48 protein-coding genes and 1 riboswitch are annotated in these 54,515 nt (G+C 62.4%); of the genes, 27 read left to right on the plus strand and 21 right to left on the minus strand.

Features of this window, described 5'->3' with window-relative positions:
* From MHX63_RS09720 to eccCa, 7 genes are all read right to left on the minus strand, one after another.
* Positions 1-2,059, minus strand: a 2,059-nt coding sequence (locus MHX63_RS09720) for a DUF6531 domain-containing protein (RefSeq protein WP_239388517.1), incomplete at its 3' end; no start/stop codon positions are given.
* Between the two features lie 94 nt (positions 2,060-2,153).
* Positions 2,154-2,447: a WXG100 family type VII secretion target gene (locus MHX63_RS09725; RefSeq protein ID WP_034966005.1), complete on the minus strand. Its 294-nt coding sequence runs from the start codon at positions 2,445-2,447 to the stop codon at positions 2,154-2,156.
* A gap of 48 nt (positions 2,448-2,495) precedes the next feature.
* The gene (locus MHX63_RS09730; protein ID WP_239202259.1) at positions 2,496-2,831 is read right to left on the minus strand and encodes a WXG100 family type VII secretion target; all 336 of its coding nucleotides are present in this window, start codon (positions 2,829-2,831) and stop codon (positions 2,496-2,498) included.
* 161 nt (positions 2,832-2,992) lie between these two features.
* Complete coding sequence (locus tag MHX63_RS09735; RefSeq protein WP_239202261.1) at positions 2,993-3,298, minus strand: WXG100 family type VII secretion target; 306 nt, start codon at positions 3,296-3,298, stop codon at positions 2,993-2,995.
* 3 nt (positions 3,299-3,301) lie between these two features.
* Positions 3,302-3,619 carry a hypothetical protein gene (locus MHX63_RS09740; protein ID WP_239202263.1) on the minus strand — a complete coding sequence of 106 codons (318 nt, stop codon included), beginning with the start codon at positions 3,617-3,619 and terminating at the stop codon, positions 3,302-3,304.
* A gap of 3 nt (positions 3,620-3,622) precedes the next feature.
* Positions 3,623-4,324, minus strand: a complete 702-nt coding sequence (locus tag MHX63_RS09745) for a hypothetical protein (protein ID WP_239388519.1) — start codon at positions 4,322-4,324, stop codon at positions 3,623-3,625.
* A gap of 277 nt (positions 4,325-4,601) precedes the next feature.
* Positions 4,602-8,657 (minus strand): type VII secretion protein EccCa, encoded by a 4,056-nt coding sequence (eccCa, locus tag MHX63_RS09750; protein WP_239388521.1) that lies wholly within the window; start codon positions 8,655-8,657, stop codon positions 4,602-4,604.
* 145 nt (positions 8,658-8,802) lie between these two features.
* Between eccCa and MHX63_RS09755 the strand changes: the two genes are divergently transcribed.
* Positions 8,803-10,281, plus strand: a complete 1,479-nt coding sequence (locus MHX63_RS09755; RefSeq protein WP_239388523.1) for an EsaB/YukD family protein — start codon at positions 8,803-8,805, stop codon at positions 10,279-10,281.
* A gap of 129 nt (positions 10,282-10,410) precedes the next feature.
* On the opposite strand, the gene MHX63_RS09760 is transcribed toward MHX63_RS09755, so the two are convergent.
* Complete coding sequence (locus tag MHX63_RS09760; RefSeq protein ID WP_239388525.1) at positions 10,411-11,340, minus strand: MaoC family dehydratase; 930 nt, start codon at positions 11,338-11,340, stop codon at positions 10,411-10,413.
* Between the two features lie 44 nt (positions 11,341-11,384).
* Positions 11,385-12,731: a 3-oxoacyl-ACP reductase gene (locus MHX63_RS09765; protein ID WP_239388527.1), complete on the minus strand. Its 1,347-nt coding sequence runs from the start codon at positions 12,729-12,731 to the stop codon at positions 11,385-11,387.
* 200 nt (positions 12,732-12,931) lie between these two features.
* On the opposite strand from MHX63_RS09765, the gene MHX63_RS09770 reads away from it, so the two are divergent.
* Positions 12,932-14,248, plus strand: coding sequence for an acetyl-CoA C-acetyltransferase (locus tag MHX63_RS09770; protein ID WP_239388529.1), 1,317 nt, complete (start codon positions 12,932-12,934; stop codon positions 14,246-14,248).
* A 59-nt stretch (positions 14,249-14,307) separates the two neighbouring features.
* Here the strand turns inward: MHX63_RS09770 and MHX63_RS09775 are convergent, their stop codons facing one another.
* On the minus strand, positions 14,308-15,561 hold the full coding sequence (locus MHX63_RS09775) for a DUF4185 domain-containing protein (protein WP_239388531.1): 1,254 nt from the start codon (positions 15,559-15,561) through the stop codon (positions 14,308-14,310).
* A gap of 61 nt (positions 15,562-15,622) precedes the next feature.
* Here MHX63_RS09775 and MHX63_RS09780 point away from each other — a divergent pair, with 61 nt between their 5' ends.
* On the plus strand, positions 15,623-15,979 hold the full coding sequence (locus MHX63_RS09780; protein WP_239388533.1) for a hypothetical protein: 357 nt from the start codon (positions 15,623-15,625) through the stop codon (positions 15,977-15,979).
* 16 nt (positions 15,980-15,995) lie between these two features.
* Positions 15,996-16,580 (plus strand): dephospho-CoA kinase, encoded by a 585-nt coding sequence (coaE, locus tag MHX63_RS09785; RefSeq protein ID WP_239388535.1) that lies wholly within the window; start codon positions 15,996-15,998, stop codon positions 16,578-16,580.
* A gap of 4 nt (positions 16,581-16,584) precedes the next feature.
* On the opposite strand, the gene MHX63_RS09790 is transcribed toward coaE, so the two are convergent.
* Positions 16,585-17,529 (minus strand): YdcF family protein, encoded by a 945-nt coding sequence (locus MHX63_RS09790; protein WP_239388537.1) that lies wholly within the window; start codon positions 17,527-17,529, stop codon positions 16,585-16,587.
* A gap of 85 nt (positions 17,530-17,614) precedes the next feature.
* Here MHX63_RS09790 and uvrB point away from each other — a divergent pair, with 85 nt between their 5' ends.
* The gene (uvrB, locus tag MHX63_RS09795) at positions 17,615-19,762 is read left to right on the plus strand and encodes an excinuclease ABC subunit UvrB (protein WP_239388539.1); all 2,148 of its coding nucleotides are present in this window, start codon (positions 17,615-17,617) and stop codon (positions 19,760-19,762) included.
* Between the two features lie 10 nt (positions 19,763-19,772).
* Complete coding sequence (locus MHX63_RS09800; protein ID WP_239388541.1) at positions 19,773-20,207, plus strand: universal stress protein; 435 nt, start codon at positions 19,773-19,775, stop codon at positions 20,205-20,207.
* Between the two features lie 26 nt (positions 20,208-20,233).
* Here MHX63_RS09800 and MHX63_RS09805 read toward each other — a convergent pair whose 3' ends face one another.
* The 3 genes from MHX63_RS09805 to MHX63_RS09815 all read right to left on the minus strand — a co-directional run bounded on the left by MHX63_RS09805 (position 20,234) and on the right by MHX63_RS09815 (position 24,321).
* Positions 20,234-22,540 (minus strand): ATP-binding domain-containing protein, encoded by a 2,307-nt coding sequence (locus tag MHX63_RS09805; RefSeq protein WP_239388543.1) that lies wholly within the window; start codon positions 22,538-22,540, stop codon positions 20,234-20,236.
* Between the two features lie 125 nt (positions 22,541-22,665).
* Positions 22,666-23,517 (minus strand): DoxX family protein, encoded by an 852-nt coding sequence (locus MHX63_RS09810; protein WP_239388545.1) that lies wholly within the window; start codon positions 23,515-23,517, stop codon positions 22,666-22,668.
* 117 nt (positions 23,518-23,634) lie between these two features.
* Entirely contained in the window at positions 23,635-24,321 is a 687-nt protein-coding gene (locus MHX63_RS09815; RefSeq protein ID WP_239388547.1) for an MBL fold metallo-hydrolase, read from the minus strand.
* Positions 24,322-24,395: 74 nt separating this feature from the next.
* On the opposite strand from MHX63_RS09815, the gene uvrA reads away from it, so the two are divergent.
* Positions 24,396-27,242: an excinuclease ABC subunit UvrA gene (gene uvrA / locus MHX63_RS09820; RefSeq protein WP_239388549.1), complete on the plus strand. Its 2,847-nt coding sequence runs from the start codon at positions 24,396-24,398 to the stop codon at positions 27,240-27,242.
* On the opposite strand, the gene MHX63_RS09825 is transcribed toward uvrA, so the two are convergent.
* Positions 27,221-28,888, minus strand: coding sequence for a hypothetical protein (locus MHX63_RS09825; RefSeq protein ID WP_239388551.1), 1,668 nt, complete (start codon positions 28,886-28,888; stop codon positions 27,221-27,223). The genes uvrA and MHX63_RS09825 overlap by 22 nt on opposite strands.
* Positions 28,889-28,974: 86 nt before the next feature.
* Here MHX63_RS09825 and MHX63_RS09830 point away from each other — a divergent pair, with 86 nt between their 5' ends.
* The 15 genes from MHX63_RS09830 to argH all read left to right on the plus strand — a co-directional run bounded on the left by MHX63_RS09830 (position 28,975) and on the right by argH (position 44,641).
* Positions 28,975-29,166: a hypothetical protein gene (locus tag MHX63_RS09830; RefSeq protein ID WP_239388553.1), complete on the plus strand. Its 192-nt coding sequence runs from the start codon at positions 28,975-28,977 to the stop codon at positions 29,164-29,166.
* A gap of 738 nt (positions 29,167-29,904) precedes the next feature.
* Entirely contained in the window at positions 29,905-30,426 is a 522-nt protein-coding gene (infC, locus tag MHX63_RS09835; protein WP_077536299.1) for a translation initiation factor IF-3, read from the plus strand.
* Between the two features lie 32 nt (positions 30,427-30,458).
* Positions 30,459-30,653: a 50S ribosomal protein L35 gene (gene rpmI, locus MHX63_RS09840; RefSeq protein ID WP_005295736.1), complete on the plus strand. Its 195-nt coding sequence runs from the start codon at positions 30,459-30,461 to the stop codon at positions 30,651-30,653.
* A gap of 113 nt (positions 30,654-30,766) precedes the next feature.
* Positions 30,767-31,150, plus strand: a complete 384-nt coding sequence (gene rplT / locus MHX63_RS09845; protein WP_011273437.1) for a 50S ribosomal protein L20 — start codon at positions 30,767-30,769, stop codon at positions 31,148-31,150.
* A 125-nt stretch (positions 31,151-31,275) separates the two neighbouring features.
* Entirely contained in the window at positions 31,276-32,133 is an 858-nt protein-coding gene (locus MHX63_RS09850) for an RNA methyltransferase (protein ID WP_239388555.1), read from the plus strand.
* 84 nt (positions 32,134-32,217) lie between these two features.
* On the plus strand, positions 32,218-33,273 hold the full coding sequence (gene pheS, locus MHX63_RS09855; protein ID WP_239388557.1) for a phenylalanine--tRNA ligase subunit alpha: 1,056 nt from the start codon (positions 32,218-32,220) through the stop codon (positions 33,271-33,273).
* A 78-nt stretch (positions 33,274-33,351) separates the two neighbouring features.
* Positions 33,352-35,910 (plus strand): phenylalanine--tRNA ligase subunit beta, encoded by a 2,559-nt coding sequence (pheT, locus tag MHX63_RS09860; RefSeq protein WP_239388559.1) that lies wholly within the window; start codon positions 33,352-33,354, stop codon positions 35,908-35,910.
* A gap of 63 nt (positions 35,911-35,973) precedes the next feature.
* The gene (gene argC, locus MHX63_RS09865; RefSeq protein WP_239388561.1) at positions 35,974-36,999 is read left to right on the plus strand and encodes an N-acetyl-gamma-glutamyl-phosphate reductase; all 1,026 of its coding nucleotides are present in this window, start codon (positions 35,974-35,976) and stop codon (positions 36,997-36,999) included.
* Positions 37,000-37,008: 9 nt separating this feature from the next.
* Positions 37,009-38,226, plus strand: a complete 1,218-nt coding sequence (gene argJ / locus MHX63_RS09870) for a bifunctional glutamate N-acetyltransferase/amino-acid acetyltransferase ArgJ (RefSeq protein ID WP_239388563.1) — start codon at positions 37,009-37,011, stop codon at positions 38,224-38,226.
* Between the two features lie 83 nt (positions 38,227-38,309).
* The gene (gene argB / locus MHX63_RS09875) at positions 38,310-39,263 is read left to right on the plus strand and encodes an acetylglutamate kinase (RefSeq protein WP_034986425.1); all 954 of its coding nucleotides are present in this window, start codon (positions 38,310-38,312) and stop codon (positions 39,261-39,263) included.
* Positions 39,260-40,474 carry an acetylornithine transaminase gene (locus MHX63_RS09880; protein WP_239388565.1) on the plus strand — a complete coding sequence of 405 codons (1,215 nt, stop codon included), beginning with the start codon at positions 39,260-39,262 and terminating at the stop codon, positions 40,472-40,474. Before argB ends, MHX63_RS09880 begins: the two co-directional genes overlap by 4 nt.
* A gap of 41 nt (positions 40,475-40,515) precedes the next feature.
* Positions 40,516-41,442, plus strand: a complete 927-nt coding sequence (argF, locus tag MHX63_RS09885) for an ornithine carbamoyltransferase (protein ID WP_370644096.1) — start codon at positions 40,516-40,518, stop codon at positions 41,440-41,442.
* Entirely contained in the window at positions 41,427-41,891 is a 465-nt protein-coding gene (argR, locus tag MHX63_RS09890; protein WP_011273446.1) for an arginine repressor, read from the plus strand. Before argF ends, argR begins: the two co-directional genes overlap by 16 nt.
* Positions 41,892-41,952: 61 nt before the next feature.
* Positions 41,953-43,149, plus strand: a complete 1,197-nt coding sequence (locus MHX63_RS09895) for an argininosuccinate synthase (RefSeq protein WP_239388569.1) — start codon at positions 41,953-41,955, stop codon at positions 43,147-43,149.
* A 52-nt stretch (positions 43,150-43,201) separates the two neighbouring features.
* The gene (gene argH, locus MHX63_RS09900; protein ID WP_239388571.1) at positions 43,202-44,641 is read left to right on the plus strand and encodes an argininosuccinate lyase; all 1,440 of its coding nucleotides are present in this window, start codon (positions 43,202-43,204) and stop codon (positions 44,639-44,641) included.
* A 12-nt stretch (positions 44,642-44,653) separates the two neighbouring features.
* Here the strand turns inward: argH and MHX63_RS09905 are convergent, their stop codons facing one another.
* From MHX63_RS09905 to thiC, 6 genes are all read right to left on the minus strand, one after another.
* The gene (locus tag MHX63_RS09905; RefSeq protein ID WP_239388573.1) at positions 44,654-45,868 is read right to left on the minus strand and encodes a ThiF family adenylyltransferase; all 1,215 of its coding nucleotides are present in this window, start codon (positions 45,866-45,868) and stop codon (positions 44,654-44,656) included.
* Positions 45,868-46,671 (minus strand): thiazole synthase, encoded by an 804-nt coding sequence (locus MHX63_RS09910; RefSeq protein ID WP_239388575.1) that lies wholly within the window; start codon positions 46,669-46,671, stop codon positions 45,868-45,870. The genes MHX63_RS09905 and MHX63_RS09910 overlap by 1 nt, the downstream gene beginning before the upstream one ends.
* 11 nt (positions 46,672-46,682) lie before the next feature.
* Positions 46,683-46,901: a sulfur carrier protein ThiS gene (gene thiS / locus MHX63_RS09915; protein ID WP_239388577.1), complete on the minus strand. Its 219-nt coding sequence runs from the start codon at positions 46,899-46,901 to the stop codon at positions 46,683-46,685.
* 39 nt (positions 46,902-46,940) lie between these two features.
* The gene (gene thiO, locus MHX63_RS09920; protein WP_239388579.1) at positions 46,941-48,113 is read right to left on the minus strand and encodes a glycine oxidase ThiO; all 1,173 of its coding nucleotides are present in this window, start codon (positions 48,111-48,113) and stop codon (positions 46,941-46,943) included.
* Between the two features lie 41 nt (positions 48,114-48,154).
* Positions 48,155-48,799: a thiamine phosphate synthase gene (locus tag MHX63_RS09925; RefSeq protein WP_239388581.1), complete on the minus strand. Its 645-nt coding sequence runs from the start codon at positions 48,797-48,799 to the stop codon at positions 48,155-48,157.
* On the minus strand, positions 48,789-50,705 hold the full coding sequence (gene thiC, locus MHX63_RS09930; RefSeq protein ID WP_239388583.1) for a phosphomethylpyrimidine synthase ThiC: 1,917 nt from the start codon (positions 50,703-50,705) through the stop codon (positions 48,789-48,791). Before thiC ends, MHX63_RS09925 begins: the two co-directional genes overlap by 11 nt.
* Positions 50,705-50,818: riboswitch (TPP riboswitch) on the minus strand. (Overlaps the previous gene by 1 nt.)
* Before the next feature lie 191 nt (positions 50,819-51,009).
* On the opposite strand from thiC, the gene MHX63_RS09935 reads away from it, so the two are divergent.
* The 5 genes from MHX63_RS09935 (at position 51,010) to tyrS (ending at position 54,171) form a co-directional block, all read left to right on the plus strand.
* Positions 51,010-51,345: a hypothetical protein gene (locus tag MHX63_RS09935; protein WP_239388585.1), complete on the plus strand. Its 336-nt coding sequence runs from the start codon at positions 51,010-51,012 to the stop codon at positions 51,343-51,345.
* Between the two features lie 83 nt (positions 51,346-51,428).
* Positions 51,429-51,629: a hypothetical protein gene (locus tag MHX63_RS09940; RefSeq protein WP_239388588.1), complete on the plus strand. Its 201-nt coding sequence runs from the start codon at positions 51,429-51,431 to the stop codon at positions 51,627-51,629.
* A gap of 57 nt (positions 51,630-51,686) precedes the next feature.
* Positions 51,687-52,223, plus strand: coding sequence for a VWA domain-containing protein (locus MHX63_RS09945; RefSeq protein WP_239388591.1), 537 nt, complete (start codon positions 51,687-51,689; stop codon positions 52,221-52,223).
* Positions 52,224-52,683: 460 nt separating this feature from the next.
* Positions 52,684-52,851 carry a Trm112 family protein gene (locus tag MHX63_RS09950; protein WP_005295682.1) on the plus strand — a complete coding sequence of 56 codons (168 nt, stop codon included), beginning with the start codon at positions 52,684-52,686 and terminating at the stop codon, positions 52,849-52,851.
* Between the two features lie 33 nt (positions 52,852-52,884).
* Positions 52,885-54,171, plus strand: a complete 1,287-nt coding sequence (tyrS, locus tag MHX63_RS09955; RefSeq protein WP_239388594.1) for a tyrosine--tRNA ligase — start codon at positions 52,885-52,887, stop codon at positions 54,169-54,171.
* Positions 54,172-54,515 lie beyond the last annotated feature (344 nt).

The following is a 54,515-nucleotide window of genomic DNA, read 5'->3' on the forward strand; positions in this document are numbered from 1 at the left end:
CGCCGGTGGGTGCGTCGTCGCCGGTGTCGTCGCCCCAGTAGAGGATGTTGGGGAACATACCACCGGTGCCGACTTGGGCGGTGACACGGCCGTGGTCATCGTAGCGGTAGTGATACGCAGCACCATTCCGGTCACGCCAACCAGCAGTACGGCCTTGCTCATCGTAGAAGTAGCTCAATACACCAGCATGGGAGTTCACCACGCGAATGAGCTGACCGGCAGCGTCGTATTCATAAGAGATCAACCGCTGAGGTGCTTCGTCAGGGTGAGTCTGTTGGTTATCAACCCAAATGGAAGCCACACGGTTCGTAGCGTGATCCCAGACCAAAGACAAGTGAGTTCCATCGCTGCGTGTGATGTCTCGCATCTGGCCAGTGGCCTGATCCCAGGAGTACGTGATGGCCGCGCCGGTGTGGTGAACCAACGCCGTCACACCAACGGTGAAGCCCAAACCAAGATCAGCGGCGAAAGAGCCTGTGCGCAATCCTGCGCCTGCCGAATTTCCATCGGCTGCGGGGGAACGGTCCTCCACGCCCGATGTAGTGACGTAGCTCCCGTCACCAGAAACAGAAAATACGTAGGTGATTCCCTCCGCGACATTGCGCACACGGTAGGCGCCGTCAGCGAAGGAAAGTAGCCACGCGCGGCCGTCCGCACGAACCTCGGATCCGTCCGTTGGGGCTGGCGGGAACGTCAACAGCGCACCATCGGGGGAGACCATGAGGACTTCGTCATCCAAGATCTCAATATGCACATCCATGCGCGAGACCCACTTGGAGCCCAAAGCTCGTCCCAACTCGTGCGCAGAATTAGCATTTCGGTCGATGATCAGCGGCAAGATGCCAGGGATGTTGATGTCTTGAGTGAAATCGACCATGTTGCCCGTCGCCATATCGACAGGCTCAGCAGCGAAGCAAATCTGGCCGCCGCGGGTGATCTTTGAATAGGCAGACTTGGCAAACTTTTCGCCAGCTTCGCCTGCGACACGGCTGGCTCCATTCGCCATCTTCAGTGCAGCCGAGTTGGCACCGGACTTCGCCGCCGCCTTAACAGCGGACGCAGCCTTGCCCATGCCGTGCGTTGCCTTGGCAACGGTATTGCCAAGCTTCCCGGCCTTCGCAAGTTTGGCTATACCGGCAAAAGGCAAGGAAGTCGCCACGTCGAAAAGCACCTCGCCCCACGACGCGTTGCCCGTTGCTGCAAGCAAAGCCTTCAGCCCAATGCCTGCAATCAACAGGCCAGCGCCGATTGCCTGAAGCCCAGGAACAAGAAGCAAAACGGAACCGACAATCTGCATGATGTCAGAAATAGCGGCGAGAACGTCAGCATGATCAGACACCCAATCCTTGGTTTTCTGCCATGCACGCTCCAGCATGTTCGGATTGTCATCAAAGTCTGCTTTAGCCTGAGCCGCGATCATACCTACGGCGGAATCAACCTCTTCGCCCAAGGTTGTCTTAATGGCATCAGAGGTCGAAATATGCCCCAGCCAAACAGTCTTAACTTCCTCAAAGTGGAGGCGTGCTGCTTCCATGGCAGTCTGAGCCGTCTGCGCATCAGCTTCTGCAGAAACTGCTGCGGAGGCAGTCGCGGCACCCACACCTGGAATCATCGATGTGCTTACGGCGGTGGCGGTCGCTGCCGTCGCTGTGACTCGCGCGCGAGCCGCGTTGACCTCAGCCGAGTTTAAGGCGGTAACAGCGGCCTGATAGTCAGCATGGGTAGCCCGAGCTGGCACTTCAAGAGCTCCCATTTCCGTTTGAGCAGTTTTCAGCGCAAGCTCGTAAAGGTGGACGGCGCGACCAACACCTGAGTGAGACTCGCCAGTGATATCTAGATGGCTAGGGAAGTCAGCGTTCAGGAGTTCCTTGTATCGGTCGCCCTCGGAGCCCTCGAACCCGCCGTCGTTGATAGACCGCATTGCGGACGCCGCGGTCGTTGCTTGATTGCCGAAAGTAGAATAGCGACGCGCCGTTTCCCCAACGGCTCCAACGTTTCCACCAATGTGGAAGTTCTTACCTTTGTAGACGAAGAACGGGGCAAGCAATAGTTCTGGCATGGCGGGCTAAGATCCTCTGGTCTTTGGTCAGATGAAGAAACGAAGGGGAAATCGAAGGGGAGGGGAAAGGAGAGGGCTAGAGAACCTAGCCCTCTTAGGAACCAGCGATAGCTTGGGAAGCGCGGCCACGAGTCTCAGCGACGGACTGGGTGTTTTCATCCAGCGCGCCACGAATCTGGCCCAGAATTTCCTTCAGGTTATGCGCAGCGGAAGACCACTTACCGTGAACCTGGGAGTATTCCTCCTGCTCGGAGCCTTCCCAGCTGGAAGCCAGCTTGCGGATATCAGAATCCATCTCCGACAGGGTGGACTCGATCTGGTTCATTACGCCATTGAGATCGCCAGAAGTGGACTCAGCATCGGAATTGTTGTACGCGTACACAGCCATGGTGGACGTTAACCTTTCTACGAATGAAAATGTGGTGACGGTGGTTGGTTAGAGAATGTTGCCCTGCTGGAAATTCATGCCGGCGAACTTTTGCTGCAGCGCGCTGGTCTGCTCTTCCTCACCCGACTGGTAGGACTTGCCAGCTTCATCAACGCGACCAGTCAGCTCCTCCAGAGCCTGCTTAACCTGATCCATGTTGTCCGACCATGCCTGAGTCATATTGTCCCAAGCTCCAACAGAGGAGCCCTTCCAGGATCCCTTCAACGGCTCCAAAGCATCCAGGAACTTGGAGGACTGGTCCATCAGGTTCTGGTGGTTGGTCTGCAGAGAAGATACGTGACCAGAAACGGCACTGTGTTCAACGGAAAGGTGTTCGCTACCCATGATTACTCCTTGTGCGAGTCCGACGACACGGGCTCGTCGATAGTGGTGAAAAACTTGTACAGGTTGGCGCGCAGTTAGATCGGTGCTGGAAAGAACAAACGCGAGAGAAGATTTCCGACCTTCACCCGCATGCACCCCGCGCGTGATATTAGCTAGCCAAGCTAACTGGTTTCATCGAGCACTTTGGCAATACCTTCGCGAAGCTGTGAATTGCCATCTTTCATGTTCTGTAAGGCCTCTTGGACATCCGCGAGGACGTCCTTCAGATTTGTGGCGCCTTCTTTCCACTTGGTGATGATCTCGTAGTACGCATCAGCCTCAGTGGCCTCCCAGCCCCCACGAAGATCTTCAATTGAGTTGTCAATATCCTCCAAAGTGTTCGCGATATCGCCCATTACTGTGTTGATATCGCCCTTTGTGGAATCTGCCGCCGAATCGCGGAACGCATAGTACGTAGCGCCAGACATGTGCTATTCCTTTCCCCTGAGCTTGGCGGCAAACTGGTTGAAACCTTTTGCGGATTCGTCATCGTATTGCTGAGTGACGTCAGCGATCTTGCCCGACACATCTCCCAGCTTCCCGACGTTTTCCAGAAGGCGGTTGCGTGGGCCATCCCACTCGCCGAAGTATTCGGCCACCGCCTGCTGGATCTTGTGGCCGTGGATGGAATCCACACCGGACAGAAAATCGGCGCCTGTCTTATCGCCTTCCAGATCGGCCTTCATGCCGGCGAGATTGTTTGCAATATCACGCAGAGATTGCAGAGGTACTTGAATGTAATCGGACATGCCTTACTCCTGTTTCTGCAAAGCTTCCTGGCTACCAGCGAAAAAGTTCGAATCGAGTAGATCCAAACCCTCAAACGTCTCACCCAACGTCTCTGGATGCGCCTGAACACTGTTGGCCACACGCTTCACGATGTTGCCCAGCAACTCACCAGTCTCCTCATCTGGAGCTGATCCAGAAATGACCAACGTCCAGGTGGTGGAGGGGATGGGGAGAAACGCCTGGTGGTGGAATGTCGTGCGACGCTGAGATATTGGACCGGACTGAGTGGTGTTGGATGAGTACAGATAGGCCGTTCCCTTGGGGGATGTGCACTGCTCAGTGGTCGCGTCCTTGGTAGAAAATGCCTGCTCCACGGTGCGCAGGCTAGCAAACTCAGGGGAGCTGTCGTACCAGCGCAACAACAGTGTGGCCGACGTTGCCTGTCCATCTTCCGAGAGGCCGGGGAGGATCAGGGTTAGAAGAATGTTTCCATCGCGGGCGGCTTTAACCAACTGCTCGAGCTGCTGAAGCACTAGCTTTTGTTCGGCCCGCTTCAAGCGGTGGCCAGGAATGTAATTCTCCGCGATCTGGGACAAACGGTGTGGTGAAGCTTCTGGGTGAGTGTCAATGCGAACCCAGTTGGTGGGTAGGGAGGCTTGCCATAGGAACCGTGGACGTGGGGCATCCGGGTGGAACCGCACAGGCGAAGTGACCGAATTGGCCATAAAGCCTTTCTCCTTATTAACTCACTCAATCGCACCGTCAATCTTGAATACCTCTTCGAGGATGCCATTTGAGCCTCGAGATCGCATTGCAATTTTCAATTAAAAGGAAAGACGGGGTCTTAACTTAGAGAATTCTGAGCGATGAGAAATCTGCAGGTGCGGCTGCATGGCTTGGGTATATATAGATAAGGTTCTAGGTCAACAAGGGGGCGGGCCCTTATGTAAAAATGAGGCGCGTGTAAGGTGCAGTTCGCCTTAGGTTTACCTATAGTGCCCTCTAATTGGGGGAGCGGAAACCAAGCTGAACCAACTCCACACGGCCCGGGCCACGCACCCACTGAGCACGGCCAGTCGGTAGCTGCTGCAGGTACACCTTCGGCCACACAGCGCCTTCTTGCTTCTCTCCGCTGAGCAGCAAACCATTTGCACCGTTGTCCCGGATGCCTTGCGCGAACGTGTCATACGTGGCTCTCGACACACCCGCCGCGCGGCGTGCAATCCACACGTGAAGACCAATATCTGCGCCATGGGAAAGGAAGGGAACCAGTGGCCGGAGCGGGTTATTGGTTCCCTCGAACTGCTCGAAATCATCTACCACAATGTAGATTTCGGGGCCTTGCCACCACGACCGATTGCGCAATTGCTCCTGCGTTACATCCGCAGGGGGCAAACGCCTCTCCAACTCCTTGGCGATTCCTTTCGCCAACAGCTCCGCCGCGGACTTTGTGCCAGCGTACTCACCCAGGAACTCCTCAGGACACTCGCCAAGCAAGGTACGGCGGGCGTCGAAAATACCAAACATCACCTGGCCCGGTTGCTTGCCACGAATTGCCTCCGACATCAACGCACGAAGCGCCGTCGTCTTTCCTGACGCATGCTCACCCACAATGAACAAATGACGCTGAGCACCATCCAAATCGAAGCGCACAGGTTGCAACGTTGATTCCGCCAATGCCACTACAGCAGGCTGACCGCCGCTGGCCTCAATCAACTCCTGCAGCATGACCTTCTCCGGCAACATGCGTACCGCAGGCGCATTCTTAAATGGGCTTGCTTGAGCAATCGCGGAAATCAGTGCCTGCGTGGACTGCTCCCGTACCACATCTGGCTGGTCCAGCACAGGGCTTGCCACATGGGAAAACAGCTTGTCTGCCGACAAGATGCGACCCGTCGGCTGACCCGCCAACTGCTCTTGCGGCTTCTTCCCGATCGAGGAATCCAGAGGATCATTCAGGCGATGTTCCAGCTTTGTGCCAATTACAGCCTGCAGCTGCAGTCGGAAATCTGCCCAGCGTCCCGTTGCAAACACCACATGCACGCCATAACCCAGGCCGCGGGCAGCCAAATTCTGAGCCTGCTCTGCCAGATCCTCAAAGTCATGCCGAAGAGTGGCCCAGCCATCGATAATGAGGAAGACATCAGCGCTGGGTAGCTCCGGAAGACGCCCTGCCGCATGAGCGCGGCGCATATCTTCCACGCTGGACAAGCGATGCTCTGCAAAGATTCGCTCACGATCCGCGAGGAACTGCAGCATCTCAGAAAACATGCGGCGCAGCTTATCCTCATCAAAACGAGTAGCCACATCACCAACATGGGGAAGCTCCGCAAACCCGGTGAACGCCGAACCGTTCAAGTCCGCGATGTACATGGACACTTCCGCAGGAGTGTGCGTCAGAGCCGTGGCCAGAACCAGAGACTTCACCGTTGTCGTCTTGCCAGATTGGGGAGCACCCATGATTGCGACATTGCCCTGCGAACCCGCCAAATCCACAACAAGCGGGCCCTGCCATTGCTCCAAAGGCTTATCCTTCAGCCCCAGAGGAATCTGCAGTTGACCGGTGCGCTGAGCACGCATACCACGGTCAGACGTGAGCTCTACCTGGCCCAACGCTGAGCCAAGATCGATCCTGTCGGGAACCGGAGGAAGCCAGATCTGCCGGGTAGGTTCCGCAGCGGGGATCAACCGGGACACAACCAGCTCCAACGTCGTAGTTGGCTCTACCGCCGATTGGATATTCGCCGACTTCTTGGCATTCGTAGCCAGCGAAAGCTGGTGTGCCTCTACACGCTGCTGCAGCCAGCTTTCCGTCGTATTCTCTAGCTCCAGAGGCATCGGAACAGGTGGAAGCTCGCGTTCCTCCTGGGATGCGGAGGACGTGTACGGCCCCGACACATAAGCAGCCTTAAAGCGGTCAAAGATATCCGGATCCACCTTCAAATAGCCCGAACCGGGAATTGGGGGAAGCTCGTGGGCTGCCGTGGAACCAATGGCCGTGCGGGATTCGGACGCGGAAAACGTACGCAGGCCAATGCGGTAGGACAGGTAAGACTCCAGGCCGCGCAGGCGGCCTTCCTCCAAACGCTGAGAAGCCAAGAGAAGGTGCACGCCAATGGAACGGCCGATGCGTCCGATCTGCACAAACAATTCGATAAACTCCGGCTTGGCTGCTAGAAGCTCACCAAACTCATCAATCACTACAAACAGGACGGGCAGAGGATCCATGGTGGTCGAGCCATCCTGGTCGATCTGCTTTTGTCGAATGGCGTTGTACTCTGCAACATTGGCCAAGTTGCCAGCCTTTTGCAGAACATGCTGGCGGCGCTGAATCTCGCCCAAAATCGAATCATGCAGGCGATCCACCAAGCCCGCCTCGTCCGCCAAGTTATCCACCACCGCAGCCGTGTGGGGAAGTGGCTCCAAGCCGGCAAACGTCGCGCCACCCTTAAAGTCCACCAAAACCAGCGACAGCTGATCGGGATGATGATTGATCACCTGAGCCAAGACGATGGTGCGCAGCACCTCAGACTTACCCGAACCGGTTGCGCCCACACATAGGCCGTGTGGACCCATTCCGGACTTCGCGGATTCCTTGATATCTAGGTAGATCGGCTGCGCCTCGGCGTCAATTCCAAAAGGCACCTTCAGGAACTCATCCGCGCCACCAGGACTCCACTGGTGGGCAATGTCGTAGGTAGCGAAGTCATCAACGCCCAGCATCGCATCCAGGCTAATGGTCTGTTCAAGCGGAGCGTCCGGCGTGGCATCCTCCACCAAGCGCAGAGGTGAAAGCGACCGCGCCACGGACTCCGCTAAGGCAGGGGAGACCTCATCCAATCGGCCACGGAAACCTCCATACAGCATGCGCTCTACAAACCCATCCTCGCCAGGTTTGGGTTCGCGCACCTCACCACGGTCAATCAGCTGAACCTGGAATTCGCGGGAATCCTCAATGGATACACGGACGTCCACGTGGCTCGGCTCGTCCTGTTGACGCAAAGACGTGGCCAGCACAGCAATACGGGCCTTCTCCAGGCTCAACACCTGAGACAGTTGCCCCTCCAGCCAGCGTCCATGTTCGGAATCCATGTCCAGCACCACCACAATGAAAGGCTCCTCCAGAGACTTCATTTGGTACCGGGCGCGCTCCTTCAACTCGTCATTGCGGCGCTCCACCTCCTGAAGCAACGATTGGGCGGAAGTTTCATCGTGGCTCACCTGGCGCTTGCCCAGAGGCCCATCAAACTCGTCCTCACTCAAGACGTGGGGAAGCCACAGCGCCCAATCTGCCGTATCCGCATGATCAGCCAACGGCAATGCAAAGTGGAAACGCACGTCATCAGGGGCATGGAACACCGCCGCCTGGGTGACAATCGTGCGCAGAGCCTCCGTTGTCAGCTGGGGAGAACCCACCAAACTGACCACACCACGGGCCGGAATGGCGATGGGAGTATTCTCCACGGTTTGAGTGCGCTTCAGCATGCGCTCTGCGTGCGCTTGGGAGATCGGCTCCGGAATGGCCAACGGATCCGTGGCCTCCTTCACCTTGATTCCGCACGCCAGCTGGCACGTTCCTGATCCGATGCGGGTGACCAACACATCTTCGTCACTACGGCGCCGCTCCCACAGGCGGAAGGGATTTCGAATGGCATCCTGCAGCGCGCCTGGCTCGGGGCTGCGCATTGCCGCGACCTTTTGTTGCTCAGTTGCCTTGTCTTTTGCCTTCGCCTCCATTTCCTTTAGGTGCTCCAAGAAACGAACGCGGGCTGTTTCGGCCTCCTTGCGCTTGCCCGTGCGCGAACGCGCGAACATCACCAGCGCGCTGACAATCACCATCACGAACATCACCGAGCCGATGGCCATGCGGATAGGGTTGCCGGACGACATCATCATGAGCACCATGCCCATGCCACCAATAACTGGTAGTAGGAACGTCACCGCATTCGCCGCCGCGCCATTGGAACGGATCGTTGGAATCTGGGCCAACTCCAACGGCCCTTGTGGCACTATCGCTCGATTCGCGCGAGCCGGACGGTGAATAATCTTGGTGGACATTACTTCAGCAAAAACTCTCTACGCACGTATCGGGGATCAACAGGACAATCGGCCGCTAGGCGCATTACAAGGGCACCCAGCCACGTGCCACACGACAATCCATGTAATCATTACTACTATGTCTGCGATGTTTGTGAGATTAAGTGTGTTTTGGCAAGACCATCAACTGGATGTCAGCCTCCCAGCACACAGGCCCGTCATCGACTACCTCGATGACGTGGTGGAACTGTTCCGTGGACGAGTAGCAGATTCCGAATTTACCGCAGACGTGGAAGCTACCGCGCACCTGTGGGTGCTGTCCTCCCCAGAAACGGGGATTATCAACGCTGAGCGCACTCTCGAAGACTATGAGGTGCTGGACGGGCACAAGCTTTACCTGTCACAGCGAGCTGAAGCCGCCCACGCACCATTTGTCGATGACATCATGGCCGAAATGCGCAGCACCATTGGAGCCTCCCAGTTTGCGTGGTCTGGAACCACCCGCACAGATGGACTGCTGGCAACCATGTTGGCCACTATTACGTTGGTTGGCCTCGTCGCACTCAAGGGTGTGTGGGGTAGCAGCCTCGCAGGGCTTGGTTTTGGGCATGGCTCCTCTGCCGGCGGACACGTTGTGGAGGCGTGGAATTCAGGTCGAATCACAAGCGTCGTGACCGCTACCGTCCTGACCCTCCTGGCAATCGGGATTGCCCTGTGGAAGCCCCGTCCGTGGGCACAGAAGTTGGCGTGGACCCTGCCTATCTTTGGGTTCATTGTCTCTGCAGCCGTGTTGCGCCCCGTGGACAGTGCGCCAGGGCTAGCGTGGACAATTAGCATCACTGCGCTCTGCGCAGCCGTCGCAGCTTGGATCGCGCTGAGGAGGCAAGCCACAGCTACAGCGGTTGCAGCCGGGATCGTCGCCGTTGCTGCGGCGGTCTTCGGCCTGGCAACCTTCCTTGGTGCAAGTCCTTTTGCGCTGGCCGCGTGGACAGCTTGGCTGCCCATCGCGATGCTACTGACCACGTCGACTCTTGCCATCAGTAGCACTGGGCTTGCCGCGATGCTTCGTCGCAGTGACGCAGGTGAATCCATTAGCCGCGAATCCATCCGCGCTGCCGCCCTGCGCACTGAAGCAATTAGTCGTGGTATTAGCTGGGCCGCAACAATCATGGGTGCCCTTATTGTTCTTGTTCTCAACACGAGCAGCTACTGGCAACAGGGGCTCATTGCAGCCCTGCTGGCGATCATCTTGATCCTGCGTACGAATGGCTTTTCGGATGCTCGCATCATTAGCCCTCTGCTCATCGCCGGAATCATTGGCCTCGCCACGAGCACGGGCAGCTTCGTGCATTGGTTCTTAGGCGACGGATCGCGGGATGGTAAGGACTCCGCTGATCAGTTTGGAGTAAATGCGTGGATCTTCAACAGTGCTACTGATAGTTGGCAGCCATGGGCTGCTGCCGCCCTGGTCATCGTCATCTCGATGATGGTTCTAGCCTTTATCGCAAGCCGTCAGCCGGACGAACTGGCCGAGGCCCGCATGGCCAAAGTCATCACATTCATTGACGTGGTGGCGTCCCTTGCATTCATCCCAATTGTCCTCATCGGGCAAGGTGTGCTGACCTACTACTGGGCGGTCAGTTAGGCGTCGGTCTACTAGGACCCTGGCGATAGATAAAAGAAAGCTCGTGGCGCGAGGAACGCACCACGAGCTTTCTCACCGGCAGCTGCTCAGCCAGTTCTGCCCGCCAAATCCACGTTGGCTCGATGTTGGCTAGATTTTCTCTACCTTGCCCACTGCGTGCAGGGTCTTCAGCTTGGAAGCCTTGCGCAGCTGCAGATCCCACTCGCTGGGGCGCGGGTAGGCCTTGTCGCCCGCAGCCTCGGCGAAGAATGCCACGGTGGTCGGCAGGGTAACGGGCTTGGCGAACTCCACGCTGAAGCGTGCGGCAGAGGGCAGTACGCCCTCGAGGCCACGCAGCATCGTGGCAGCGGACCACATGCCGTGCGCAATGACGGCCGGGAAGCCGAATGCCTTCGCGCCAACGCCGGAGACGTGGATCGGGTTCTTATCACCCGAAGCCTGCGCGTACTCCTGGATGTCCGCCGGGGTTACGCGGAACTTCGCGGTTGGGGTCGCGTCGTACTCATCGAACTCAACCGGCTCCAGAATGCGGCCGTCGGTCGGCTGCTTGTCCTTGTAAGGCGAGGAGCTGGAAAGCTTCGCACCCTTAGACAGGAAGCCACTGGTCTGCATCCACACGTCCTCGCCGTCGACGGAGACGACGGTAACGACATCCAGCAGCACACCCTTGGTGTGCGGACGCAGGTTCTCCGCGTGCACGCGGATGTCCAGCACATCGTCCACGGTCAGGTCGCGGGTCTGCTCGATGCGGTTGGTCAGGTGCACCAGGCCCACGGCATTGACGGGGGAATCCGATGCAGTCAGGATCTTCATGACGATCGGGAAGCTCAGCACGTACGGGTACGTGATCGGCAGCTCGTTGCGCAGTCGCAGGCCCGTTGCCGCGTTGTAGGCAGCCAGCTCCGGCACCTTGATCTTGACGCCCTCAACCTTGAACGCAGTCTTCGGATTGTCCTTGGCACTGCGGGGGCTACCCACGCCCGGAACAACATCCTTGACGGCGTTGCGGTATTCGTCCATCAGCACTGGGATGGAATCCAGCTTCTTGTAGTCAACCACTGGTCGTGGCTCCTTTCTCTACAGTTCGCTTGACGGGGTTCGTCTTAGGCGCCCAGCATTGCCTGGCCACACACGCGGACAACGTTGCCGGTGACAGCCTGGGAAGCCGGAGCTGCGAAGTAGGCGATAGTCTCGGCGACGTCCACGGTCTCGCCACCCTGCTGCAGGGAGGACAGCAGACGGCCACCGACGCGGGTGCCGAACGGGATGGCGGCGGTCATCTGGGTCTCGATGAAGCCCGGAGCCACAGCGTTGACGGTGATGCCACGGTCAGTCAGCTTCTCGGAGAAGGAATCCACGAAGCCGATCACGCCGGCCTTGGTAGCGCCGTAGTTGGTCTGGCCACGGTTACCGGCGATACCGGCGATGGAAGCCACGCCGATGACACGGCCGTTGTCGGCCAGGCCACCGTTGTCCAGCAGCTTCTCGGTGATGCGCACCGGTGCAGCCAGGTTGACGGCGATGACGGAATCCCAACGGCCCTCGTCCATGTTGGCCAGCAGCTTATCGCGGGTAATGCCGGCGTTGTGGACGATGATGTCGATCGGGCCGCCGTGGCGAGCCTCCGCGTGCTCCTTCAGCTTCTCCGCAGCGTCGGCAGCGGTGACGTCCAGCGGCAGGGCAGTGCCGCCAACCTTGTTGGCGGTCTCTGCCAGGCCCTCGCCAGCCTGCGGAACGTCCACGCAGATGACCTTCGCACCGTCGCGAGCCAGCACCTCTGCGATGGTGGCGCCGATGCCACGGGCAGCGCCGGTGACCACGGCGATCTTGCCCTCAGAAGGCTTGTCCCAGTTGGCCGGGGCGGTCGCGGACTGGGCGTCAACACGAATAACCTGAGCGTCCACGAAGGCCGACTTGGCAGATAGGACGAAGCGCAGGGTGGACTCCAGGCCCGCGAGGTCGGCGGAAGCGTCCGGGGCGGTGTACACCAGCTGGACGGTGGCGCCGCGCAGCAGCTCCTTACCGACGGAGCGGGTGAAGCCCTCCAGGGCGCGCTGAGCGATGCGCTCGTCAACGTTGTCGATCAGCTCCGGGGTGGTGCCGATGACCAGCAGGCGGGCACAGGGCTGCAGCTGACGCATGACCGGGTGGAAGAAGTCGTACAGCTGGCGGAGGTCCTCCGGCTTGGTGATGCCGGTGGCGTCAAAAACCAGACCGGCGTACTTGTTATCGCCAGCGGAGGTAGAGACCTTGTAGTCGTCGGCGAGCAGCTCCTCGATGCGGCCGACCAGGCGACCGGAACCGCCCAGCAGAACACGGCCGTCCAGCGCGGGCTCGCCCTCCTTGTAACGACGCAGCTTCGTCGGTACCGGCAGGCCAGCCTGCTTGGAGATCTTCTTGCCGAGGTCCGAGTTGATGAACTTCAGGTATGCATCCTGGTTTTCAGGCACTAGCTTAAACTCCTCATATCTATAAATTCGCCACAGTGGGTGGCAAGTCGGCGCGAAATATACAAGTCTTGTTGGCGATACGCACACGCGCGTTGCCGAGACAATGTATGTTCTCATGTATAACCATACGGTGTGATCGAGCACACCGTGTAGGAATACGTTCTTTCAATTCACATTCTTCGATGGAGTGACACAAAAATATGACTAACGGAGCACCCCGCAAGGTCGCCATCCTCGGCGGCAACCGCATCCCGTTCGCCCGTTCCAACAAGGAGTACGCGAACGCGTCTAACCAAGACATGCTGACCGCCGCCATCGATGGCCTGGTCGCACGCTACGGCCTGCAGGGCGAGGAGCTGGGCCAGGTCGCCGCCGGCGCCGTGCTGAAGCACTCCCGCGACTTCAACCTGACCCGCGAGACCGTCCTCGGTTCCGCGTTGTCCTCCACCACTCCGGCCTTCGACTTGCAGATGGCCTGCGGAACTGGCCTGGCTGCCCTGGTGCAGGTTGCGGACGCAATCGCCCTGGGCCGCATCGAGTCCGGCATTGGCGGCGGTGTGGACACCACCTCCGACGCACCGCTGGCCGTTAACGATCAGCTGCGCAAGACCCTGATCAAGCTGAACAATGCGAAGACCACCACCGACCGCCTGAAGCTGGTCGGCCAGATCCGCCCCTCCCAGCTGGCCCCGGAGCAGCCGAACAACGGCGAGCCCCGCACCGGTCTTTCCATGGGTGACCACGCGGCCATCACCGCCCGCGAGTTCGGCCTGACCCGCGAGGAGCAGGACCAGCTGGCAGCTGAGTCCCACCAGAAGCTGGCCAAGGCATACGACGAGGGCTTCTTCGAGGACCTCATCACCCCGTACCTGGGCGTACAGCGCGATACTAACCTGCGCCCGGACTCCAACGTAGAGAAGCTGGCCAAGCTGAAGCCGGTCTTCGGCAAGAAGGATGCCGAGCAGCACGGCACCAAGGCCACCATGACCGCCGGTAACTCCACCCCGCTGACCGACGGCGCTTCCGCAGTCCTGATCTCCTCCGAGGAGTGGGCCGCAGAGCACAACATCCCGGTCAAGGCATACCTGGTGGATTCCGAGGTTGCTTCCGTGGACTTCATCAACGGCCGTGACGGCATGACCCCGGACGGTCTGCTGATGTCCCCGACCTATGCGGTTGCGCGCCTGCTGAAGCGCAACAACCTTTCCCTGCAGGACTTCGACTTCTACGAGATCCACGAGGCCTTCGCCTCCCAGACCTGTGCCACCCTGAAGGCTTGGGAGTCCGACGAGTACTGCCGCGAGCGCCTGGGCCTGGATGGCGCCCTGGGTGCCATCGACCGCGCGAAGCTGAACGTCAAGGGCTCCTCCCTGGCAGCCGGCCACCCGTTTGCCGCTACCGGCGGTCGCATCATCGCCACCGCTGCGAAGGTGCTGGAGGAAAATGGCGGCGGTCGCACCCTGGTCTCCATCTGTGCAGCAGGTGGTCAGGGCATCGTCGCCATTATCGAGCGCTAAAGCGCCGCTAGCCGCTAGCTGCTAGCTTGTAGCGGCCAGCGGCTTCTAGCCGCCGGTTGCTAGAACATCTTCGCCAGATCGGTCTTGTACACCACAGCGTTGTAGCTGTGCCACGAGGTGGCCACCCAGTACAAGTTCCCATCGGTCTGGTGTGGGTACATATACCCGCCGTAGATATCCGGCACCTGGGCCCTGGAGATCAGCGTTTTTGCGCTGCTCCAGGGCCCTTCTGGGCTATCGGCCTGGCGCAGCACCATTCCTTGGGTGGATTCGTAGAGTGCCAACCACTTGCCGAGGTGCTCGTTGTACTGCACGGATAGCTCGGAGACTCGCCCGTCGAGCACCGGCTTTGCAGCGTCCATGCGGGAGGACCAGCCACTGCCGTCCCAGTACTCCGCAGAGCTGAAGTCGGGGAATTCTGCCTCGTTGATGCGTGCCAGGCGCGCCTGACCGGAGCGCCCCGATGGGGTGCCGTAGACGTAAATGTAGCCGTCGTCGCCTGCAGCGCTTTCCGGTGCCTTGGCGAAGGCGGTCATCTGGAAGTAGTCGTTGCCACGGCTGTGTGCTGGGAGGTCAGGCAGGCGGCTGTCCTTAGAGGCCACCGAGCTGGTGCGGTAGGAGTCCGGCACCACAGAGAAAGTCTTCCCGCCATCGGTGGATTTCGCCGTCGCGGCGTAGTTCGTACGCCACTGTCCCGGGCGGCCCCAGTCGCGCACGGACATGAAGTCCACGTACTGCGCACCATTTACCTCGATGCCTGCGGTCGGGATGATTGTCTTCTCCACACCGTCGATCTTTAGAGATTCAGGCAGGAACTCCTCGGAGCGGCTGCCGGTGGCAGGACCACCCATGTGGATGCCGTTGGAGGGATCCATATCGTCGGTCTCGTATAGGGCATTGGAGTGCCAGCCGTTGTTTCCGGAACCACAGCGGAAGGAATCACCAAACGCCGCCAGCACGCGCCCATTGCCGGAATCCCACATGATGCCCAGGTCTGTGGAGCTCAAGCCCGTCTTGTCGGTGCGGTCGGGGCTGAAGCGGCCGGTGAGCATGTGCATTGCCTCGGTATTACCGGTGACCTTCGGCATGCCCTCGGGCTTGCCGGTCAGCCACTGTGGTTGGCCAAGGCTACCGGCTAGCGAGCCGCTGCTGCTGGCGGCCAGCCCATCGCTGGTAGTGGGCCTGTAGGTCCAGCATGGATCCGCCGCGGCGTGACCCGTGGATAGGGCGGTCACGGCGGTGGCGGTAGCCAGGATCGAACCTGCGGTCAAAGTTGCGGCAAGCGAGCTGCGAGAGGCGGAAATCTTATGCATGCAAGTTATATTTGCATACGCTGTCCTGCGGCGCCTGTCGAGCTCCGCTATATTCTCGGCTATGGCTAATTCCTCTCGCATTGCTTCCATCGCCGTCGCTGCCGTTCTTACTCTGTCCAGCGCTGCGGGTATCGCTGGCGCCGCGGACGCTGATTCCGCACCCGAGACCCTCCAGCCTCTGCCGACCGTTGAGACTCCCAAGGCTCCTGCGTCTAGCGGCTTGGGTAGCTCCTCGCGCGTGCCGAAGGCCTGCCAGAAGCTGGATCAGCAAATCGAAGAGGTCCGTAAGCAGTGGGATGAGGCCGTTGCGGAGCAGGATATCTACAAGGCCAATGGCCTGCGCGTGGAGTTCGGCAACCTTGCCGCCAGCTACTACCAGTGCCGCCTGGCCGGAAACACTCTGGTCGGTTCCCTGTAGGCGCTAGCATGGCCTCATGATCACAATTGGGCTGACTGGTGGAATCGGATCGGGCAAGTCAACCGTCTCTTCGCGGTTGGCGGAGCTCGGTGCTTTTATTGTTGACGCCGACCTGGTGGCGCGCGAGATCGTCGAACCAGGTCAGCCAGCTTTGGCCGAGCTGGCGGATGCGTTTGACGGGGTGCTGAACCCCGACGGCACGTTAAACCGGGCGGAACTAGCCCGGCAGGCCTTTGCTACGCCGGAGGCGACGGAGAAGCTGAACGCGATCACTCACCCGCGCATTCGTGCCCGCACTGAAGAGCTGTTTAAGCAGGGGCGGGAGTCCGGCGCGCAGGTGCTCGTCTACGACATGCCGCTGCTCATCGAAAACGGTGAGGTCGACAAGGTCGACCACGTGTTGGTGGTGGACGCTCCCGACGAGCTGCGCATCGACCGCCTAGTGCAACACCGCGGTTTAGATGAGGACGACGCCCGCCGCCGGATTGCTGCCCAGATCGACCGCGAGACCCGCCTGAATGCGGCGGACACAGTTCTGGATAATTCCGGAACCGTGGAACAGCTACTCGAGCAGGTCGACGATTTCTGGGACGGGTTCTAAGGCCTTACCAGAAACGCGGGATGCCGGCGCCGAAGATCGGCGGCAGGCCGTCGGCCACAATCGTCTCCGGGAAGATGAATAGCCCCACCGCGTCGCGGTAGCGGGAGGTGCGCTCCTTGGCCAGGTTGCGCTGCTGCACCGGATCGGACTTGGAGGCCAGGCCGTAGACGGTGGTGTGCGGGCCGAAGGCAATGCGGTAGTCGCTCACTCCACGGTGCAGGTGGCTATCAGTAGTGGCGATCACCAGCTCGCGCGGCAGCGACTTGCCGTGGGAGGCGTTCTTGGACTGCGCGTTCATCTTTCCGAAGACCTTCGCGCTGTGCCACGCATTGCTGATGGTGGACCAGGAGTTGCCCTCCACGTGGATGCGCTGCGGGGAGATTCCGGCGCGGACCAGCCACCTCTTCATCGATTCGGCCTCCACGTGCCCGTGCTCGGTCTTGCCACCGGAGGTGATGATGGGGCTCTCCGGGTGCCGCAGTGCATAATCGCGGGCAACCTCCAGGCGGCGCTGCAGGTTGGGGTGCACGGAGCCATCCGCGTTCAGCCCGTTACCCAGCACCACCACGGTTGCACGCGGACTGGTGGCCTTGCCAGGAGCTTTCACAGGAGCCTCCAAGACCTTGAGGATATGGCTCACCTCGGCGCGTCGGGCGGGGGAGAGCCGGTCCAACGCCGGGCGGGGATCCTGGTTCAAATACTGGGCGGCGATGGCGGCCGCGGAGTAGGCGTCATCAACAGTACGAGCAGTACGCGCACCGCTGGGGCCAACCGGCAACAGCTCGCCAGGAATAACGACGGTGTTGGGGCCGATCGGCGCCGAACCGGCAACGATCGGTGGGACGGCGGGCGCAGACGGTGCAGGTGCGGCAACGGCAGAGGGAGTGACCAAGAGTGAAAGAGCGATGACAGGGGCCATAGCGGCACGACCGCGGGAGAAGAGCTTCATGTGACTAACCTTAGAACGGCCATAGTAAAAGCGCTGGGTGAAAGCACGACAGGCGGTGTCCGAGGCGACACGTAGACTGGTGCGCATGGCCTTTGCAGCAGAACGTCCCGAATTGTCGTACTCCGAGTTTCGCCCGGTCGGGGAGGTCGAACGCTCGGACGCGAAGTTCGAAGTCATCAGCGACTACAATCCCGCCGGCGATCAGCCGAAGGCGATCGATGAGCTGCACCAGCGCCTTAACCGCGGCGAACGCGACGTCGTGCTGATGGGCGCCACCGGTACCGGTAAGTCCGCGACGGCCGCCTGGCTCATCGAAAAGGAACAGCGGCCCACACTGGTGATGGCGCCGAATAAGACCCTGGCCGCCCAGCTGGCCAACGAACTGCGCAGCCTGCTGCCGAACAACGCGGTGGAGTACTTCGTCTCCTACTACGACTACTACCAACCAGAGGCGTATATCGCGCAGACGGATACGTACATCGAGAAAGACTCGTCCATCAACGAAGACGTGGAGCGCCTACGCCACTCCGCGACCTCCGCGCTACTGTCGCGCCGGGACGTGGTGGTTGTGTCCTCGGTCTCCTGCATCTACGGCCTCGGCACCCCGCAGTCTTACCTGGACCGCTCGGTGGTCTTGAAGGTCGACGAGGAGGTCGAACGCGATCGGTTCCTGCGCCTGCTGGTGGATATCCAATACTCCCGCAACGACATCGCCTTTACCCGCGGTACCTTCCGCGTAAAAGGCGACACGGTGGACATCATTCCGGCCTACGAAGAGCTGGCGGTGCGCGTGGAGTTCTTCGGCGACGACATCGATGCGCTGTACTACATCCACCCGCTGACCGGCGACGTGATTCGCCGGGTCGACGAATTGCGCATCTTCCCAGCCACCCACTACGTCGCCGGCCCGGAACGCATGGAAAAGGCCATGCAGGCCATCAAGGAGGAGCTGGCGCAGCGTCTGGAGGAGCTGGAAAACCGCGGCAAGCTGCTGGAGGCCCAGCGCCTGCGCATGCGTACCGAATACGACCTGGAGATGATCCAGCAGGTGGGCTTCACCAGTGGCATCGAGAACTACTCCCGCCACATCGACGGCCGCGCTGCCGGTTCCGCGCCTGCCACCCTGATCGATTACTTCCCCGAGGACTTCCTCACCATCATCGACGAGTCCCACGTAACCGTCCCGCAGATCGGCGGCATGTTCGAAGGCGACATGTCCCGCAAACGCAACCTGGTGGAACACGGCTTCCGTCTCCCCAGCGCGCTGGATAACCGCCCGCTGACGTGGGAGGAGTTCGACGACCGCAAGGGCCAGTGCGTTTACATGTCCGCCACCCCCGGCGATTACGAGATCGCCGCCGCCCAGGGCGAGTACGTCGAACAGGTCATTCGCCCGACCGGCCTGGTGGACCCCAAGGTGGAGGTGCGCCCGACCGAAGGCCAGATCGACGACCTGATCGAGCAGATCCGCCAGCGCACCGAGAAGAACGAGCGCGTGCTGGTCACCACACTGACCAAGCGCATGGCCGAGGACCTCACCGACTACCTGCTGGAGCACGGCGTGAAGGTCCGCTACATGCACTCCGACATCGATACCCTCAAGCGCGTGGAGCTGCTCCGCCAGCTGCGTCTGGGTGAGTTCGACGTGCTAGTGGGCATCAACCTGCTGCGCGAGGGCCTGGACCTGCCGGAGGTCTCGCTGGTGGCGATCCTGGATGCGGACAAGGAGGGCTTCCTGCGCTCCGAACGCTCGCTGATCCAGACCATTGGCCGTGCTGCGCGTAACGTCTCCGGCGAGGTCATCATGTACGCCGACAAGGTCACCGACTCGATGCAGTACGCCATCGACGAGACCGAGCGCCGCCGCGCCAAGCAGATCGCCTACAACGAAGAGCACGGCATTGATCCGCAGCCTTTGCGCAAGAAGATCGCCGATATCTTGGACCAGGTCGCGGAGCTCGAAGCGGAGTCTGGTGTGGACGCCGCAGGCGGCGCCGGCGCCGATTCCAGTGCCGGTGGGCGGGGTGAATCGCCCGAGGCCGACTGGGCGCTGGTGCGCGGTTCCAGCGAGGAACCGATGGCTCGCCCGCAGCTGGAGAAGCTGATCCAGGAGATGACAGAGCAGATGAAATCGGCGGCCAAGGAGCTGAAGTTCGAGCTCGCCGGTCGCCTCCGCGATGAAATTGCGGACCTAAAGAAGGAACTGCGGGGCATGATCGAAGCTGGGTTGTAATATTAGAGTTATGTACAACACAGTCGTGGTCGGAACCGATGGGTCGGAATCTTCTTTTCTAGCAGTGCGACGCGCCGCGGGCGTAGCCGCCGCCATGGACGCGGAGCTCGTCCTGGCCAGCGCGTATGTGGGGGAGCACGCGGATACCGCGACCAAGAAGACCACTGCGGTGGACGGGGAGATGTCCGCGGCTGAGGTGTTGGCGTCCGCACGAAAAGAGGCCGAAGGCGAAGGCGCCAAGAAGGTTCGCGCGGTGCTGAAGGAAGGCGACCCGGTGGAGGCGCTGATGAGCATCGTCAAGAGCGAAGAAGCGGACCTGCTGGTCGTCGGCAACCGTGGCATTAACTCGCTGACCGGGCGCCTGCTGGGCAGCGTGCCAGCCGATGCGGCGCGCCAGGCGGAGTGCGACGTGATGATCGTCCACACCGTCGGCACCAGGGATTAGCCCTTCTTGATCCGCGCTAGACCCGCTTAATCCCAGGGCAACGGGCGAGCATGCACAACCGTCAGGCCCTGGGTGGCGCGCGTCATGGCCACGTAGAGGTCGTTGAGCCCCTGGGGGGAGCTCTCCACAATGTCCGCCGGCTCGACTAGGATCACCTCGTCGAACTCCAGGCCCTTCGCGGCGGCGGTATCCACAAGCACAACCTCCGCGCCCGCTTTTTCCGCCTCGGACTGCTCCGTCACAACGTGCTCTAGGCGCGCGGGGTCCACGGTAATCACACCGATCAGGCCGGATTCACCCGTGAGCTCCCGGGCCTGCTCGACCGCGGCCTGAACCTTCGAACCGAGCTCGGCGCCGGTCGCCGCCTTGGCATACCGCACCCCGGTACCCGATTCGCGCAGTGCCAGGGGAGAAGGCTGGGAGGGGTCGATCTCGTGCAACAGCGGCGCGGCAAGATCCGCAATGTCCTTCGGAGTGCGGTAGTTCACCGTCAGCTGGTGCAGCTGCCAGCGGTCGGCCACGAAGGGGGAGAGCGCCTCCGCCCAGCTATCCACCCCGCCGGGGTTGCCGGTCTGCGCCGGGTCGCCCACCAACGTCATCCACTTGTTAGGCGAGCGGCGGAACACCATCCGCCAGGCCATCTCGCTGAGCTCTTGCGCCTCGTCGACGATCACGTGCCCGAATGCCCACCGGCTATCGGCTGCCGCACGTTCGGCGGTCGTGCGGTGGTCGCGGACTCGCTGGCGGGCGGCCAGCGTTTCGGCGTCAATAACGTCGTAGGCCATCAGCACCTCGGGAGCGAAGCCGTCGTCCAGGTCCTGGCTGGCCGAGCCGGTGAGGATGTCCAGCGCCTCCTGCGCCTCGGTGATCTTCTCCAGCCACTGCTCGCGCTCCTCAGCGGCGGTCTCCTCGTCGGAGACATAGCCCAGCATGTCGATCAGTTCGTCGATGAGTGGCGCGTCGGCGTCAGTCCATTCACCGCTGGGGTGGGCGGCCAGGCCGCGCCACGTGTCCTCGTCATAGTCGACGGCGATGGCTGCCGGGTCCGCGTATAGCCGCTCCAGCACCTGGGTGGGGTGCAGCTCGGGCCAGAATTGCCCCAGTGCGTCCACGACCGTCGGATCCGCACCGAGTTCCTCGCGCAGGGTGGCGATATCGCCCTTGCCCAGCAGGTTTTCGCCTCCCAGCGGGTCGGCACCGATGCTTTCGCCCAGGGCCTCCGCCAGCGCATTTAGCCCGTGATCCAGGAAGGCCGTCCGCGCATGATTGTGCGGTTTGCGGGAGCGGCGCGCACGAGTCCTGGCCGCCCGCACCATCTTCGGCGTGAGCTGCACGTTGAGCCCGTCGATGCTGATGTCGATGCTGTCTTCCGGCACGGTCTGGTACGTCTTGATCGCATCGCCCAGGATCGTCAGCATCTCCGCCGAGCCCTTGACCTCGCGCGCCAGCAGGTTCGTCTCCGGTACGGTGTGCAGGTTCGGCAGCAGGGTGCCGGGGGTTGCCAGCACCACGCCAGTTTCGCCCAGCGAGGGCAGCACCTGCGAAATGTAGGAAAGGAAGCGGTCGTTAGGGCCGATGATCAGCACGCCCGTGTTATCGAGCTGCTCGCGCCACGTGTACAGCAGGTACGCCGCCCGGTGCAGCGCCACGGCAGTCTTGCCGGTTCCAGGCGCTCCCTGGACCACGGTCACGCCACGGTATGCTGCGCGGATGATCGCGTCCTGTTCCGCCGCGATCGTCTCTACGATGTCTTGCATGTACGCCGTGCGCGCCCTGTTGACGGCATCGAGTAGCGCTTCTTCTTTGGCGACGCCCCCTCGCCGCCCAGTACCTACCGCATCGGTTGGTCCTGCCGTGGTGGATAGCTGTTCGTCTGCCACGCTGCGCACCGTCCGACCACGGGTGGTGATGTGCCGCCGCGTGTGTACCCCGTCGGGGCGCAGGGTGGTGGCCAGGTAGAAGGGGCGGGCCAGGGGAGCACGCCAGTCCATCAGCAGGGTGCGCATCTCCTCGTCGTCATCATGCAGGCCGATGCGCCCGATGTATCGGCGATCCAGGTGTTCGTTTCCGGGGACGGGGTTCTCCGCCTCCGCATCCTCCACGTCGATGCGCCCGAACATTAGGCCAACCTCCGCAGCAGAGTAGGAATCCAGGCGTTGAGCAATGTCGCGTGCCTCGCGGTCGCGCACCATCAAACCCTGTGGGTCGTCGATATCGGCCTCCAGGCGGACAGCCTTGAGCCGCTGTTCCAGCCTCTCGCAGGCTTGGTCTACCCGTTCTAGGAGGTCGTCGAGGTAGCGCTGCTCGGCAGCGATGTCGTCGGTGGGCGACAAGGTGGGTGGGGGTTCCCTTCTGAGTAGTTGGCTTGTCGTGGGTTCTTCGGGATAGGGGTTTTAAGGATAGAGCCAAAGAGCCCCTGGTAGCCGAACTAACCAGGGGCTCTTAGTGCTTTTAGCTCTTACTTGAAGCGCTTCTGCGCATTCTTCTGAGCCTTTCTTGCTCGCTTCTGCGCCTGCTTCTGTGCCTGCTGGGCGCGCTTGCGGGACTTCTTGGTGGCCTTCTGAACGTCCTTCTTCAGGTCTTCGGCGTCGAAGTCGTCCCAAGCGTCCTGCGCCTTGGCCGCAGCGGACTGTGCGTAGTCGGAAGCCTGGTCGCCGAACTCAGCCGCGCGCTCGCGCAGGTTCTCGGCTGCTTCCTTCCACTCGTCCTGGTGCTCGTCAACGTAGTCGGTAACCTTATCCTGCACCTGGTCGGCAACTTCCTTCGTCTTGGCGAAGAAGCCCTGTGCCTGGTCGGAAGCGTTGGCGGCGAAAGCCTTGGACTGGGTCTGCGCGTTCTCCAGCATCTTCTGCTGCTCAGTCTTGCCCGGCATAGCCTGCTGCGCACGCCACTTCAGGCCCGGCTTACCGGCGGTGTCTGCGGAGGTGATAACCAGACCACCCAGCAGAGCCAGGTCGGTCACCAGGCCGCGGATCTCCTCCTTGCGCTCCGCGCCATTGGACGCATTCCAGAATGCGTGGCGGGACAGCGCGGTCGGGATCTGTACGGCGGCCAGGGTAGCGGCGGCCAGGCGCGGAGCCTTGCCGGTGGCCAGCAGGGCGGAGGCAACGACCTTGGTGGTGCCGACCACGCGCACGGTGGTCTCTGCATCGTCGGGAATCAGGCCGGCCTTATCCTGCGGCAGCACGGAACGCAGAGTGCCGTTGATAGCCTTTGCGTCTTCTGCATATTCGTTGCTGTTCAGCAGCATCTGGGCTCCGTCAACGGCGAAAGCGGAAGCCAGCAGCGGGCGGGCAAGGGTACGGAACATTTGGGTCTACACACTCCTAAATTGTTGGTGGCACGACCCTTGACTGCGTTTAGTCGTGCTCGAACAATCTCCCAGGTTACCTGAATCAACCTCACCGGGAGTGGGGTCCGGGGCTATCTACCAGCCTCGCGCGGCCCACTCATCGACCTTGCCCTTTTCCTCCCCAACGGACGTGGAATCGCCGTGACCAGGGTGGATTCGGGTTTCTTCGGGGAGGGTGAAGATCCTGTCGCGCACGTCGCCCAGGAGCTGCTCGAACTGCTCGGGGTTGTTTGTTTTTCCGACGCCACCGGGGAAAACACTGTCACCCACCCACGCTCGTGGTACGCGCCCGTCGGCCAGATCCAGCACCGCCAGGCCGCCCGGGGTGTGGCCCCGTAGCTCGACTACCTGCAAGCCGAGCTCCGGCAGCTGTGCACCAGCCAGGTCCAGTGGTTCCCGGGAACCTTCGTCGTTTCCATACACTCGGTCCGGCGCCACGGGCAGCGCCTCGGCATCCAGGCGCGGCCCGTGGTGGCGGGCGCCTGTCGCCTTTAGGACGTCTGCCAGCGCGCGAGTGTGGTCTGCATGCTGGTGAGTAGTGAGCACATCGGTGATGCGCACACCCAACCGTTCGGCCAGGCCCAGCAGGTGTTCTGCATCGTCGGCGGCATCCACCAGCAGCGCCTCGCCGCCCCGGCACAGCAACCAACAATTGTTGTCCATAGAACCCACGGTCGTCACTGCGTACGTATGGGCGTCAGAATTAAGAACCTGCACGTCGCGCGGTGCGGAAAGATGGCTAAATTCAGTAACTTGCTGCATGGCACCACACTAGCGATGTCTCGGCGATGGCGTAGACTAGCAGGGTTGATGCTTCAACAATTAAGGAGTAGATAGTGGCCGATCAGCTGATTGTCCGTGGAGCCAGCGAACACAACCTCAAGGGCGTGGATATCGACCTGCCGCGCGACAAGATGATCGTGTTTACGGGGCTGTCCGGCTCGGGCAAATCCTCCCTGGCCTTCGACACGATCTTCGCAGAAGGCCAGCGCAGATACGTCGAATCTTTGAGCTCCTATGCGCGCATGTTCCTCGGGCGCATGGATAAGCCGGACGTGGAGCTGATCGAAGGGCTGTCCCCGGCGGTTTCCATCGACCAGAAGTCCACGAACCGCAACCCGCGCTCGACCGTCGGCACGGTAACCGAGATCTTCGACTACCTGCGCCTGCTGTACGCCCGCACCGGCATCCCGCACTGCCCGGAGTGTGGCGGCGTGATCCAGCGCCAGACCCCGCAGGAGATCGTGGACCAAATCCTGGCGATGGAGCAGGGGCTGAAGTTTCAGGTGCTCGCGCCGGTCGTGCGCACTCGCAAGGGCGAGTTCGTGGACCTCTTCGAGGACCTGGCCGCGCAGGGCTACTCCCGCGTGCAGGTCGACGGGGCGGTGTACCAGCTGTCCGATCCGCCGACACTGGAAAAGCAGGTCAAGCACGATATTGATGTAGTGGTGGACCGCCTGCAGGTGAAGGAATCCCAGAAGCAGCGCCTGACCGATTCGATCGAGACCGCTCTGCAGCTGGCCGACGGGATTGTGGTCCTGGACTTCGTTGGACTGCCGGACGACGACCCGCACCGCACACGCCGCTTCTCCGAGAAGATGGCCTGCCCGAATGGCCACGCGATCCAGCTGGACGAGCTGGAGCCGCGCACGTTCTCCTTCAACTCGCCCTATGGTGCCTGCCCTGCCTGCGACGGCCTGGGCACGCGCCTGGAGGTCGACGAGAAGCTGGTGATCCCGGACGAGGACGCAGCCGTGGTCGACGCGATAGCACCGTGGTCGTCTAGCCCGAACAGCAAGTACTTCACCAAGCTGGTGAATGCGTTGGGCGAGGCGATGGGATTCGACCCGAAGTCCCCGTGGAAGGATCTGAAGGCCACCCACCGCAAGGCCATCCTGAACGGCCACAAGACGCAGATCAAGGTCAGCTACCGCAACCGCTACGGCCGTTCGCGCACCTACAACGCACCCTTCGAGGGCGTGATGCCCTTCCTGAAGCGCAAGCTCGACCAAACCGATTCCGACTGGTCCAAGGAGCGCTACCGCAGCTACATGCGTGAGGTCGCCTGCCCGACGTGCGACGGTACGCGCCTGAAGCCGGAAGTATTGGCCGTAACTATTGCCTCCGGCGAACAGGAACTGTCCATCGCCGAGGTCTCTGATCTTTCTATTGCGGACGCCAGCAGCTTCCTCGACAACCTTTCTCTAAGCAAGCGCGAGGAGATGATCGCCGGGGCGGTACTGCGGGAAATCCAGGCGCGCCTGAAGTTCCTGCTGGACGTTGGCCTGAACTACCTGTCGATGTCCCGCTCCGCGGGCACGCTATCCGGCGGTGAGGCTCAGCGCATCCGCCTGGCCACGCAAATTGGTTCCGGCCTGGCGGGCGTGCTGTACGTGCTGGATGAGCCGTCGATCGGTCTGCACCAGCGAGATAATGAGCGGCTGATCCGCACCCTGCAGCACCTGCGCGACCTGGGTAACACCCTGATCGTGGTGGAGCACGACGAAGACACGATCCGCACGGCCGACTGGCTGGTGGATATTGGCCCGCGTGCCGGCGAGTACGGCGGCGAGATCGTCTACCAGGGCGAGCCCAAGGGGATCCTCGACGCAGAAGACTCCCTGACCGGCCAGTACCTGTCCGGTGAAAGGGTGCTGGCTGTGCCGGAGAAGCGCCGCCCGATCGATAAGGACAGGGTGCTGACGGTACACGGCGCCCAGGAAAACAACCTGCAGAAGGTGGACGTCACCCTGCCGTTGGGTGTGCTGACGCTGATTACCGGTGTGTCGGGCTCCGGTAAATCCTCCCTGATCAACGGTATTGTGGCGAAGTCCCTGAGCAACACCTTGAACAAGGCGCGCCAGGTGCCGGGCCACCACAAGAAAATCACGGGTACGGAGCACTTGGACAAGCTGGTGCAGGTGGATCAGAGCCCGATTGGCCGCACCCCCCGATCTAACCCGGCTACGTATACGGGCGTGTTCGACAAGATCCGCAAGCTGTTCGCCGAGACGACGGAGGCGAAAGTACGCGGCTACACCGCGGGTCGGTTCTCGTTCAACGTCAAGGGCGGGCGCTGCGAGGCCTGCCACGGCGACGGCACTCTGAAGATCGAGATGAACTTCCTACCCGACGTGTACGTACCTTGTGAGGTCTGCGAGGGCGCCCGCTACAACCGCGAGACGCTGGAGGTTCACTACAAGGGCAAGTCCATCGCCGAGGTGCTGGACATGCCGATTTCCGAGGCAGCGGAGTTCTTCGAACCCGTCACGTCGATTTCCCGCTACCTGAACACCCTGGTGGATGTGGGCCTGGGGTACGTCCGCCTGGGGCAGGCAGCCACCACCTTGTCCGGCGGTGAGGCGCAGCGCGTGAAGCTGGCCGCCGAGCTGCAGAAACGTTCCAATGGTCGGACGGTGTACATCCTTGACGAGCCGACCACCGGCCTGCACTTCGAGGACATTCGCAAGCTGATGCTGGTGATCCAGGGGCTCGTGGACAAGGGCAATAGCGTGTTCATTATTGAGCACAACCTGGATGTCATTAAGGCTGCCGACTGGATTGTGGACATGGGGCCGGAGGGCGGTTCGGGCGGCGGCACCGTTGTTGCCGAGGGCACCCCGGAGCAAGTTGCGGAGGTGGAGGCCTCCCACACTGGCCGCTACCTGCGATCCATGCTCTGATCTTGAATCCGGGGCTGCTGCGGCTGCTGCAGGGGCGGCTGTGGGGGAGTCTTGTTGGGCTTCTCGCGGGTAATGGCGGCAACCAGCAGCACCATGCCGCAGATGAGGAACGCCAGAGCCTGCACAAGGCCACCGAGGACGGACAGGTCGTAGAAGACAAGCTTGGCGGTGGCAATGATCGCCAGCATCAGGCCGGGCTTCGAGTTGTTGCGGTATAGCAGGTACACGGCGCCCAACATCCAGCTGACGGAGATCAGCACGTGCGCCACCATGAATGACAGCTTCGTGGTGGAGATAGCCATAGCGACGGCGGGGATTGCGGAGGAAGCAAGCACAAGCGTGATTACGCCGATGACCAACATCGTCACTTCCGAGTTGGACTGCTTGCCCGGAATCTCGCGTCCAGCGATTCCCCGCAGGCCGGTCTTGAGGAGGTATTGGTGGCGATACAGAAGCGCTACCGCTAGCGCGAGGCTGACTACCAGTACTATCGCCGAGTCCGGGACACGCATGCTATCTGCTCCAACCCAGCTGCGCGGTGCGTGGGTGAACACCGCTAGGAAAGAGCACATCAGAGAGATCCATGCGACATTCTTAGGCATGCGCGGCAGTCCCCATACAACGGCTGCGGTGTAAAGCAGCAGACCCACAGCGACGATGATGCTCCCATAGCCAAACACCGAGGCTTCAGCGGGGGTATGCCGTAGCTCAGAATCCAACGCGTACCACTGGAAGAAGCGGATGATGAAGACAATGGGGAGAGTGCCGGCGGAGATTATAAAAGCGAACGCATTGGCCAGCTGTGGTGGAAGCGGTTCTGTTCCTGGAATCTGGAGGTCCGCTTGGAAGATGCCGCCGTTGATGCGAGCGATGATGTATGCGCACGCAGTTACTAGGGAGATAAAGGCGACAGCCGCCCAGGAATTGCTGGACAACAGGCACACCGACGGAATGATCACCACGGCAACTACGCCGCTGAGGTGAAGCTGGCGGGATGCAAACGGTGGGACGAAGCTGATGATCGTCACGAGCGCGAAGCCCACTACGCCGAGCAGGAACGTCGTAAGTATGAAGGGTGCACTCAGCAGCATCGCGCAGATGTAAGTAATGGTCGCTGTGGTCTGAAGTTTGAACCACGGGCGACCCCAGCGGGCTGCGAAGCCGCAGATAGCGGCAGCGATCAGGCTGCCGGCGAAGTATCCATTGTGGATTTCGCGTTGTACTTCCTGGTCGGCGGGGAACATGGAGAGGAAGTTCGCTGCCGCCGGCAGGATGAATAGAGGCGCGAAGGCGGTGACGACCACCGCGAGGACTTCCTTCTTCCAGGCATATGCCAGAGCCAATGCGCCCGCACATATGACTACCGTCAGCACGCTACCGAGCGCCTCACCGAACCATCCCAGGTTGAACACCGCGACCCAGAGGTCCGCCAAACCGCCCAGTGTGGCAACTATCAATAGCGCCGACGAGCTCACTCCGTCTGGTTGCTTCTTGTGCACGATCGTCGACGTCACGGCCAAACCGCCACAGATCACCGCAGCGAGAATCACCGCTCCCTCCGGAGTGAGGATCCCGGAAGCGTAGGCCAGTAGAGCCAGGAAGGTGAGGCCGACAACCGTGATGGAGCCGCCGATGATCGCCAGCAAGCGAGTAACCAGATCTTCCTTTTCCCACCACTGTTGCAGCTTGTTTGGCTCCTTTGGCTCCTGCTGCTTCGCTGCTGGTTGGGGCTGTGGCTGAGGGGCAGCTGGTCGCGGAGCCTGAGGTCGCGATGCCTGCGGGCGGGGTGCCTGAGGTCGCGATGCCTGCGGGCGCGCTGGCGCTTGCCGCTGCGGCGGAGCGGGCTCCTGGCGTGGCGATTGCGCAGAGGGTGCCGGGTGGTGCTGCGTCTGTTGTGGCTGTTGCTGACGCTGAGCCGGCGTAGGTTTAGGTTGTGCGGGCTGAGGCTGCGCTGGTTGAGGTTGTGCGGGCTGAGGCTTGGGCGCTTGAGTTCGCTCCATCTTGCGTTCAGCTGGCGCAGGCGAGTGCTTCTGTGGAGCCTGAGCCCGCGGGACCTGTAAGTCCGGTTTGGGGCGCGGGGGAGGTGAAGCTGGGGGCGTCACTAAGGAAGAAGAAGTAGCAGCGACTCGTTGCGCCTGTGAGAGCCTTTGCTGATTAATGGCGACCTCCCGCAGAATGCCGAACATCTGCGTTTGCGCCTGTACCTGCGAGCGGGCAAGGTCATCGATGCGCTTGATGAGATCGTTGGTGGGCTGTGCGGATCCGTTAGAAGAGTTATTCATGGCTCAAAAGTTTATTCTCGTTTGGCGCGCCAAGGCGCAGTATCGGTTTTGGTAAATGCTCGGACTATTGTTATACTTCCAAGCACTACCGTCTCGTTCCGTGGGTTTGATTCCCTATTCGTCTTGAATTCGTCTCAAACCAACGGAAGCGGGCTGCAAGTGGAGATTCCTTCTCCCACCTAGAGACCGCCTATAGAGGTTGGGCTCGGGTCGTAGCCACAGGCACGGATGGGTTCAGGAGAATCCAGAAGTGGAATGCGTGATGCAGGGCAGTTGTTCCCGCCGGCGCAAAGTGGCTGTGATTGTGGGGGAACACAGGGGATCTTCAGTACAGCAGGGGTCGGTAAGACATTAACCAAAACTGCTACTGAGGAGTTCACATTAGCGCAGAAGCTCGCATCAACGACCGTATTCGAGTCCCTGAGGTCCGACTCGTCGGTCCAGGCGGCGAACAGGTCGGTATCGTCAAGACAGACGATGCGCGAAAGCTGGCCTATGAAGCTGACCTCGACCTTGTAGAGGTTGCACCGAACGCCAAGCCGCCCGTGGCAAAGATCATGGACTACGGCAAGTTCAAGTACGAGCAGGCCCAGAAGGCCCGCGAAGCTCGTAAGAACCAGCAGCAGACCGTGGTGAAGGAACAGAAGTTCCGTCCGAAGATCGACGACCACGACTACGAGACCAAGAAGGGCAACGTCATTCGTTTCCTGGAGAAGGGCTCCAAGGTCAAGGTCACGATCATGTTCCGCGGGCGTGAGCAGTCTCGCCCGGAGCTCGGGTTCCGGTTGCTTGAGCGACTGGCAAACGACGTCGAGGAATACGGCGTAGTTGAGACCCGCGCCAAGCAAGACGGTCGCAACATGACCATGGTGCTGGGCCCGGTCCGCAAGGGCAAGAAGTAGTAACAGAACTAGTTGTTAGAGGTTTTTCACCAATGAAGCAGAAGACTCACAAGGGTGCCGCAAAGCGCATCAAGATCTCCGGTTCCGGCAAGCTGCGTCGCGAGCAGGCTAACCGCCGCCACCTGCTGGAGGGCAAGCCCTCCAAGCGCACCCGTCGCCTGAAGGGCACCGAGGACGTCGCTCCGGCCGACGTCAAGCGCATGAAGCGTCTGCTGGGCAAGGCATAACTTAAAGCCCACTTTTCCACCCCTATACACCCAACCGCGCCATCGAACAGAGCCAGCGCTTGTGAAAGCGCTGACCTTTAAGCGCGCACACTCAAAGAAAAGGAAGTATCACCGTGGCACGTGTCAAGCGCTCAGTGAACGCCAAGAAGAAGCGTCGCGAAGTACTGAAGTCCGCCAAGGGCTACCGTGGTCAGCGCTCCCGCCTGTACCGCAAGGCAAAGGAGCAGATGCTCCACTCCAAGACTTACGAGTTCCGCGATCGCAAGGCCCGTAAGAACGAGTTCCGCAAGCTGTGGATCCAGCGCATCAACGCTGGTGCTCGCCAGAACGGCATGACCTACAACCGTCTGATCCAGGGCCTGCGCCTGGCCGAGATCGAGGTCGACCGCAAGAACCTGGCCGAGCTGGCCGTCAACGACTTCGACGCATTCACCGCTCTGTGCGAGGCTGCAAAGGCTGCCCTGCCGGAGGACGTTAACGCACCGGCTGCTTCCTAAAGTCAGCTTTCACCGCGTAACGCGCACCCCATCCTGGACACCCAGGGTGGGGTTTTGTCGTATGGGGAACGAGGCCACAGACGGGACGAAGGAGCAGATGACCTTGTTCGAAAACTAGGTCAATTATGCTGTGGGGTATGAACCCGCAGGATGCCCAAGAGCTTTTCACCGAAAGAACCCCTCGCATTGTCAACGCAGCCAAGCTTCACCGGGCGGCCGCGCGCAAGAAGGCGGGGGTTTTCCTTGTGGAGGGGGAGAATAGCGTAGAAGCCGCCATTGCCACCGGAAGTGCCACGGACGTGTACGTCACGCTGGCCGCCGCGGAGCGCTTCGAGCCGATCATCCGCACCGCCGGCTACCTCAATATCTACGTGCACTACATCACGGACAAGGCGGCCAAGCACCTTTCTGATACCGCCACGACTACAGGTTTGTTTGCCGTGTGCAAGCCGGTGCTGTGGTCTGTCGGAAAGGTTTTGACGCCCCAGCCTCAACTGGTGAGCGTCCCAGTGGAAACCAACGACCCCGGTAATGCAGGCACCCTGATCCGTGTGGCCGATGCCATGGGCGCGGATGCCGTGGTGTTTGCGGGGGAGACTGTTGACCCACAGTCGTGCAAGGCCGCTCGCGCCTCCGCCGGCTCGCTGTTCCACGTGCCGGTGGCCCGCTCCACCAACGTGAAGGACGTGTTGGGCCAGCTGCGTGCCCAGGGGCTGCAGATTCTCGCCACCGCGGCCGATGGTGAGGTCAGCCTGGATGATGCGGGGGAGATCCTCACCAAGCCCACCGCGTGGCTGTTCGGCAATGAGGCGCACGGGCTGGGCGAGGAGCTACTGGCCGAGGCGGACCTGCGGGTTTCCATCCCTATCCGCGGGCGCGCGGAATCCCTCAACCTCGCCACCGCGGCCTCCATCTGCATGTATGAATCGTCCCGCATCCAAGCAGCGGCGCGCGAGGCTGCCGGGGGAGCAGTCGAAGACTGATAGCCCCAACTCGGTGCGGCAGTGGGCCAGCCGGGTATTATTAACGAGGTTAAGCCGTGCACGTAGATAGAGGAGCGCACTGAAGTGACGGATTCCGTGGACACTCCCCAGGTAGAGCTTTCGGAGCAGGGGCTCAACGCCGCAGCAGACGCAGCCGAGAAGGCCTTTGCTGAGGCTGCGAATCTGGAGGAACTGGCGGCCGCTCGCCGCGAGCACCTGGGCGACGATGCCCCCATTCCGGCCGCCCGCCGTAGCCTGGGCAGCCTGCCGAAGGATCAGCGCAAGGACGCTGGTCGCCTGGTGAACATGGCACGAGGTCGCGTCGAAAAGCGCTTCGCCCAGGTCAAGGCCGAACTCGAGCGTAAGCGCAACGAGGAAGTCCTGCGCGCCGAGCGCATCGACGTCACCGAGCCGACCACCCGCGGCCAGCGCGGCGCCCAGCACCCGATCACCATCCTGTCCGAGCAGATCGCCGACATCTTCGTCGGCATGGGCTGGGAAATCGCCGACGGCCCGGAGGTCGAGGCCGAGTACTTCAACTTCGACTCCCTGAACTTCATCCCGGACCACCCCGCACGCACGCTGCAGGACACCTTCCACATCGCTCCGGAGGGTTCCGGCCAGGTGCTGCGCACCCACACTTCTCCGGTGCAGATGCGCACGATGCTTTCCCGCGACCTGCCGATATACATCGCCTGCCCGGGTCGCGTGTTCCGCACCGATGAGCTGGACGCCACCCACACCCCCGTGTTCCACCAGGTCGAAGGCCTTGCCGTGGATAAGGGACTGACGATGGCGCACCTGAAGGGCACGCTGGACCACCTGGCCAAGACGCTGTTCGGCGAGGAAGCCAAGACCCGCATCCGCCCGAACTACTTCCCGTTCACCGAGCCCTCCGCAGAGGTGGATGTCTGGTTCGCCGACAAGAAGGGCGGCGCCGGCTGGATCGAGTGGGGCGGCTGCGGCATGGTCAACCCGAACGTCTTGGTCGCCGCGGGCGTGGATCCGGAGGAGTACTCCGGCTTCGCCTTCGGCATGGGCATCGAGCGCACCCTGCAGTTCCGCAACGGCCTGCCCGACATGCGCGACATGGTGGAGGGCGATGTGCGCTTCACCCTGCCGTTCGGCGTGCGCCGCTAGAGAAACTTAAAACCCCCAGAGCAACAGAGCATCCCAGAGCACCCCATCTAAAGCCCCAATCAAGGATCTTTCGAAAACATGCTTATTTCCCAGTCGTGGCTGACCCGAATCCTGCAGACCTCCAACCCGCAGTGGAGCGTGAGCGCCGAGGAATTCGACGCTGGCTTCGTCCGCGTTGGCTTCGAGACCGAGGGGTACGAGGCGATCCCTGAAACCACCGGCCCGCTGGTGATCGGTCGCGTCGAAAAGATCGAGGAGCTCACCGAGTTCAAAAAGCCGATCCGTTACTGCGACGTTAACGTCGGTCAGGCTAACGGCACCGGCGAGCTGCAGCACATCATCTGTGGCGCGCGGAACTTCGCCGAGGGCGACAACGTCGTCATCGCTCTGCCCGGCACGGTACTGCCCGGCCCGTTCGAGATCTCGGCGCGTAAGACTTACGGCAAGATCTCCGAGGGCATGATCTGTTCTGCGATGGAGGTGGGCCTGGCCAACCAGCAGAACCCGGGGATCATGACTATTTCTGACGCCGATTTGGCCAGCGCCAACCTCAAGGTAGGTGACGATGCGCGTGAGTTGCTGGGGTTGCAGGACACCATCTTCGACGTGAACATCACCCCGGATCGCGGCTACGCGCTGTCGGCCAGGGGACTTGCCCGCGAGTTGGCGTCCAGCTTCGACCTACAGTTCCGCGACCCGGCGCAGGATCCGGCAGCAGCGGCGATGCGCAACGACCTTTTCGCCGGTCTGCCCGGCACCGACGGTGAGGTGCAGGCGCTGAAGGTCGACGAGGACACGAAGTGCTCGAAGTTCGGCATGCGCAAGGTCACCGGCATCGACCCACAGGCGGAGTCCCCGCTGTGGCTGCAGCGCGAGCTGATGCTGTGCGGCCAGCGACCCGTGAACCCGGCGACGGACGTGACGAACTACGTGATGTTCCTGCTGGGCCAGCCCATGCACGCCTTCGACGCGGATAAGGTCACCGGAGAGCTGCACGTTCGCTTGGCGAAGAAAGGGGAGAAGCTGACCACGCTGGATGACGTGGAGCGCACCCTCGACCCCGAGGACGTGGTGATCTCCGACGAGTCCGGCATCCAGTCGCTGGCTGGCGTGATGGGTGGCTCGACCTCCGAGATCTCCGAGACGACCACCAACGTGCTGTTCGAGGCCGCGCACTGGGATCAGATCACCGTGGCCCGCACCTGCCGTCGCCACAAGCTTTCCTCCGAGGCCTCCCGCCGTTTCGAGCGCGGTACGGACGCCGCCATCATCGAGGATGCGCTGGACTTTGCCGCTGCATTGTTGGTGAACATCGCCGGTGGCGAGGTGGAGGAGGGGCGCACCCTGGTCGGTGAGGTTCCGGAGATGCCGATGATTACCATCCACACCTCCCTGCCGGGCAAAACCGCGGGCAAGATCTACCCGGACGGCACCACCATTTCCCGCCTGCGGGAGGTCGGCTGCGAGGTGCGCGAGACCGGTTCCCGCGACGACAACGGTGCCCGCGAGATTGAAGTGACCCCGCCGACTTGGCGCCCGGACCTGACGATGCCAGCCGACCTGGTGGAGGAGGTTCTGCGCCTGGAGAGCCTGGAGGACATCCCCTCTGTTGTCCCGACCGCCCCGGCCGGCCGCGGCTACACCCCGCGCCAGCGGATGCGCCGCAACGTGGGCCAGGCTCTGGCCTGGGCGGGTTACGCAGAGATCCTGCCGACCCCATTCATCGCCAACGACGTGTTCGATGTCTGGGACCTGCCTGCGGATGACCCACGCCGCCTGACGGTGAAGGTGCAGAACCCGCTGGAGAGCGACTACGCCTGCATCGGCACCACTCTGCTGCCGTCCATGATCGAATCCCTGCGCCGCAACGTCACCCGTGGCCAGCGCGATGCAGCCCTTTACGGCGTGGAGCAGGTCTCCGTACCGAAGTCGGCCAAGCCGTTCTCGCCGATGCCTTCTGTTAAACAGCGCCCGGGGGCAGAAGAGCTGCAGGAGCTGCTGGATTCCCTGCCCGCCCAGCCGCTGCACGTAGCCGTTGTGGCTACGGGTAACCGCCAGCTGCAGGGCACCTGGGGCGAGCCGGAGGCCTTCACTGCGGCCGACGCCATCGAATCCGCCCGCGTGGTAGCCCGTGCCGCCGGCGTGGAGATCACCGTGCGCAACGCGGAATACCTGCCGTGGCACCCGGGCCGCTGCGCTGAGATCCTGGTGGGCGACAAGGTCGTTGGCCACGCAGGCGAGCTGCACCCGCAGGTCTGCGAGCGCGCGGAGCTGCCGCCGCGCACCGTGGCCATGGAGATGAACCTGGATGCGCTGCCGCTGGAGGAGACCTTCCCGCGCCCGGTGCTGTCCGCTTTCCCGGCGGTGCTGCAGGACATCGCGGTCGTCGTAGACGAGGCCACCCCGGCCCAGGACGTTGAGGATGCCTTGCGTGCTGGCGCTGGCGAGCTCTTGGAGGAGATCCGACTGTTCGACGTCTACCACTCCGAGTCCCTGGGCGAGGGCAAGCGCTCGCTGACCTTCAGCCTGCGCTTCCGCGCGCCCGACCGCACCCTGACGGAGGAAGAGGCCAGCAAGTCCCGCGAGGCCGCACTGCAGTCCGCCACCGAGAAGGTGAGCGCACAGCTCCGCGCCTAACTGCATAATTCCCACAAACCTGAATAATTTGCAATTTTGGTACTAGTAGGGCAGAATCGTCCTATGTTGAAAATTGCAGTAGCAGGCGCCAGTGGGTACGCGGGTGGCGAGGCTCTTCGCCTCCTATTGAATCACCCCGGCTACGGCGTGGACTTCGAAATCGGTTCGCTGACCGGCGGTTCCAACGCGGGCACGCGATTCGGCGAACTCAACCCCGGGCTGCCCGCCCTGGCGGATCGCGTGCTCGAAGAGACGACGGAGGATGTTCTCCGCGGGCACGATGCTGCAATTCTGGCCCTCCCGCACGGGGTGTCCGCCGCCCTGGATCTGCCGGAATCCATGAAGGTCGTGGACTGCGGCGCGGACTACCGCCTGAAGAATGCCAACCACTGGGCCCGTTTTTACGGCACCCCGCACGCCGGCACCCGCACCTACGGCATCCCGGAGATGCCGGGGCGCCGGGAAGAGATCGCGGCCACCAACTACGTTGCCGCCCCCGGTTGCTTCCCGACCGGCGCCACGATGGCTCTTATGCCCGCTATTGCCAGCGGCCTGATGGCCCCGCAGATCAGCGTAGTTTCCGTCACCGGCACCACCGGCGCTGGCAAGAAGGCCGCCGTGAACCTGCTGGGTTCGAAGACCATGGGTAACCTGCGCGCCTACGGCGTGGGCACCCACCGCCACGCCCCGGAGATCAAGCAGAGCGTTGAGGAGCTGCTCGCCCCTGGCTATTCCACGGACGACGTCCACGTGACCTTCACCCCGGTATTGGCCCCGCTGACCCGCGGCATCCTCACCACCGTCACCGCTCCCGCGCGTGGTCAGGCGAGCGATATCCGCCGCGCCTACGAGAAGTTCTGCGCCAACGAGCCCTTCCTGTATCTGCTGCCAGAGGGGCAGCAGCCGGAGGTGAAGAGCGTCGTGGGCTCCAACATGGTGCACATCCAAGTGGAAGTCGCCGACGGCATGGTTATCGCCACCAGCGCCATCGATAACCTCACCAAGGGCACCGCAGGTGCCGCCATCCAATGCCTCAACCTGATGTTCGGTTGGGAAGAAACCGCGGGTCTCCCGCAGACGGGGCTCTGATTCTTAGTTATGACTAACGCAGACAAGAATAATCCGGATACCAGCACTGCCCAAGGTTCCTCCGCGGACCTCGGCGTGACCGTTCCCAAGGGCTTTAGCGCCGCAGCCGTGACGGCGGGGATCAAACCCTCCGGCAAGTCGGATATGGCTCTGATCTGCAACGACGGACCCGATGCCATCGCCGCCGCCATGTTCACCCGTAACCAGGTCACTGCCGCCCCCGTTCGTTACACCAAGGCGAGTAACGATGGCACCTTCCGCGCCGTCGTCGTTAACTCCGGCAACGCTAACGCTTGCAACGGAGCCCAGGGCGACAAGGATGCGCGCGCTACCGCCGAGAAGACCGCCGAGCTGCTGGGATGCCAGCCCGGCGACGTTGCCGTGTGCTCCACCGGCCTGATCGGCGACGTGCTGCCGATGGATAAGGTCTTCGACGGAGTCGACGAACTTGCCGGCAAGCTCGACCAGTCCATCACCGCCGGCAACGATGCCGCCCGCGCCATCATGACCACTGACCTCGTCGCCAAGGAGGCCGTCTACCACGGCGATGGCTGGTCCATCGGAGCCATGGGCAAGGGCGTCGGGATGATGGCCCCGTCGCTGGCTACGATGCTCGTGTTTATTACTACGGACGCCCACCTGCCCAGCGCCGACATGGCCCACGAGGCCCTGGCGGGCGCCACCCCGACAACCTTCGACTGCATCGACATCGACGGCGCGACCTCCACCAATGACACTGTGCTGCTGATGGCCTCCGGCGCTTCCGGCATCACCCCGGACGCGGAGGAATTCAACGCTGCGATCCACCAGGTGTGCCTCGATATTGCGATGCAGCTACAGGCGGACGCTGAGGGCGTCACAAAGAGAGTGTCCATCACCGTCGGCGGCGCAGAAACGGACGCGGATGCACAGACCGCAGCGCGCGTCATCGGCCGCGACAACCTGTTTAAGTGCGCGATGTTCGGCTCCGACCCGAACTGGGGCCGCGTGCTGGCTGCCGTGGGCATGGCGCCGGTGAAGATGAACCCGGAGGCCATCGGCGTGTCCTTCAATGGCCACCCGGTGTGCATCAACTCCACGGGCGCGCCCGGCGCCCGCAGGGTGGATCTTTCGGGCGCCGACATCGCCGTTGAGGTGGACCTCGGCGTGGGCGAGGGGCGTGCGACGGTGTGGACGACCGACCTGTCGTACTCCTACGTGGAGATCAACTCGGAATACTCCACCTAGTTCACCCAGCTCACACAGCTCACACAATTCGCCCAGTTCACCCAGAGCTCACCCGCACAACGGACCTAGCAGGAAACACACCAATGAACCCCAAACACACTCCCATCGATACCACCGGGCTGACCCCCGAGATGCGCAGCCATGTGCTGGCCGAGGCCCTGCCGTGGCTGCTGCACTACCGTGACAAGATCGTGGTGGTGAAGTACGGCGGCAACGCGATGATCGACGAGGATCTGAAGCGCGCCTTCGCCGCCGACATGGTCTTCCTGCGCGCCATTGGCGCCCGCCCGGTCGTGGTCCATGGCGGCGGCCCGCAGATCAACGAGATGCTGAAGACCGTCGGCCTGGAAGGCGAGTTTAAGGGCGGCTTCCGCGTGACCACCCCGGAGGTCATGGAGTACGTCCGCATGGTGCTATTCGGCAAGGTCGGCCGTGAGCTGGTCGGGCTGATCAACGAGCACGGACCTTACGCTGTCGGCGCCTCGGGCGAGGATGCCGGCCTGTTCACCGCCTCCAAGCGCAAGGTCACGATCGACGGGGAAGAGGTAGACCTGGGCCGGGTGGGGCAGATCGAGCACGTCGACGCAGAAAGCCTGATCGACCTCATCGACGCCGGCCGCATCCCCGTGGTCTCCACGGTCGCGCCGGATGACCAGGGGCGTATCTACAACATCAACGCCGACACCGCCGCCGGCGCGCTGGCCGGCGCCCTGGGTGCCGAGAGGCTCGTGATGCTCACCAACGTCAAGGGCCTGTACACCGACTGGCCGAACAAGGAATCGCTGGTATCCAGCCTGACCCCGGAGCAGCTCTCCGACCTGCTGCCCAACCTGGATTCCGGCATGGTGCCGAAGATGGAGGCCTGCCTGGACGCGCTGCGCAGCGGCGTGCAGGCCGCGCACGTCATCGACGGCCGCATTCCGCACTCCGTAATCTTGGAGCTGATGACCACCGGCGGTATCGGCACCATGATCTGCCCCGCGGGCTGGGAAGACATCACCAGCCCCGACATCAACTATCGGGAGGATCTCCCATGACCCAGAACCTAGAGAACTCAACCAACGACTGGCAGGGCCACTGGAACGCCGCGCTGTTCGAAACCTACGGCACCCCGCCGCGCGAGCTGGTTTCTGGCCGTGGCACTATCGTCACCGACGCGGAGGGCAATGAGTACCTCGACTTGCTGTCCGGCATTGCCGTGAACGCTCTGGGGCACGCTCACCCTGCCATTGTGGACGCCGTGACGAATCAGATCGCCACGCTCAGCCATACGTCTAACGTGTTCGCCCACCCACAGGTAATCAAACTCGCTGAGCGGCTGAAAGGCCTGCTGGGGGAGCAGAGTGGGGAGGCCGCTGAGGCGGCGGCCGGTGCCCGCGTGTTCTTCTCCAACTCCGGCGCCGAGGCTAACGAGGCTGCCTTCAAGATTGCCCGCGCCACCGGCAAGACCAAGATCCTGGCCGCTGAGTGTGGCTTCCACGGCCGCACCATGGGTGCCCTCGCCCTGACCGGCCAGCCGGACAAGCAGGAGCCCTTCAAGCCCCTGCCCGGCGGCGTGGAGTATTACCCCTACGGCGACATCGAAGCCCTGCGGGAGATGGCGGACGACGACACTGCCGCGATTTTCCTGGAGTCCATCCAGGGCGAAACCGGTGTGATCCCCGCCCCGGATGGCTTCCTCGCCGCCGTGCGGGAACTGTGCGATGCCCACGACATCCTTATGATCGTCGACGAGGTTCAGGCCGGCATGGGCCGCACCGGCCAGTGGTTCGGCTTCCAGCACGAGGCCGGTGTGCTGCCGGACGTCATCACCATGGCCAAGGGGCTGGGCGGTGGCCTGCCGATCGGCGCCACGCTCGCCCTGCCGAAGGCGCAGCTACTGGCCAAGGGGATGCACGGCACCACCTTCGGCGGCAATCCCGTCGTCTGTGCGGCCGCGAATGCCGTCATCGACACGATCGAGGCCGAGGACCTGCTGGCCAACGTCGCCACCCAGTCGCAGGCAATCCGCGACGGCCTGGCCGACCACCCGAGCGTGCAGACCATCCGTGGCCGCGGGCTGATGCTCGGCGTCGTCCTGGATGCGCCCCTTAACCTGGATCCGCTGGACTACGGGCTGATCGTCAACAAGCCCCAGCCCGATGTAATCCGCCTGGTCCCGCCGCTGAATGTTTCGGCTGATGAGGTGCAGCGGGGCGTCACAAAGATCAGGCAGATGTTGGACGACAACCGCGCGCAGAACCAGTAACCACAAAAAAGAACGGAAAACACCACATGACTAACCTGCACCTGCAGAAAAAGGGGCCGCTGCGCCACATGCTGGCCGACGACAACCTCACCCCGGAAGAGCAGGCCGAAGTGCTGGCGCTGGCCGAGGAGCTGAAGGACAACCGCTACGGCAACGGCTACAACAACCTGTTGGAGCGCCGCTCCGTCGCCGTGCTGTTCGACAAGACCTCTACGCGCACGCGCTTTTCTTTTGACGCGGGCATCACCGAGCTGGGCGGTAACGCCATCGTCGTAGACAGTGGAAGCTCGCAGATGGGGAAGGGGGAGACCTTCCAGGACACCGGCGCGGTGCTGTCCCGCTACGTCACTGCGATTGTCTGGCGCACCGGCGCGCACGACAACCTCCATCAGATGGCGGAGACCGCGGGCGTGCCGATCGTCAACTCCCTGTCCGATGATTTCCACCCCTGCCAGATCCTTGCGGACCTGGTGACCATCAAGGAGCACAAGGGCGAGCTTAAGGGCCTGAACGCTGTGTACTTCGGCGACGGCGCGAACAACATGGCCAACAGCTACATGCTGGGCTTCGCCACGGCGGGAGTGAACATCACCATCGCCGCGCCCGAGGGCTTCCAGCCGGAGGTGAAGTTCGTGGAGCGCGCCAAGCAGCGCGCCGAGCTGACCGGCGCGACCGTGACTGTCACCGACCAGGTGGATGCTACGGGGGCGGACGTGGTGATCACCGACACCTGGCTGTCCATGGGGCAGGATGCCTCCGAAGACCGCAGTGCGCTGCGGGCCTACCAGGTGGACCAGAAGCTGATGGGCACCGCCAAGGACGATGCAATCTTCCTGCACTGTCTGCCGGCCTACCGCGGTAGTGAGGTGACGCCAGAGGTCATCGACGGGCCGCAGTCCGTGGTATTCGACGAGGCGGAAAACCGCCTGCACGCACAGAAGGCGCTGCTGGTATGGCTTCTTCGCTGACCCGCACAGCCCGGCAGGACATGATCGGGCGCATCATCGGTGCCGAGAAAGTCGGCAGCCAGCGTGAGCTGCTGGGAATCCTGGTGAACCGCGGCATCGACGTCACCCAGGCCACCCTGTCCCGCGACCTGGTGGACCTCGGCGCGAAGAAGGTGCGCGTGGGCGGGGAGGTTTACTACTCCCTGTCCGACGACGTGCGCGTGGACGGGCCAGACAAGCTGCGGCGCGTCCTGGCTGAGCTGCTGGTCGATCACGACCACTCCGGAAACATCGCCGTCCTGCGCACCCCACCCGGTGCCGCGCAGTACCTGGCCAGCATCCTGGACCGCTCGGATGTAAACCGAGTGGTGGCCACCATCGCCGGTGACGATACCGTGTTCGTCCTGGCGCGGGAGCCGCTCAACGGCAAGGAGCTGGGGGAGTACTTCTTCCAGCTGGCACATAGCTAAAATCAAATAACGGATACAACAACTAGAACGCACAAAGAGTTTCGAAGGGAAGTTTAGAAGAATGAAGGATCGCGTAGTACTCGCATACTCCGGCGGGCTGGATACCACCGTGGCCATCAGCTGGATCGCCAAGGAACGCAACGCAGAGGTCGTCTGTGTTTCCATCGACCTGGGTCAGGGCGGCGAGGACATGGAGACCGTCCGCCAGCGCGCCCTCGGCGCCGGCGCCGTGGAATCCATCGTTGTGGATGCCCGCGACGAGTTCGCCAACGACTACTGCCTGCCGACCATCAAGGCCAACGGCATGTACATGAAGGAGTACCCGCTGGTCTCCGCGATCTCCCGCCCGCTGATCGTCAAGCACATGGCGGATGCAGCCAAGGAGCACGGCGGCACTGCCGTCGCCCACGGCTGCACTGGCAAGGGCAATGACCAGGTCCGCTTCGAGGTTGGCTTCGCCAACACAGCCCCGGACCTGGATATCATCGCCCCGGTCCGCGACTACGCCTGGACCCGCGAGAAGGCCATCGCCTTCGCCGAGGAAAACGGCATCCCGATTGAGCAGTCCAAGTCCTCCCCGTTCTCCATCGACCAGAACGTGTGGGGCCGCGCCGTGGAGACCGGCTTCCTGGAGGATCTGTGGAACGCCCCGACCAAGGACGTCTACGCCTACACCGAGGATCCGGGCCTGGGTCAGGCTCCGGATGAGGTCATCATCTCCTTCGAGTCCGGTGTGCCGGTGGCCATCGACGGTAAGAAGGTCACCGTCCTGGAGGCCATCGAGGAGCTGAACCGCCGCGCGGGTGCGCAGGGTGTCGGCCGCCTGGACATGGTTGAGGACCGCCTGGTGGGCATCAAGTCCCGCGAGATCTACGAAGCTCCGGGCGCTATGACCCTGATCCGTGCCCACGAGGCTCTGGAAGCCGTCACCGTCGAGCGCGAGCTGGCCCGCTACAAGCGCGGCATCGACGCAGAGTGGTCCAACCAGGTCTACGACGGCCTGTGGTTCAGCCCGCTGAAGCGCTCCCTGGACGCGTTCATCGACTCCACCCAGACCCACGTCACCGGCGACATCCGCCTGGTGCTGCACGCAGGTGCCATCACCGTCAACGGCCGCCGCTCTGGCAAGTCCCTGTACGACTTCAACCTGGCCACCTACGACGAGGGCGACTCCTTCGACCAGTCCATGGCCCGCGGCTTCGTGGAGCTACACGGTCTGTCCTCCAAGATCGCCTCCAAACGCGACCTGGCCAATTAGGCACTGGCTAACTAGGCAACCGGCTCACTAGAGCAGAAAGGCACACCCAAACATGACCACCGAGGCACACGGCACGAACGAAGGCGCCCTGTGGGGCGGCCGATTCTCCGGCGGACCGACTGAGGCGATGGCCGCCCTGTCGAAGTCCACGCACTTCGACTGGGTTTTGGCTCCCTACGACGTGCTGGCCTCGCAGGCTCACGCGCGGGTGCTGCACAAGGCAAACCTGCTGAGCGACGAGGACTTCGACACGCTCATCGCCGGCCTGCAGAAGCTGGGCGAGGACGTGGCCGACGGAACCTTCGGCCCCGAACCTAGCGACGAGGACGTCCACGGTGCGATGGAGCGCGGCCTGATTGATCGCGTTGGCCCCGAGGTCGGCGGCCGCCTGCGCGCGGGCCGTTCCCGCAATGACCAGGTGGCCACCCTGTTCCGCATGTGGGTGCGCGACGCGATCCGCGACATTACCGCGGGAGTGCTCGACGTCGTGGACGCGCTGGTTGCCCAGGCCGATCGCCACCCGGAGGCCATCATGCCTGGTAAGACGCACTTCCAGGCTGCCCAGCCGGTACTGTTGGCTCACCAGCTACTGGCCCACGCACAGCCGCTGCTGCGCGACGTACAGCGCTTCCAGGATCTGGATAGGCGCCTGGCAGTGTCCCCGTATGGTTCCGGCGCGCTCGCGGGTTCGTCCCTGGCGCTCGACCCGGAGGCCATCGCAGAAGAGCTCGGCTTTGATTCTGCTGCGGATAACTCTATTGACGCCACCAGTTCCCGCGACTTCGCCTCTGAGGCAGCCTTTGTGTTTGCTCAGGTGGCGGTGGATCTCTCTCGCCTGGCCGAGGAGATCATCGCTTGGTCCACCCCGGAGTTCGGCTACGTTACGCTGGCCGATGAGTGGTCCACCGGCTCGTCGATTATGCCGCAGAAGAAGAACCCGGATGTTGCCGAGCTGATGCGCGGCAAGACGGGCCGCCTGATCGGCAACGCCACCGGACTGTTGGCCACTCTGAAGGCCATGCCGCTGGCCTACAACCGCGACCTGCAGGAGGACAAGGAACCTATCGCGGATTCCGTTGCCCAGCTGAACCTGCTGCTCCCGGCGATGGCCGGCCTGGTCGGCACGTTGACGTTCCACCCGGACCGTCTGCGCGAGCTCGCCCCGGCGGGCTTCACGCTGGCCACCGACCTGGCCGAGTGGATGGTTCGCCAGGGAGTGCCTTTCCGCGTGGCACACGAGGCCTCCGGCTCCTGCGTCCGAATTGCGGAATCGCGCGGCGTGGATCTGGTGGACCTCACCGATGAGGAGCTGGCAGGCGTGCACGAAGCTCTGACCCCGGAGGTGCGCGAGGTGCTGACCATCGACGGCGCAGTCGCTTCCCGCGCTACCCGCGGCGGCACTGCCGGCGTGCGCGTCGCCGAGCAGAAAGAGCGAGTGCGCGAGGCCGCCGCCGCCGACCGCAAGTGGGCGGAGAAAACCCGTCTGGTCTAAAAGCCAGCGGGTTTAGATCCCGACCCCGTGCTCATTCGCCCCGCCGGGCAGGTTGTGCAAACGCACTCCCTGCCCGGCGGCGTGCTGTGCAAAGCGCTCGACGAAGCTCGCTGAGCGCTTGCCGGACGCGCAGTACACCACTGCGTCCACGGTGCCCGCTGCGTTGCTGTCCTCGGCGCCGAGGCTCTCAATCAGCTGCTCGGCCAGCTCTGGCTGTTCGCTCCACACAGTGGTGGGTAGGTGGTATCCCGGGTGCTCCGCAAAGGACGGTAGATCCTTGATGGCCTTCTCACCCGGCTCGCGCACGTCGATGGCAATCGCAGTACTGTCGGCGAGGTCGCGCAGCAGGGAAGCGGCCGTTTCCTTTTCAGCCTCGCGAGCCGCAGCGGTACCCACCGTGCAGCTCGACATGTCCTCCGCCACGATCTCGGTGACCGGCTGCCGCTGGGGATCGGCGGTGACGTTGAAGTGCTGGATGTTGGCCGTGAGGGCGTCATAAATATGCAACCGCCCCACCTGCTGCGCGCGACCGTCCGGGTCTCGCAGGAACTTAATGGTTTCCGTGGCCATCAGGCCGGCGACCACCGAGGTCGTTACGCCCAGCACTCCGGCGGTAGCGCAGTCCGGCACGCTGTCGGGGTCCGGCTGGGCGGGGTAGAGGTCGCGCATGCCCACGCCCCGACCATCCGACTCGGCGCCAATGTCTGCGCCGGGGCCGGACCACCAGACGGCCACGTCGCCGCGGTAGCGTAGGACTGAACCCCAGACCAGGGGAGTGCCGGTGGCCTCGGCGGCATCGGCGGCCAAGAACTTCGTGGCAAAGGTGTCAGATCCGTCGATGAGCACGTCTACGTCTTCTAGCAGTTCAGTGGCGTTGTCGGCGCGCAGGCGCCCGTGGATGCCGTGAAAGATTAGGCCGGGCTGTAACTCCCGCAGTCGTTCCCCGGTGACCTCCACCTTTGGGCGGCCGACGTCGCTGGCGCCGAAGAGGATCTGCCGGTGGATGTTCGTGATGTCCACCGTGTCGTCGTCGATGACGGAAATCTCGCCGACCCCCGCCGCGGCCAGGGCCTGCATCAAGGGGCAGCCGAGCCCGCCCGCGCCGATCACCAGCACGTGCGCTTCGTGCAGTCGCTCTTGTTCCCGCAGCCCGTGGCCCGGCAGGATCGTCTGCCGGGCGACGCGCTTTAGCTCCTCGGCGGGCAGCGTGGTGTAGTCGCTGAGCATTACAGCACCTCGCCGGCCCAGCCATCCCAGCTGGCCAGGCCGTCAAAGCTGGAGGAGGCCAAGGCACCTTGGGCGTGCGTGCGCTGGGGAATGCGCCCCGCCTCTCGTGCCAGCCGACCGGCCTCCACAGCCGCCTTCATGGCGTGCGCCATCGCTACCGGGTCCTGGCAGCGGTTCACCGCGCTGGCCAGCAGCACTCCGTCGCAGCCGAGCTCCATCGCCAGCGCCGCGTCGGAGGCAGTACCGACACCCGCGTCCAGAAGCACCGGAACCTGAGCGCGCGAGCAGATCAGCTCGATATTGTGGGGGTTCAGGATCCCCAGGCCCGTGCCAATGGGGGAGCCCAACGGCATGACAGCGTGCACGCCCACGTCCTCCAGCCGGCGGGCGACCACCGGGTCGTCGCTGGTGTAGGCCAGCACCACGAAGCCTTCGGCCACCAGCATCTCGCAGGCATCCACCAGCTCCACCACGTCGGGTAGCAGCGTGTGGTCGTCGGCGATGACCTCCACCTTCACCCAGTTGGTACCCAGTGCCTCGCGCGCCAGTTGGGCCGTCAGCATTGCATCGCGGGCAGTCTGGCACCCGGCGGTGTTCGGCAGCACGTCGATGTCCAGGCGGTTCAGCAGCTCGAACACGCTCTCGCCGCCGCCGGTGGTCTTGGCGCTGTGGCGGCGCATCGCCACCGTGGTCAGCTGTGTGCCACTTGCAACCAGCGCATCCTCCAGCAGTGACTGGCTACTGGCCCCACCGGTGCCCATGACTAGGTGAGAATCGAATTCCTTGTCCGCGATTTTCAGCATGATCTTGTCCTCTAGCCGCCCTGGACGGCGATCAGGATGTCCACCGCGTCGCCGTCCTCCAGTGCGCGCCCCCAGTCACTGGCCGGAACCACGGAGCGGTTCACCGCCACGGCAACGCCTTTCGCCCCCTCGTTCTCGGAAACTTCGTGACCTGTCTCCGCAGCCACGACCTCCGCCACGCTCGGTGCCTTGTCAGCCGACCGTGGCTCGTCATTCACCGTGTAGTTCATCGATCCTCCTTAGGTCTTCTTTGCCTACGCCCCGCAGCTTTAGGCATGCCGCAGCGGCGCGCAGCTGGCTAGGTTTATCTCTGGGCCTACCGCCGCTTCTAACGCAGGCACCGGCTGGCCCATTCCCAGCGTTGCCCCCACTGTAGCCCCCAGCGCGGACAGCAAAATTCCGTGACGGAAGTAGCCCGTGGAAACCACCAGCTTCTCGCCAACTTTCCCCAGGTAGGGCAGGTCATCCGGAGTGCCGGGGCGCTCCCCGGTGATCGCCTCGATAAACTCGCACTCCTGGATGCCCGGCACAACCCGAATCGCGTCGCGCAGCAGCGTGTACACCCCGTCCACGGCGGGATCACGCCGTGCGTCCTCGCGGCTGGTTGCGCCCACGGCGATCGTGCTGTCGGTTCGCGGAATGATGTACACCGGCCGGTCCTCCACAAACGCCCGGATCACGCGCCCCACAGGCGCCTCCATCCCCTCCGGCACCCGCAGACGCAGCATGTCGCCGCGCACGGGGCGCAGCTTCAGCGGCGACTGCTCGCCCTCGTACCAGCCGCGCACCTGCCCGGCGCCCAACCCGTTGCACAGGTACACCATGTCGCCCGTGTGCGTCGCCGCATCGGTCGTCACCGCCCCGTCTTCGATGCGGCATACCCGTTCGCCGATGATCGCCACTCCCATGTTCCGCAGCGCATCCAGCAGCGCCGCGCAGTACATGCGCGGGTTTACTTGGTGGTCGCCGGGGATCTCGACCACGCCGGATAGCTGCGGGCTGAGCCCCCACTCGGCCTTGCGCGCTTGGCGCAGCGGCAGGCGCTGCACCTCCATGCCGTGTTCGTGCTGGTGCTCGGTCAGCTCGGTGAGGTGCCGCGCGTCTGCCCGGTCTGCCCCCACCACGAAGGTCGATTCTGTCCTGTGGCCGGTGCTTAGGGAAGTCTTTTCGCCCAGCCGTTGCAGCAGATCGTCGTACAAGTTTTTGGACGCCACCATCAGCGGGTACAAAGGCTCCTGCTTATACTGCACCTCCGCGACCGGGGCCAACATGCCGCCCGCGACGAAGGAGGCCCCGCTTACTGGCGCGGGGTCGATCACCGCCACGGTATCCGGATCCGCCCCGAGATCCACCAGCTTGAAGGCGGTGGATAGGCCCACGATCCCCGCGCCCACCACAATGTGGGCATAGTGCTGGGAGCCTGCGGGACTGGAATTAGTCACTTCTATTCACTTCCTTTTGGGCGGGTTGCAAGCGGTGGGCGTCACGAAGAAAAACCAGTGAGCACCTGCCGTGCCGTGGCGCGCGGGTCGGGCGAGTTCATGAACCCGCGTACGATCGCAACTCCCGCCACACCCGTGGCAGCGAGATCTGCGGCATCCTCCGCGCGCACGTCGCCGATGGCAACCACCGGAACCTGCGAGGCCTCTACTAGTGCGGGATACCCCTCCAAGCCCAGCGGCTCGCGGCCGGAATCCTTGGTGGGCGTGGGACGGAAAGGTCCGGCGCCGATGTAGTCGATCACGTCCGCATACTCGTTGGACTGCTGTACCAGGGGCAGGGTGCCGGTGGTCAGCCCTATGATGGCATCCTTGCCCAGCACCTGGCGCGCCAGGCGCGGGTCCAGGTCGTCCTGGCCTATGTGCACGCCGTGGATGTTGTGCTCCGGCATCAGGGCGGCGGCTACGTCCACGCGGTCGTCAATCAACACCCGGGTAGCCGGGTTGGCCTGCTGCACTGCGGCGGCGACTTCGATGGCCAGTGCCGTGAGGTCGCGCACGCTGATCGGTTTGCTGCGCACTTGCACTACGCCCGCGCCACCGGCGGCCGCAGCAGCGGCCACGTCCACAACCTTCTCGTGTGGGGCGCCCGTGACTAGGTAGCAGCGTAGATCCAAGTTAGCGCCCACCGTGCGCTGACGCCTCCTTCTGCAGATCCTCGGCGACTTCCTTCGCCTCGTCGCGGTTCAGGTATAGCTGGGAGCCCGCGCGGCGGAACTCCTCGGCCATCTCCTCCTCGCCCGCGGCGTTTACGCCGTCTACGCTCTGGCGGCCGAAGCCCGGCAAGCCCAGGTCCTTGACCAGCGACTGCTTCTGGTCGGTGGCCAGCGCCTCGTCGATCTCGTCGCCGAAGGCATCGCGGATGTCCTGGCTGATGCGCATGGAGCAGAACTTCGGGCCACACATGGAGCAGAAGTGCGCGGTCTTCGCGGGCTCCGCAGGCAGCGTTTCATCGTGGTATGCCTGCGCGGTGTCCGGGTCCAGGGAGAGGGCGAACTGGTCGTGCCAGCGGAACTCGAAGCGGGCCTTGCTCATGGCGTCGTCCCACTCGTGGGCACCCGGGTGGCCCTTGGCAACGTCGGCGGCGTGGGCGGACACCTTGTAGGTGATCACGCCGGTCTTCACGTCGTCCTTGTTCGGCAGGCCCAGGTGCTCCTTCGGGGTGACGTAGCACAGCATTGCGGTGCCGCCCATGGCGATGTTCGCCGCACCAATGGCGGAGGTGATGTGGTCGTAGCCAGGAGCGATGTCCGTGACCAGCGGCCCCAGGGTGTAGAAAGGTGCGCCGCCGCACCATTCCTGCTCCTTTTCGTTATTGACCTGAACCATGTTCAGCGGCACGTGGCCAGGGCCTTCCACCATGACCTGCACGTCGTACTCCCACGCACGGTGGGTCAGCTCGCCGATGGTCTTCAGCTCTGCGAACTGGGCTGCGTCGTTGGCATCCGCGATGGAACCTGGGCGCAGGCCGTCGCCCAGGGAGAACGCGACGTCGTATTTGGCGAAGATCTCGCACAGTTCGTCGAAGTTTTCGTAGAGGAAGGATTCCTTGTGGTGCGCCAGGCACCACCCGGCCATGATGGAGCCACCGCGGGAGACGATGCCGGTGACGCGCTTGGTGGTCAGCGGTACGAAGGGCAGGCGCACGCCGGCGTGGATGGTCATGTAATCCACGCCCTGCTCGCACTGCTCGATGACGGTATCGCGGAAGATCTCCCAGGTCAGGTCCTCGGCCACGCCATCGACCTTCTCCAGGGCCTGGTAGATCGGCACCGTGCCGATCGGCACCGGGGAGTTGCGGAGGATCCACTCGCGGGTGGTGTGAATGTCGTTACCGGTGGACAGATCCATCACGGTGTCCGCGCCCCAGCGGGTAGCCCAGCGCAGCTTGTCCACTTCCTCGCGGATGGAGGAAGTGACGGCGGAGTTACCGATGTTGGCGTTGATCTTCGTGGTGAAAGCGTTGCCGATGATCATCGGCTCGGACTCTGGGTGGTTGATGTTGTTCGGGATGATGGCCTTGCCGGAGGCTACCTGCTCGCGAACCTTCTCCACGTCGCAGTGCTCGCGCAGTGCTACGTACTCCATCTCTGGGGTGATGATGCCCTGGCGGGCATAGTGCATCTGGGTGACGCGCTTGCCTTCCTTGGCACGTAGCGTTGGGCGGGTGGAACCCTTCCACTCTTCGCTGGCCTCGCCGCGCTTGACCGCGCGGTTGCCGTCGTCCAGTAGGTTACGGCGGCGGCCTTCGTAAACCTCTACGTCGCCGCGGGCTTCGATCCACTCGCTGCGCAGGCCCTCCAGCCCCTTGGTCGGCTCGGCCCACGGGCCACGAGTGCGGTAGATGCGCACCGGCTCGTTCGGGCCGGTCGGGGAGTCGTCCAGCTGGATCTCCGTCTCCGGTACCTGCAGCGTGAAGGTCTTGCCGAAGGACTCCACGGTCTTCTCGATGGGGGAGAAGCTGTGCTTCGGGTGGATCTCCGCGCCGTACTCGTCGGTGGGGGTGGCGGTGTTTTGGGTAGACGTATCCGTCATAAAAACTCTCCTGACTCTTCCTTCGCTGGTTCTAACCAGACAGGTTCTAGCGGTACTCGCGCGGGATACAGCGCGATCTCAGCCCGATACCTCGGGTGCCCGTGTTCGGTTGTGCTCCCCACTGTAACGCACATCTCACAGTCGTGTAGTTCTGGCCTGAATGGTTTGACGATTCGGCTGTTGGATTTGTCCTGAAAAGCAGCTGTGTGTGCAATATGAGCAGCCCTATGGCGCCCCCGTATCCCAGTAGCTTGAACAGCACTGGCAAGAAAAAGACCCCACAAAGTTCCTTCTTGTTGTCATCTTGCTGTTGATTGCCGCAGGTGCCCATGTTGTCGGCTCGGGGGATTTCCTCGACAGCTTCAAAAAGCTGGGCGGAAAGTCCTGCGATACCAGCAAGCCGCTAAAGATCGTTGCTGCCACGGAGCTGACGGACATGGAGCCTTTTGTCCATCAGGCTTCTTCGGACCTGGGGTTCGACATTGAAATGGAGTACGACAGCGGCACGCTCGTCAACACTCGTAACCTGAATGATGGTGCATATAGGGATAAGTATGACGCCACTTGGTTTGCAACCACCGCCTTTGCCAGGAGTTCAGCGAGTTCACTCCTGGGCAGGCTTTCGATTCTTCGAAGGTGACCATGGACGAGCGTCGCATGGAGGACTTTTTCTCCGGCCAGACGGTCACCTCCGGGTCTTCCGGCTGACTACGGGACACTTTCGTGAAGAACCCGGGTAAGGCCGATGAGGATGCTCAGGCGAAAGTAGAGGCCCTGGCAGATTGGTTTAGGGAGCACAGCGTGGAGGTAGGGGAGAAGACCCACCTGAACGTCTGGGGTGAGGACGCAGAGAACAAGGGCATACAGCGCTATTACGAATACCCGAAGTCCGAGAACCAGCTTGTCTCACTCGTTAGCCTGTAACGGGATTAACTGCGCCGACCAGCGGATAGTAATTTCCTACTGGATACTTCTGGTTCGATGCGGGGCAACCGCTTGGCGGATCTAAAGAACATCCTGAATAAGCTCATCGACGGCACCGCCGGCGAAAACAATAACCCGAAGGGGTTCACCCGCCGAGAGACGATTACCCTCATGCCCTTCAGTAGCAAGGTTGTGGACGGGTACACGAAGGAGAACTACGACCCGGACAATGCACAACAGAAGCAGGATTTGCGGGGTTACGTCAACGGCCTGCAGCCGCGCGGTGAAACCGCGATTAATGACGCCGTGTTGCGCGCCTACGATCGTGCGGGCGAGGGCGGTGGTTCCCTGAACTCGATCGTGCTAATGACCGATGGCGAGTCGAACTCCGGCACGAGCCGAAAGGACTTCATCACAAAAATGACCCGCATGATGGGCGAGACGAACCATAAGATCCCGGTATTCGTGATTCTGTACGGTGAGGCCAGCGAGGAGGAGATGAGCTTCCTGGCAAACTTCACCGGTGGCAAGGTCTTCAACGCCCGTAGTGGTGACTTGGCTAAGGCGTTCGAAGAGATCCGCAGTTACCAATAAAGGTCAGAACGCAGACCGCTAGTTTGGAACACAGACCGTTAGTTTGAAATAAGCCGTGAACTCTAAGTACTCCCTAAAGATCATCGTCGCGCTTGTCGTGTTCGTCGCCGTGGTGGGCGCCCACGCTGCAGTAGGCCTGGGTTCTTTATGGATAATCACGGCGGGAGCCCTCGCCGGTGTCGCCGGGCTTCTGACGTCCGAACGACAACCACAAAAGGAATTGCAGGCTGAGCCGTCGAAGCCCAGCCCGGTTGTTTCTCCAGTTGAATCCCTGCCGGAAATGCGCACCCGAACCAAGCGATCCTGCAGAACAACCTCCGAGAGCTTAAAGACAATCGCACATTCTTGGAGCTACAGTTCGGGGAATTTAAAGCCCCCGATGAACAGGGCTAGTAAGTATTGGGCGGCGTAGGGGGCGTCACTAAGAAAGAAGCGCAAGCCACAGGCTAGAGTAGACAGCATGATTGACCAGAAGCTCCTAGAGATCCTCGCGTGCCCCATCGACAAGCAGCCGCTGGAGGATCACGGTGACTATTTGGTGAACCCCCGCCTGAACAAGGCCTATCCGGTGCAGGACGGCATCCCGGTATTGCTGGTCGAAGAAGCTAAAGACTGGCCCGTTAAATAGCAACGCATTTCAGAGGAACGAGAACGAGCACGCATGAGCGACAACATGAACATCATCGACGAGCTGCAGTGGCGCGGCCTGATTAACCAGTCGACGGACCTGGAGGCGCTGAAGGAGGCCACGCAGAACCCCATCACGCTGTACTGCGGTTTCGACCCAACGGGCAGCTCCCTGCACGCGGGCCACCTGGTGCCGCTGATTATGCTGAAGCGCTTCCAGCAGTTCGGCCACCGCCCGATCACCCTGGCCGGCGGCGCGACGGGCATGATCGGCGACCCGCGCGACGTGGGTGAGCGCTCCATGCTGACCGAGGAGCAGATCGGTGAGAACATGGTGGCCATCAAGAAGCAGCTGGAGGCATTCGTCGACTTCACCGAGGACAGCGATGTGGATAGCCCGGCTGTGATGGTGAACAACGCGGACTGGATCAGCCAGATGAATGTCATCGAATACCTGCGCGATGTTGGCAAGAACTTTTCGCTGAACACCATGCTGGATCGCGATACCGTGAAGCGCCGCCTGGAATCCGACGGCATTTCCTACACCGAGTTCTCCTACATGCTGCTGCAGGCCAACGACTACGTGCACCTGCACAACGAGTTCGATTGCGTGCTGCAGATCGGCGGCGGCGATCAGTGGGGCAACATCGTCTCTGGCGTAGATCTGAACCGCCGCGTGAACGGCGCCAAGGTGCACGGCCTGACGGTGCCACTGGTTACGGACGCGGAGGGCAACAAGTTCGGCAAGTCCACCGGCGGCGGCAAGCTGTGGTTGGATCCGCAGCTGACCAGCCCGTACTCCTGGTACCAGTACTTCATCAACGCGGGCGATTCCGTGGTGATCGACTACCTGCGCTGGTTCACCTTCCTTTCCCAGGAGGAGATCGCGGAGCTGGAGCGCAAGGTCGCCGAGGAGCCTTTCAAGCGCGAGGCGCAGCGAGTTCTTGCCCGCGAGATGACCACTCTGGTGCACGGTGCGGCTGCCACCGAGGCTGTGGAGCTGGCAGCCCAGGCGCTGTTCGGCAAGGCTGAGCTGCAGGATCTGGACGAGCCCACCCTGGCTTCCGCCCTGCAGGAAACCGAGGTTGCCGAGGTTGGCGCCGATGCCACCATCCTGGACCTGCTCGTCGAGTCCGGCCTGGAAAAGTCCAAGGGAGCCGCCCGTCGTACTGTCGGGGAGGGCGGCGCTTACGTCAACAACCAGCGCATCGAGGACATCGAGTGGTCCCCGTCCGCCGAGGATCTGCTGCACGGATCGTGGCTGGTGTTGCGCAAGGGCAAGAAGCGTTTCGCCGGTGCGCGTGTAGGTGCTTCTTCTTAGTGACGCCACCTGCACGGCCTGTATGCGCTAAACCGATCCCTTGGTAGTTGCAATTTTCCTGCTTTTACCAGGGGATTTGTGTCTTTCTTGGCGTTGGGTGTACATTAATTCAAGTCGCCGAGAGCGAGCGGGGAAATAAAACCGGCTCGGGAGGCTCGGTGTGCGTAGGTTGTTTGAGAACTCAATAGCGTGATGAACCAAGTTTAGATACTTTGTTGACCAGCCTTTGTGTTGATTCTGATGCATTGTATGTCTTTGATGCTTTTGTGACTTGTTTCAGTGCTCCATTGGCTCGCATGGATTGTGGGTTGGTGGTGGTTACGCCAGCGTGGTTTTAACGTGTC

Origin of the sequence: Corynebacterium sp. ACRQK (assembly GCF_022345965.1) — a bacterium.
Lineage (GTDB): Bacteria > Actinomycetota > Actinomycetes > Mycobacteriales > Mycobacteriaceae > Corynebacterium.

Coding starts and splice junctions, on each gene's coding strand:
- MHX63_RS09725 (WP_034966005.1), bottom strand. CDS start 2,447: ATGGCTGTGTACGCGTACAACAATTCCGATGCTGAGTCCACTTCTGGC.
- MHX63_RS09730 (WP_239202259.1), bottom strand. CDS start 2,831: ATGGGTAGCGAACACCTTTCCGTTGAACACAGTGCCGTTTCTGGTCAC.
- MHX63_RS09735 (WP_239202261.1), bottom strand. CDS start 3,298: ATGTCTGGCGCTACGTACTATGCGTTCCGCGATTCGGCGGCAGATTCC.
- MHX63_RS09740 (WP_239202263.1), bottom strand. CDS start 3,619: ATGTCCGATTACATTCAAGTACCTCTGCAATCTCTGCGTGATATTGCA.
- MHX63_RS09745 (WP_239388519.1), bottom strand. CDS start 4,324: ATGGCCAATTCGGTCACTTCGCCTGTGCGGTTCCACCCGGATGCCCCA.
- eccCa (WP_239388521.1), bottom strand. CDS start 8,657: ATGTCCACCAAGATTATTCACCGTCCGGCTCGCGCGAATCGAGCGATA.
- MHX63_RS09770 (WP_239388529.1), top strand. CDS start 12,932: ATGACTAACGGAGCACCCCGCAAGGTCGCCATCCTCGGCGGCAACCGC.
- MHX63_RS09775 (WP_239388531.1), bottom strand. CDS start 15,561: ATGCATAAGATTTCCGCCTCTCGCAGCTCGCTTGCCGCAACTTTGACC.
- MHX63_RS09780 (WP_239388533.1), top strand. CDS start 15,623: ATGGCTAATTCCTCTCGCATTGCTTCCATCGCCGTCGCTGCCGTTCTT.
- coaE (WP_239388535.1), top strand. CDS start 15,996: ATGATCACAATTGGGCTGACTGGTGGAATCGGATCGGGCAAGTCAACC.
- MHX63_RS09790 (WP_239388537.1), bottom strand. CDS start 17,529: ATGAAGCTCTTCTCCCGCGGTCGTGCCGCTATGGCCCCTGTCATCGCT.
- uvrB (WP_239388539.1), top strand. CDS start 17,615: ATGGCCTTTGCAGCAGAACGTCCCGAATTGTCGTACTCCGAGTTTCGC.
- MHX63_RS09800 (WP_239388541.1), top strand. CDS start 19,773: ATGTACAACACAGTCGTGGTCGGAACCGATGGGTCGGAATCTTCTTTT.
- MHX63_RS09810 (WP_239388545.1), bottom strand. CDS start 23,517: ATGTTCCGTACCCTTGCCCGCCCGCTGCTGGCTTCCGCTTTCGCCGTT.
- MHX63_RS09815 (WP_239388547.1), bottom strand. CDS start 24,321: ATGCAGCAAGTTACTGAATTTAGCCATCTTTCCGCACCGCGCGACGTG.
- rpmI (WP_005295736.1), top strand. CDS start 30,459: ATGAAGCAGAAGACTCACAAGGGTGCCGCAAAGCGCATCAAGATCTCC.
- MHX63_RS09850 (WP_239388555.1), top strand. CDS start 31,276: ATGCTGTGGGGTATGAACCCGCAGGATGCCCAAGAGCTTTTCACCGAA.
- pheT (WP_239388559.1), top strand. CDS start 33,352: ATGCTTATTTCCCAGTCGTGGCTGACCCGAATCCTGCAGACCTCCAAC.
- argC (WP_239388561.1), top strand. CDS start 35,974: ATGTTGAAAATTGCAGTAGCAGGCGCCAGTGGGTACGCGGGTGGCGAG.
- argJ (WP_239388563.1), top strand. CDS start 37,009: ATGACTAACGCAGACAAGAATAATCCGGATACCAGCACTGCCCAAGGT.
- argB (WP_034986425.1), top strand. CDS start 38,310: ATGAACCCCAAACACACTCCCATCGATACCACCGGGCTGACCCCCGAG.
- MHX63_RS09880 (WP_239388565.1), top strand. CDS start 39,260: ATGACCCAGAACCTAGAGAACTCAACCAACGACTGGCAGGGCCACTGG.
- argR (WP_011273446.1), top strand. CDS start 41,427: ATGGCTTCTTCGCTGACCCGCACAGCCCGGCAGGACATGATCGGGCGC.
- MHX63_RS09895 (WP_239388569.1), top strand. CDS start 41,953: ATGAAGGATCGCGTAGTACTCGCATACTCCGGCGGGCTGGATACCACC.
- argH (WP_239388571.1), top strand. CDS start 43,202: ATGACCACCGAGGCACACGGCACGAACGAAGGCGCCCTGTGGGGCGGC.
- MHX63_RS09905 (WP_239388573.1), bottom strand. CDS start 45,868: ATGCTCAGCGACTACACCACGCTGCCCGCCGAGGAGCTAAAGCGCGTC.
- MHX63_RS09910 (WP_239388575.1), bottom strand. CDS start 46,671: ATGCTGAAAATCGCGGACAAGGAATTCGATTCTCACCTAGTCATGGGC.
- thiS (WP_239388577.1), bottom strand. CDS start 46,901: ATGAACTACACGGTGAATGACGAGCCACGGTCGGCTGACAAGGCACCG.
- thiC (WP_239388583.1), bottom strand. CDS start 50,705: ATGACGGATACGTCTACCCAAAACACCGCCACCCCCACCGACGAGTAC.
- MHX63_RS09945 (WP_239388591.1), top strand. CDS start 51,687: ATGCGGGGCAACCGCTTGGCGGATCTAAAGAACATCCTGAATAAGCTC.
- MHX63_RS09950 (WP_005295682.1), top strand. CDS start 52,684: ATGATTGACCAGAAGCTCCTAGAGATCCTCGCGTGCCCCATCGACAAG.
- tyrS (WP_239388594.1), top strand. CDS start 52,885: ATGAGCGACAACATGAACATCATCGACGAGCTGCAGTGGCGCGGCCTG.